The organism is Kitasatospora sp. NPDC091335, assembly GCF_044757205.1.
In the GTDB taxonomy this organism is placed as follows: Bacteria; Actinomycetota; Actinomycetes; order Streptomycetales; family Streptomycetaceae; genus Kitasatospora.
Map to the genome: position 1 here is coordinate 1 of NZ_JBIVUM010000009.1, position 57,671 is coordinate 57,671.

Here is a 57,671-nt window from a genome sequence, read left to right on the forward strand (position 1 = left end):
TCGCCCGACACCCGCACCCGCAGCACCGAAGCACCCGACGCGAAGACCGACACCCCCGACCACGACCACCCCGCACCAGGCCCCGCCACACCCACGGCCGACTCCATCAGCCCCGGATGAACGACAAACCCCTCCACCGACACACCATCAGCGAGCGCGACCTCGGCGAACACCTCATCACCGACCGACCACACCCCCTCCCCCACAACCCGCGCACCCACCGGCGGCCACACCGACAGATCGAACGCCGGCCCCTCCGACACCACCGACACCACACCCACCGCATGCACCGTCCAGGCCGCGGAGGCATCAGCCGTCTCCGGACGCGAGAAGACCGCCACGGTCCGCCGGCCGTCGGCATCGGCCGCCTCGACGCTCACCCGCAGCACCACGCCGCCCTGCTCGGGCAGCACCAGCGGCGCGTGGACGGTCAGTTCCTCGACCGTGCCCGCACCGACCTGGTCACCGGCGTGCACCGCCAGCTCCACCAGAGCGGACGACGGCACCACCGCCACACCGTGCACCCGGTGCTCACCCAGCCACCCGTGCGACTGCAACGACACCCGACCGGCCAGCACCACACCGTCCGAGCCCGGCAGTACCACCACCGCACCCACCAGCGGATGACCGCTCGCCCCCAGCCCCAGGCTGCTCGCGTCCCCGGCCGCCGTGGCCACGTTCAGCCAGTAGTGCTGGTGCTGGAAGGCGTACGTCGGCAGGTCGATGCGCCGCCCGGCGCCCCGGCCGGCGAACACGCCGTCCCAGTCCAGGGCGGCACCGTGCGCGTGCACGCCCAGGACGGCCTGGGTGAAGGACAGCGCCTCCGGCCGGTCCTTGCGCAGGACCGGGGCGAACACCGAGTCCTCCGCGTCGGCCAGGACGCCCTGGGCCAGGGCCGACAGGGTGCCGTCCGGGCCCAGCTCCAGGAACTTCTTCACTCCCTGCCCGGCGAGGTACGCGACGCCGTCGGCGAAGCGGACCGCCTCACGGACGTGCCGCACCCAGTACTCGGGCGAGGCCAGTTCCTCCGCCGTCGCCAGTTCGCCGGTCACGTTGGAGACGATCGGGATGCGCGGCGCGGAGTAGCCGATCACGCGGGCGTGCCAGCGGAACTCCTCCAGCATGGGCTCCATCCGCGGCGAGTGGAACGCGTGGCTCACCCGCAGCTGACGGCCCTTACGACCCCGCGCCTTCCAGTGCCCCAGCACCTCCAGGACGGCGGCCTCGTCGCCCGAAACCACCACCGACGTCGGCCCGTTGACCGCAGCGACGGCGATCTCCGACTCCCGGCCCGCCAGCAGCGGCAGGATCTCGGCCTCGGTCGCCTCGATGGCAGCCATCGCACCACCCGTGGGCAGGGCCTGCATCAGGCGGCCACGCGCGGCCACCAGGACGGCGGCGTCCTCCAGCGAGAACACCCCGGCCACGTGCGCGGCGGCCAGTTCGCCGACCGAGTGGCCGACCAGGAAGTCCGGGGTCAGCCCCCAGGACTCGACCAGGCGGAACAGCGACACCTCGACGGCGAACAGCGCCGCCTGGGTGTACGCGGTCTGGTCCAGCAGCTCGGACCCGTCGAAGACCAGGTCCTTCAGCGGCGCGTCGAGGTGCAGGTCCAGGTAGGAGCACACCTCGTCGAAGGCCGCCGCGAACACCGGGAACGCCGCGTACAGCTCACGCCCCATCCCGGTCCGCTGGCTGCCCTGACCGGTGAACAGGAACGCCAGCGCACCGCTGGAGGCGACCGACCCCGCGGTCTCCCCGGCGGCCACCGCCGCGAGGCCCGCGAGCAGTTCGTCGCGGTCCGTACCGGAGACGACCGCCCGGTGCTCGAAGCGGGAGCGCGACAGCGCCAGCGAGTGGCCGACGTCCACCGGCGACAGCTCCGGCCGGTCCCCGACGAAGGACGCCAGGCGCGCGGCCTGGTCGCGCAGCGCCGCCTCGGACTTGCCCGACAGCACCCACGGCACCGGAGCGTTGACCGTCGCCTCGACAACCTCCGCCGGCTCCTCCGCCGGAGCCTGCTCCAGCACCACGTGCGCGTTGGTGCCGCTCATGCCGAACGACGAGACGCCGGCCCGGCGCGGACGCCCGGCCTCCGGCCACTGCCGCGCCTCGGTCAGCAGCTCCACCGCGCCCGCCGACCAGTCGACGTGCGGCGACGGCTGCCCGGCGTGCAGGGTCTGCGGCAGCACGCCGTTGCGCAGCGCCAGGACCATCTTGACGACACCGGCGACACCGGCCGCGGCCTGGGTGTGGCCGACGTTGGACTTCAGCGAGCCGAGCCAGAGCGGCTCGCCGCCCTCACGCCGCTGACCGTACGTCGAAAGCAGCGCCTGGACCTCGATCGGGTCGCCCAGCCGGGTACCCGTGCCGTGGCCCTCGACGGCGTCGATGTCGGCCGGGGCGAGGCCGGCGTCCGCGAGGGCGCGGCGGATGACGCGCTGCTGGGCGAGGCCGCTGGGGGCGGTGAGGCCGTTGGATGCGCCGTCGGAGTTGATGGCGCTGCCCTTGACGAGCGCGAGCACCCGGTGGCCGTTGCGGCGCGCGTCGGAGAGGCGCTCCAGCACCAGGATGCCGGCGCCCTCGCCCCAGCCGGTGCCGTCGGCGTCGGCGGAGTAGGCGCGGCAGCGGCCGTCCTCGGAGAGGCCGCGCTGGCGGCTGAAGGCGAGGAAGCCGCCGGGGCTGGACATGACGGCGGCGCCGCCGGCGACGGCCAGCGGGCAGTCACCGCGGCGCAGGGCCTGGACGGCGAGGTGGAGGGCGACGAGCGAGCCGGAGCACGCGGTGTCGACGGTGATCGTGGGGCCTTCGAAGGCGAAGGTGTAGGCGAGGCGGCCGGAGGCGACGCTGGCGGCGTTGCCGGTGAGCAGGTAGCCCTCCAGGCCGTCGGCGGCGTCGGACAGGCGCGGCCCGTACTCCTGGTTCTCCACGCCGACGTAGACGCCGGTCTGGCTGCCGCGGGCGGCCCTGGGGTCGATGCCGGCGTTCTCCAGAGCCTCCCAGGTGCTCTCCAGGAGGAGGCGCTGCTGCGGGTCCATGCCGAGCGCCTCGCGCGGCGAGACGCCGAAGAAGTCGGCGTCGAACTCGCCTGCCCCGTGCAGGAATCCGCCCTGACGGGTGTAGGTCTTGCCGCCGTCGTCCGGGTCCGGGGAGTACAGGTCGTCGAGGTCCCAGCCGCGGCTGGTGGGGAACCCGGAGATGGCGTCGCGGCCCTCGGCGAGGAGCCGCCAGAGGTCGTCCGGGGTGTCGACGCCGCCGGGCAGCCGCACGGCCATGCCGACGATGGCGATCGGCTCGTCGTCGGCGGCGGCCGGGAGCGGCTCGTCGGCGGGGCTGTCGCCGGTGCCGGAGAGCAGGCGGCGCAGCTCGCGCGCGAGCGCCCGCGGGGTGGGGTGGTCGAAGGGCAGGGTGACGGGCACGGCCAGTCCGGTGGCGGCGACCAGGCGGCGGTGGAACTCGACGGCGGCGAGCGAGTGGAAGCCGAGTTCGAGGAAGGAGCTCTCGGGGTCGATCTCGCTCGGCCCACCGCGGTCCGTGCCGCTGAGCACGTCCCCGACCAGACCGGTGACGAAGGCGAGCAGGTGGCGTTCCTGCTCCGGACCGGTCAGTTCAGGCTGCGAACGGAATTCTCCGGGCTGGCCTACCATCGCTCGCTCCACCACTCTGCCGACACGGCTGTTCAGGGCTGTACAGGGCTGTTCAAGGAAAAACCGGACGTGACGCGAGAGTAGGTCGCCGCCGAGCGGCGCCCACACCCCTACGCACCCCTTTCGCCGGGCGGCGAACCGGTGGGGTTCCGGTGGGGTTCCGGCGCGATCGCGGCACGCTTCAGGCGCGGTCGCGGCGCGGAATCCGAAGGGCGCGGGACCGCCGCCGGATTCAGCGCTTGGCCGGCCTCAGCGCGGCCCGCAGGACGCTCTTCGGGTCGACCGCGACGACGTCGAAGTTCCGCGTGGTGCACTGCACCCGGCGGAACAGGTTCTCGGGACCGGTGATGTAGAGCTTGCGCACCCCGAGGCCGAGCAGCGAGTCGACGACGTCGGGCCAGCGGATCCCCTTGTCGAAGGTGTCGAGCATCATGGTGCGCATCCGGTCGGCGGTGGTCACCCGGCTGCCGTCCTGGTCGGCGATGACGGTCTGGGCCGGGGCGCCGATCTCGTAGCGGGAGAACACCTCCTCCTCGGCCCTGCGGCGCAGTCCGTCGAAGGCCTCGGCGTGCACCGGCGGACGCATCGTGTACATCGAGTAGCCGCCCATGGCGCCGACGGCCTTCTTGAGGCCTTCGAGGAGGTGCTCCCGGACGGAGAGCATGTAGAAGCCCTCGTCCAGCCGGCCGGACACGTCGTACCACTCGCCGTCGGCGGTGAGCCCGTCGAGGTATTCCCTGAAGTCGTCCTCGGGAACGCGCACGAAGGAGTGGGTCACCACGTCGGTGTGTTCGGTGGCGAAGAACTCCTGCTCGCAGCGGGCGAGTTCGGCGGTCATCCGGACCACGTCGGGATAGTCCATGGCACCGGTCCAGGCGGCCGCGGCCTTCTGCCCGAAACTCGGTCCCGCGACGTAGTCGGCGCGCATTCCCATGACGTCCTCGGCCCGGTCGGCCAGCGCCAGGGAGTTGACCAGGAAGGCCACCTGGGTGTATTCGGAGTAGTCGTCGTCGGCCGCGTAGAAGCGGTCGAGCAGCGAGTAGCCCAGGGCCCGGTCCGCGTCGGCTATCCGCCGGCGCGCGTATCTGTCGAGAACCATGAACTTGCCGACCGTGGAAAAGCTTGACGGCCCCATTCCAGGAAATACGACAGCTGTCTTCTCTTCCATCAGCATTTCACCCAACAGTCAGCTAGCGGACAGCGTGACCGAGGCTACGGCGGGGTTCCGTCCGGCGACCACCCCATAGGCCCCCTACGCCGACCCCGCACCGGTTCCGGTACGGTGCGGGCGGGCCAGGGAGACGCCGCCGGCCTGCGGCGCAGGCCCCTCGGGGTGCCATTCCGTACGGGTTGGGGCCGGTTGACAGGGTGCGTAGGGGTTGCCCCTGCGGCGCCGCGAAAAATAGCGTGAGCCCGTCGGCGAAGGCGGTCCCGCGGTAACTGGGGCACAGTGCGCGGCCGACCCCGGGCCGGCGCCTAGCGAGATGCGGCTCGCGCCGCGCGAGCGTGCGGAACTCTGCCGGAAATTCTCTGATTTCTCGACCAGCATTGTCGGCACGGCCCGAGGGGTTTTCCAGATGACGTCACCAAGCGCGGCTTCGATAGGCATGCTCGTTCCCGACTTCCCGTTCTCCTACGACCGGTGGCTGACCCACCCGGCCGGCCTGGGCGTGCTCCCGCCGGAGCGGGCCGGCACCGAGGTCGCGGTGGTCGGCGGCGGCATGGCAGGACTGACCGCCGCCTACGAGCTGATGCGGCTGGGGCTGCGCCCCGTGGTGTACGAGCCCGGCGACCTCGGCGGCCGGATGCGGGCCGTGCCGTTCGCCAACCACCCCGAGTACGTGGCCGAGTTGGGCGCGATGCGCTTCCCGGTCTCGGCGAAGGCGCTCTACCACTACATCGACCTGCTGGGCCTGCGGACCAAGCCGTTCCCGAACCCGCTGGCGCCGGACACCCCCGGCACCCTGATCGACCTCAACGGCGAGCAGGCGTGGGCCCGTTCGCCGGAGGACCTGCCGGAGCTGTACCAGGAGGTCGCCGACGCCTGGGAGAAGGTGCTCCAGGAGCGCGCGTCGCTGTCCACGATGCGCGACGCGATCACCCGGCGGGACGTGCCGATCCTGAAGGCGGTCTGGGACCGCCTGGTCCGCGAGTTCGACGACGAGTCGTTCTACGGCTTCCTGGCCAGCTCCTCCGCGTTCCACTCGTTCCGGCACCGGGAGATCTTCGGCCAGGTGGGCTTCGGCTCGGGCGGCTGGGACACCGACTTCCCGAACTCGGTGCTGGAGATCCTCCGGGTGGTCTTCACCGAGGCGGACGAGAACCACATGTCGATCGTCGGCGGGGTGCAGCAACTGCCGTACGGCCTGTGGCAGCACGCCCCCGAGTCCCCGGCGCACTGGCCGGCCGGCACCTCGCTCGCCTCGCTGCACGAGGGCGGCACGCCCCGCCCCGGCGTGGTCGGACTGCGGCGCAAGGGCGAGCTGTTCGTGGTCGAGGACGCGGACGGCGACGTGCGCGTGTTCCCTTCCGTGGTGTTCACCCCGCACGTGTGGACGCTGCTCAACCGCATCGACTGCGACCCGGGCCTGCTGACCCAGCCGCAGTGGACGGCCGTCGAGCGCACCCACTACATGGGCTCCTCCAAGCTGTTCGTGCTCACCGACCGGCCGTTCTGGCGGGACGTCGACCCGCGCACCGGCCGCGAGGTGATGGGGATGACGCTCACCGACCGGATCGCCCGCGGCGTCTACCTGTTCGACAACGGGCCCGACCGCCCGGGCGTGATGTGCCTGTCCTACACGTGGAACGACGACTCGCTGAAGTTCGCCTCGCTCACCGACCGCGAGCGCCTGGAGGTCCTGCTCGCCCGGCTGGGCCGGATCTACCCGGACGTGGACATCCGCTCGCACATCATCGACGAGCCGATCAGCGTCACCTGGGAGACCGAGCCGCACTTCATGGGCGCGTTCAAGTCGAACCTGCCCGGCCAGTACCGCTACCAGCGGCGGCTGTTCACCCAGTTCATGCAGGACGACCTGGAGCCCCGCGACCGCGGCTTCTTCCTGTGCGGCGACGACGTCTCGTGGACCGCCGGCTTCGCCGAGGGCGCGGTGACCACCGCGCTCAACGCGGTGTGGGGCGTCGTCGACCACCTGGGCGGCCACGCCCCGCGGGCCAACCCGGGGCCCGGCGACCTCTTCGACTCCCTCGCACCGCTGGAACTCCCGTACTCGTGACCCCTGTCCGGATCCCTGTTCGCCACCACCGACCGTCCACGTCCTCGCGAAACGAGGTAGCACGACCGTGACCATCACCGAACCGGTGCCGACGGGCCCTGCCACGACACTGCCCGGCGCGCTGAGCCTGCGCGCCGAGAAGCAGCCCGACGAGACCGCGTACGTCTACCTCAGGGACGGCGAGGAGCCGGACGGCTCGTTGACCTACCGTCAACTCGAAGCCGACGCGCGCTCCCGGGCCGCCGCACTGGCGGCGGCCGGCCTCGGCGGGGGCAGCGCGGTGCTGCTCTACCCCTCGGGCCTGGAGTTCGTCCGGGCGCTGCTCGGCTGCATGTACGCCCGGGTGGCCGGCGCGCCGGTGCAGGTGCCGCGGCGGGCCACCGGCCTGGCGCGGCTGCGCCGGATCGCCGAGGACGCGGGCACCACGACGGTGCTGACCACCGCCGAGGTGAAGCACGACCTGGAGGAGCGCTTCGGCGACCACCCGGATCTCGCCGGGCTCACCCTGGTCGACACCGGCGCGCTGCCGCGGGCCGAGTGGACCGGCGGCTTCCCGGAGCCGGAGGACATCGCGCTGCTCCAGTACACCTCCGGCTCGACCGGCGATCCCAAGGGCGTGATGGTCACCCACGCCAACTTCCTCGCCAACGTGGCCGAGACCGAGGAGCTGTGGCCGGTCGGCCCGGACGGCGTGGTCGTCTCCTGGCTCCCGCTCTTCCACGACATGGGGATGCTCTTCGGCGTCCTGATGCCGCTGAGCTCGGGGATGCCCGCCTACCTGATGGCCCCGGACGCCTTCGTCCGCAGCCCGGGCCGGTGGCTGGCGGCGATCGACCGCTTCCGGGGCACCCACGCCGCGGCGCCCAGCTTCGCGTACGAGCTGTGCGTGAAGGCCCAGGAGGAGGGCAAGGTGGCGCCCGGCCTCGACCTCTCCTCGTGGCGGGTGGCCGCCAACGGCGCGGAGCCGGTGCGCTGGCGCGCGATCCGTTCCTTCGCCGAGACCTTCGCCGCGGCCGGCTTCCGTCCGGAGGCGAGCTGCCCGGGCTACGGCCTCGCCGAGAACACGCTCAAGGCCACCGGCAGCCGGCTCGGCGAGGAGCCGCCGGTGCTCTGGGTGGACTCGGTCGCGCTGCGGGCGGACCGGGTGGAGCTGTCCGCCCCCGGCGAGGGCGCCCAGCCGCTGGTCGGCTCGGGCGTCCCGGTCCTCGACAGCGTCGTGCGGATCGTCGAGCCCGCCTCCCGCACCGTCCTGGCCGAGCGCGAGGTCGGCGAGATCTGGGTCTCCGGGCCGTGCGTGGCCGCCGGCTACCACGGGCGTCCGCAGGAGTCAGAGGAGACCTTCCGGGCGACGATCGCCGGGCAGGAGGAGGCCGGCCGCTTCCTGCGCACCGGCGACCTCGGCTTCGTCCACGACGGCGAGCTGTTCGTCACCGGCCGCCTGAAGGACGTCATCATCCGCCAGGGCCGCAACTTCTACCCGCAGGACATCGAGCTGTCGGCCGAGACCTCCGCCCCCGGCCTGCACCCCAACGCGGCCGCGGCGTTCTCCGTCGACGACGGCGAGCGCGAGCGCCTGGTCGTCGTCGTCGAGGCGGACGGCCGGGCCCTGCGCACCACTCCCCTGGACGAGCTGGAGGCCCGGATCCGCACCGCCGTCCACGAGGGCCAGCGGCTGGACGTGGACGAGGTGGTCGTCGTGCGGCGCGGCTTCCTGCCCAGGACGACCAGTGGCAAGGTGCAGCGCCGGGCCTGCCGCGCCCGCTACCTGAACGGCGAGCTGAAGGCCGCCGCGGCGGCGGAGCGGAGCGCCCGGTGACCGAGGACACCCCCGCGGGCCACCAGGCCGCCCCGGCCGGCACCGCCGCCAGGATCGCCGAACTACAGCACCGCCGCGACGAGTTGGCCGCCCGCGCCGACTCCGACGCGGCCCGCAAGCAGCACGAGAAGGGCAAGCTCACCGCCCGCGAGCGGATCGACGCGCTGCTCGACCCTGGCTCCTTCGTCGAACTCGACGCCCTGGCCAGGCACCGCAGCCACGACTTCGGCCTGGAGCGCAACCGGCCGCTCGGCGACGGCGTGATCACCGGCTACGGCACCGTCGACGGCCGCAAGGTGTGCGTGTTCGCCCAGGACTTCACGGTCTTCGGCGGCAGCCTCGGCGAGAAGTACGGCGAGAAGATCGTCAAGGTGATGGACCTGGCGCTCAGCACCGGCTGCCCGGTCATCGGCATCAACGACTCCGGCGGCGCCCGCATCCAGGAGGGCGTGGTCTCGCTCGCCTACTACGCGGAGATGGTCCGGCGCGAGGTCGAGGGCTCGGGCGTCATCCCGCAGATCTCGCTGATGATGGGCCCCTGCGCCGGCGGCGCGGTCTACGCCCCCGCCATCACCGACTTCGTCGTGATGGTCGAGGACATCTCGCACATGTTCGTCACCGGGCCCGAGGTCCTGCGCACCGTCATGGGGCAGCACGTCGACCGCGAGGAACTCGGCGGCGCGCTCAGCCACAACACCGTCTCCGGCGCCGCGCACTACCTCGCGCAGGACGAGAAGGACGCCTTCGAGTACGTCCGCCTGGTGCTGGGCCACCTGCCCTCCAACAACATGGAGGACCCGCCGGTCTACGCCGCCACCGAGCCGCGGACCCTCACCGAGGCCGACCGGGCGCTCGACACCCTGGTGCCGGACAGCCCCAACGTGCCGTACGACATGCGCAGGGTCGTGCAGACCGTGCTGGACGGCGGCGAACTGCTGGAGGTGCAGCCGCTGTTCGCCAAGAACGTGGTGTGCGGGCTCGGGCGGATCGACGGGCACAGCGTCGGCATCGTGGCCAACCAGCCGATCGTCTCGGCCGGAGCGCTGGACATCGACGCGAGCGAGAAGGCCGCGCGCTTCATCCGGATGTGCGACGCCTTCCACGTCCCGGTCGTGAGCTTCGTCGACGTGCCCGGTTTCCTGCCCGGCCTGGAGCAGGAGCGGGCCGGCATCATCCGCCGCGGCGCCAAGCTGATCTACGCCTACGCCGAGGCGACCGTCCCGATGGTCACCGTGGTCACCCGCAAGGCGTACGGCGGCGGTTACGGCGTCATGGGGTCCAAGCACCTGGGGGTCGACATCAACCTCGCCTGGCCCACCGCCGAGATCGCGGTGATGGGCGGCGAGAGCGCGGTGACCGTGCTGCACCACCGCGCGGTCAAGCAGGCCGAGGACCCGGTCGCCGAGCGGGCCAGGCTGCGCCGGGAGTACGAGGACGCGCTCTGCAACCCGTACGCGGCGGCCGAGCGCGGCTACGTGGACGCGGTGATCATGCCGCACGAGACCCGGCGGACCATCGCCGGCGCCCTGGAGACGCTGCGCGGCAAGCGCGCCTCCCGGCTGCCGCGCAAGCACGGCAACATCCCGCTGTGAGCGGGGCGGGAGCTGTGAGCGAGGCGGCAGCGGAGGGCACCGACGGGCGGGCCGAGGACGGCCTGCTGGTGGTGTACGGCAGCCCGACGAGCGAGGAACTGGCCGCCGCGGTGGTCGCGGTGACCGCCCTGGCCGCCGCCGAGGGCGCCGCCGCCGGCGCGCCGGCCCGGGCCCGCCCCGGCCGGGGCTGGGCACCGCCCGCCCGGCGGATGACCGCCTGGCCCCGGCACTGGGGCACCGGTGGCTGACCGGCCGCGCGTGCGGCCGCACGACCACCCGATACGACGAGCAAGACGAGCAAACGGCAGGGACGAGGGAGTTCAACGTGCGTAAGGTGCTGATCGCCAACCGTGGCGAGATCGCGGTGCGGGTCGTCCGCGCCTGCCGGGACGCCGGTATCGCCAGCGTCGCCGTCTACGCCGAGCCGGACCGGGATGCGCTGCACGTCCGCGCGGCCGACGAGGCTTACGCGCTGGGCGGTGACACTCCCGCTACCAGCTACCTGGACATCGCCAAGGTCCTCAAGGCCGCCGCCGACTCCGGCGCCGACGCCGTCCACCCCGGCTACGGCTTCCTCTCGGAGAACGCCGACTTCGCCCAGGCCGTCCTCGACGCCGGACTCACCTGGATCGGCCCGCCCCCCCAGGCCATCCGCGACCTCGGCGACAAGGTCACCGCCCGCCACGTCGCCCAACGCGCCGGCGCCCCCCTCGTCGCCGGCACCCCCGACCCCGTCGCCGGCGCCGACGAAGTCGTCACATTCGCCCGCGAACACGGCCTCCCCGTCGCCATCAAGGCCGCCTTCGGCGGCGGCGGCCGCGGCCTCAAGGTCGCCCGCACCCTCGAAGAGATCCCCGAACTCTTCGAATCCGCCGTCCGCGAAGCCGTCGCCGCCTTCGGCCGCGGCGAATGCTTCGTCGAGCGCTACCTCGACAACCCCCGCCACGTCGAGACCCAGTGCCTCGCCGACAAGCACGGCAACGTCGTCGTCGTCTCCACCCGCGACTGCTCACTCCAGCGCCGCCACCAGAAACTCGTCGAAGAAGCCCCCGCGCCCTTCCTCACCCCCGAACAGAACGCCGAGCTCTACCGCGCCTCCAAGGCCATCCTCAAGGAAGCCGGCTACCAGGGCGCGGGCACCTGCGAATTCCTCGTCGCCCTCGACGGCACCATCTCCTTCCTCGAGGTCAACACCCGCCTCCAGGTCGAACACCCCGTCACCGAAGAAGTCACCGGCCTCGACCTCGTCCGCGAGATGTTCCGCATCGCCGACGGCGAGGAACTCGGCTACGACGACCCCGAAATCCGCGGCCACTCCTTCGAGTTCCGCATCAACGGCGAAGACCCCGGCCGCGGCTTCCTCCCCGCCCCCGGCACCGTCACCCTCTTCGCCCCGCCCACCGGCCCCGGCGTCCGCCTCGACTCCGGCGTCGAGACCGGCTCCGTCATCGGCCCCGCCTGGGACTCCCTCCTCGCCAAACTCGTCGTCACCGGCCGCGACCGCAAGCAGGCCCTCGAACGCGCCCGCCGCGCCCTCAACGAGTTCAAGGTCGAAGGCATGGCCACCGCCATCCCCTTCCACCAGGCCGTCGTCACCGACCCCGCCTTCGCACCCGAGGTCCACGGCAACGACGAACCGTTCACCGTCTTCACCCGCTGGATCGAGACCGATTTCGCCAACACCATCCCGGCCTTCGGCGGTGCGCCGGCGGCCGACGCCGAGACCGACGCCCCGGTCCGCCGGACGGTGGTGGTCGAGGTCGGCGGCAAGCGCCTGGAGGTCTCGCTGCCCGAGTCCCTCGGCGCGGTGGCGGCCGGCGGCGCGGGCGGCGCGGCCGGCACCCGCAAGGCGCCGCGTCGCCAGGCGGGCCGCAAGGCCGGCGCGGCGGCCTCGGGCGAGTCGCTCACCTCGCCGATGCAGGGCACCATCGTCAAGGTCGCCGCCGAGGACGGGCGGCGGGTCGAGGAGGGCGATCTCATCGTCGTCCTGGAGGCCATGAAGATGGAGCAGCCGATCACCGCCCACCGCTCCGGCATCGTCAAGGACTTCTCGGTCGAGGTCGGTGCCTCGATCTCGGCCGGTACCGTGATCTGCGAGATCAAGGACTGACAGCCCCGCGCTGTGGACCGTGACGCCCGGCCCGGTACCTCCGGCCGGGCGTCACGGCTGTCCGCCGGGGCGCCCGGCCCCGGTCCGTCAGGCGGGCACCTCGGCGACCACCAGCCAGCGCCTGCCGCCGTCCTCGGCGGAGGCGACGAGAGTGCCGCCGACCAGGGTGATCCGTTCGCGCATCCCGGTCAGTCCGTAGCCGGGGACGTGGTCGGCGTCCGGCCGGCGCCCGCCGCGGGTCCGGTTCTCCACACTGAGCCGCACCGCCTCGGGGCCGAAGTCCAACGCGATCTCCACCCGCTCCCCCACCGCGTGCTTGGCCGCGTTGGTCAGCGCCTCGCGGGTGGCCTGGGCGAGCGACACCGCGGCCGCCGGGGCCAGGCCGCGCACCCGGCCGGTGATCAGCAGCCGCACCTCGCCGGGGTGGTTGAGCCGGTGCTCGGCGGCGAGCTGTTCGATCGCCTCGTCCAGCGGCGGGACGTCGTCGCGCAGCGCGGCCACCGCTTCACGGGCCTCGGTGAGGCCCTCGTCCGCGAGCCGGTTCGCCCGCCGGACCCTGGCGAGCGCCCCCTCCGAGTCGCCCTTCTCGATCTGCGCGGTGGCGACCTTGAGCTGGACGGTGAGGGCTCCGAGCGAGTGGGCGAGCACGTCGTGCATCTCGCGGGCGATCCTGGTGCGTTCGGCGAGGGCGGCGCCGCGGGCCTGCTCACGCTGCATCAGCCGGGACTGCGCCAGCAGCTGTTCGGCCTGTTCGGCGCGCAGCTGGGACTGCCGGCGGTTCAGGCCGATCAGGGTGAGGAGCAGGACCAGCAGGGTGTGGCCGAGCACGGCGCCGAACGGCCGCCCGGCGAGGGCGCAGCTGATCCAGGTCAGCGCGAGGCAGATCATGATCACACCGGCCATCAGCTGTCCCGGCGGGCCGGTGAGCGCGGTGAAGCGGCCGAGCACCACGCAGAGCACGATCACGGCGGTGCTGTCGTGGGCGGCGCCGACCGCGAGGGAGGGCACCAGCGCGCTGGCGGCCAGCATCGCGGCGGCGGCGCCCGGGCGGGTCCGGTCCAGGGCGATGAACAGGAGCCAGGTGACGGCGCTGAAGGTGTAGGCGGCCCAGATCCGCGGGCTGTCCTCGTGCGCGGTGCCCAGCGCCACCGCCAGGGCCAGGGTGCCGAGGCACTGGACGACCAGCCACCCGGGGGCGATGCGGTCGATGAAGTGGCCGCCGTCGGGCTTCGGTGTCATGCGTACCATTCCGGAAGGGTGCGGTGGGCCGCGGCCGCGGCCCGGTGAGCGGGCCGTCCGCCGCGGACGGGGGTGCCGGTGCCGTCGCTCCGGCGGAGTTTGCGGATTCCCGGGAAGCCGGGGTAGGAGAACAGAAGACGCGTCGTCACATCGCCCTGGCCACGGCCGGGCGGTACACCACGGCGACGCGAACGGTACGACCTCGGGGAACGCACATGAGCGAGACGCAACGACCGACCGGCCCGGTGCGGGTCCTGGTCGTCGACGACCAGCAGATCGTCCGCGAGGGACTGATGTCCCTGCTGGACCTGATGGACGACATCGAGGTGGTGGGCGGCGCCGCGGACGGCGTGGAGGCCGTGAGCATGGTGGCCGAGACCCGCCCGCAGGTGGTCCTGATGGACCTGCGGATGCCCCGGGGCGGCGGCGCCGAGGCCACCGCGCGGATCGTCGCCGACCACCCGGAGGTGACCGTGCTGGCGCTGTCCACGTACGCCGACGACGAGTCGATCGCGGCCGCGCTCGGCGCCGGGGCGCGCGGCTACCTCACCAAGGACGCCAACCGCGAGCAGATCGCCATGGCGATCCGCAACTCGGCGCACGGCCAGTCGACCTTCGATCCGACGGTGACCCGCCGGCTGGCCGCCGCGCTCGCCGCCGCGCCGCCCGTCCCGCCGCCGGCTCCGGTCCAGGAGACCGAGGCGGTCCGCCGGGCGAAGGCCCGCGGCGTCCGCCGGAAGGTCTTCCCCGACGGTCTGACCAACCGCGAGGTGGACGTACTGCGGCTGATCGCGGACGGGCTGAGCAATCCGGAGATCGCCGGCGCGCTGTTCATCGAGGAGGCGACGGTCAAGACGCACATCAACAACGTGTTCGCCAAGATCGACGCGCGCAACCGGGCGGACGCGGTCCGCTACGTGTTCCGGCAGGGCCTCGACCGGCTCTGAGGCGACGGGGCGTCGGTGGCGGACCGGAGCGTCGCGGCCGCCTCGGCGCGACGCCCGTCCGCGGCTCAATCCCGGCCGCCGGCGGTCAGGTCGCGCAGGTGCAGGCGCAGGATCCGCAGCGCGGTGTCCGCCTCGATGCCGCCGGGTTGCAGGACCATGCCGAGGGCGAGGCCGTCCAGCAGGGCGGCGAGCCGCCCGGTCTCCAGTTCGACGTCGACGTCCGCGGGGAGGCCGCCGGCGGCCCTGGCCTCGTGCAGGACGCGTGAGACGAGTTCGCGGGCCGCCTGCTGCATCAGGGCGGCCCCGGGTCTGAACTCCGGCCGGGTGCGGGCCGCGAAGGTGAACGCCAGCCACAGCACGGCCTCCTCGCGCCTGGCCCCGTCCAGCGGCAGCAGTTCGGTCAGCAGGGCCTCGGTGACGGCGCGCCGGTCGACGCCGGCGTCCGGGTCCAGCAGCTTCTCGGCGTGGACGCGGATGCGGGTGTCGATGCGCCGCCGCAGCTCCTCCATCGCGAAGATCAGCACGTCGGCCTGGTTGTCGAAGTAGTGCCGCACCGAGCCGATCGCGAGGCCGGCCTCCTCGGCGATGTTGCGCAGTGAGGCGTGTTCGAGACCGTCCCTGCTGACGATGCGCAGTACGGCTCGCGCCACGTCCTGACGGCGGGTTTCGGGGGCTACGACCTTCGGCATGTTGTTGTTATAGCACGGGTGCGCTAAATTAAGTTCGGCAAGGCCGAGTGGCGACCCGGGAACAAAGGGGCACAAACAGTGAACACCTGGCTACTCGTGGCGATCATCGCCGTCGGCGCTGTTGCCCTGATCATCAAGCGCCTGATCGGCGAGCCGATCAACGTCCGTGACCTCTTCGGCCCCGCGGTGGTGCTCACCGCGCTGGGGATCTGGTCCGTCGCGGAGGTCAAGGAACTCAACGGCACGGACATCGGCTGGGTCCTCGGCGGCTCCGTCATCAGCCTGGGCTTCGGCCTGGTGCGCGGCTCCACCGTCGTCGTCTTCGAGAAGAACGAGGTCCTGCACCAGCGCTACACGCCGAAGACCTTCCTGGTCATCGTCGTCGCCTTCGTGGCCTCCGCGCTCTACGGCCTGCTCGCCAAGAAGATGGGCATGCACGAGGACGCCCGGCCGATGAACCTCTCCATCGGCATCGGCTTCCTCGGCGAGGCGCTCGTCATCGGCTACCGCGGCCTGCTCAAGGGCGGCAACTTCGCGCCGGAGAAGCCCAGCCTGCTGGACAAGTACACCGGCCGCGGCGACCAGGGCCGGCAGGGACCGGACCAGGGCCAGGACCAGGGGCAGGGGCAGAACCAGGGCGACGGCCGGCCGGGCCAGAACCGGAGCCCGGCTGCCGGCCTCCTGGACCGGTACCGCTCCGGCGGCAGCATCCTGGACGACCTCGACAAGTTCAAGCGCCGCTGAGCGACGCGCACCGTACGCGAAGAGGCCCGGCCGGGGTTCCCGGCCGGGCCTCTCGCACTCCCGGGGCGCCCCCTCGCTCGGCCCGGGAACGCCGGAGGGCGGCACCGCCCACGCGTGCGGGTGGTGCCGCCCTCCGTGACCGCCCTCGATGACCGCGGCCCGTGGCCGCGGTCCGCGCGGATCAGGCCGGGTACAGCTCCGGACGCCGGTCCGTCAGGTACGGGGTGGTGGCCCTCGCCTCGGCCACCACCGCCGGGTCGACGTCCGCGAACAGCAGGCCCGCGTCCGCCTCCAGGTGCAGCGCTGTGCCGTCCGGCGCGGCCACCGTGGTGTTCCCGCAGAAGCTCAGACCCCCGTGCTCCCCCGCCCAGTTGGTGTAGGCGATGTAGAGCTGGCTCTCGAAGGCCCGGGCCGGCACCAGGGTGCGGGCCACGAACTCCCAGGGCCGCATCAGCCCGGTGGGCGCCAGCAGCAGTTCCGTCCCGGCCAGCGCGTGCGCCCGGACCATCTCGGGGAACTCCACGTCGTAGCAGATCAGCAGACCGACCGTCAGACCGCCGAAGGACGCCTGGACGACGGCGGTGTCGCCCGGCGTGAACAGCGCGCGCTCGGCCCGCCCGTACAGGTGCGTCTTGCGGTACACCGCGAGGGTGTCGCCGCGACCGTCCACCAGGCGGACCGAGTTGTAGAGCGCGTCCCCGTCGGTCTCCGGCCAGCCGTGGACCAGCCCGATACCGAACTCCCGCGCGATGGCCGAGACTTCGGCGCACTGCGGGCCGTCCACCGGCCCGGCGGCCTCGTTCCGGACGCCGGGGAGCAGCGGGTAGCCGCCGACCGAGATCTCGGGGGTGACCAGGAGTCCGGCCCCCTCCTCGGCCGCACGGCGTGCCGCCTCCCGCAGCTGTTCGTACGACTGCCGGACGCCCGTCGTGCCGGACGCGGCCTGAAGGCAGGCGATTCTCACTGGGGGAAACCTCCGGGATCTCGGGTACGGGCGCGGCCGCTACCGCTGTTCCTGTGCCAGCTGCTCCAGCTGCCGCTTGTCCGGCTTGCCGTTGCGGTTGAGCGGGAAGCGGTCCAGGACGACGACCCGGTCGGGCTGCTCGTAGGTGGCCAGCATGCCACGGACGGCCTCCCGCCAGTACGCCGCCTCCCGGCCCTCCTCGTCCTCGACGAAGAAGACCAGCTGCGAGCCGCGGCGCTCGTCGGGCAGCGGGACGATCCGCACCGAGCAGCCCTCGGCCGCCACCTTGCGCTCGATCAGCTCCGGGTAGAGCGTGTAGCCCATCCGGTCCACGGCGAACTTGCGGCCGAGCACGAAGAGGTTGCCGTGCTCGTCCAGGTGGCCGAGGTCGCCGGTGCGCTGCCAGCCGGTCGGGGCGGGCAGCAGCGAGCCGTCCTCGGCGAGGTGGCCCTCCATGCCGTCCGGGGTGTCCACCTCGATCTCGCCGGCCTGGCCGGCGGGTACCGTGGCGCCGTCCTCGTCGACGACGCGCAGCGCGATGCCCTCCATGACCCGGCCGGTGGCGACCGGGTTCTCCAGGGTCGCGAAGGCGATGTTGCCCAGCTCGGTGCTGCCGTAGCTGTCCAGCAGCGGCAGCCCGAACTCGGCGACGTACCGGTCGACCAGCGTGCCGTCCAGCGGGGCGGCGCCGACGCAGAACATCCGGCTGCGCTCGATGTGCGCCCGCAGGGCCGGCTTGCGGCCGATCAGGTTGAGGATGGAGCGGTAGCTGGCGGGCGTGGCGTCGATGACGGTCGCCCCGGTGTCCCCGGCCATCCGCAGCGCGCGGTCGAGCCGCTTGTACGGGGCGACCACCAGCGAACTGCGGGTGAGCCAGGCGATGAGCACCATGGACAGCCCGTACTGGTGGGAGAACGGCAGCAGCGGCAGCAGCACGTCGTCCGCCACGTGGCCGACCTGGCGGGCGTTGCGCTCCAGGTTCTTCAGGAACTTCCCGCCCGACTTGACGACGCCCTTGGGCTGGCCGGTGGAGCCGGACGTCCACATGATCAGGCCGTCGGGCATCTCGCCCCAGGCCGTCACGTCGAGTTCGCGCTCGGCGGTCTCCCGGCCCGCCGCGGCGACCAGGAGTTCGTAGAGGTGGATCGGGTCGTGGGACGGGTCGATCGGGGAGTCCTCGTCGACCAGGACCACCTTGGCCCCGGTCCGCCGGACGATCCGGGCGGTCTCCTCCACCGTCTCCTGCTGGTCGACGAGCACGATGGAGGCTCCGGCGTGCATGAGGCCCAGCAGCGTGCCCAGCCAGGCCACCGAGTTCCCCGCCTTGAACACCACACGCTGGCCTGGGCCGACACCGCGCTCGCGGAGGGCCTCGGCGATGCGCAGGGCCTCCTGTTCGAACGCGGGGAGAGTCAGCACCGTGTCGGGGCCGTAGATCTTCGAGGTCACTGGTCGGGCGCTTCCTTCCTCGGGCCCGGAGGCGAGCGGCGCGCGCGGCCGCGAACCGGACAGGAAGCCGCCCGGGGCATACGTGCCGTCGTCGTCCGGGACGGTTGAGGGGACCTCCGGTTCGCCACCGGGACGTCGTCAACGGTCCCCACCCACGAAGTTAGGGAGCGCACACCCGTCCGGGAAACCCTTAGCCGCCCCTAGAGCCCCTTGTTCTCACCCGAGATGAGCTGGTCGTGCACCAGGTTGGCGACCTGCCGGCTGTAGCCGTCCGGACCGCCGTGCGCCCGGGGCAGGACCTCCAGCGAGAACGGTCCCGTGGTGCAGGACTCCCAGGACCGGACGTCCTCGACCAGCGCCCGTGGGCTGTGTTCCCGGGTCAGCGCGACCACCGGGCAGCGCAGTTCGGGGCCGGTGCGGGCGGGGCCGCCGCGGCCCGAGATGAACAGCGTCGCCGGGACGACGCCGGCCTCCTGCTCCAGCCGCCTCGCCACCTCGTAGGCCACGTCGGCCCCGACCCGGTGCCCGAACAGGGCCAGCGGCCGGTCCGTCCACGCCATCAGCGTGCCGAACGCCCGGTCGGCCAGCTCGGCCGTGCCGCCGATCCGCGGCGGGCCGTCGAAGTCGTACGCGCCGGGGTACTGGAAGGCCAGCACCTCCACCGTCGGCAGCAGCAGCTCCGCGAGGTCGAGCAACCGCACCGAGGAGTCGAGGAGGTGGGGGAAGAAGGCCATGCGGAACGTGCTGGGCGACATCGGGTGACGGATGTTGATGAGGTCCACACCGCCGCGGGTGTCCAAGGTCACGGTACTCGTCCCTTCAGGAGCTCGTGGGGGCGGTTCGGGGTGAAGTTCGCGTTCGCGCTCACGTCGGCGTTCACGTTCGCATTCGCATTCGCATTCTGTGCTCACGTTCGTGGACGCGTTCACGTTCACGTTCGGTGCCGCCGACACTACGGCTTGTCGGCACCGGCGGCCTCTACCCCCGGGTCTAGTCCCGGGTGGAGAAAGACAGTCCGCGAACGGCCTCGGCGCGCGGCCGGGGCGGCACGGGGCCCCGTCGCGCGGGTCGTCGGCGCCCGGTGCCGGAGCCGGACTCCGGGGCGGACTCCGGGGCGGACTCCGGGGGCGGTCGAGGAACCCCCGGTCAGCGCTGGGGCGTCTAGGGGTTGTCCGGCCGAAACGGCGGCCGTTAGCGTCCCAGTGCACGCACCGTGGTGCGTGTCATCACACCCCCCGCAGCGCAGCGCGCAGACGGGGACCGATGCCGTTTCTCCGATGGGTACGGCGTGATGTTCCCATGCCCGAAGGCAGTTGCGCACGACCGGATGAGGCATCGCAGATGATCAAGGTACGAGACCTTGCCAAAACGTTCCGCTCCGGGAAACAGGAAGTCGCCGCCGTCCGTGGCGTGAGTATCGACGTCGCCGACGGCGAACTGGTCGGCTTCCTGGGTCCGAACGGCGCCGGCAAGACCACCACGCTGCGGATGCTCGCCACTCTGCTGCGCCCGACCTCAGGTGAAGCCGTGGTCGCCGGGTGCGACCTGCTCTCCGACCCCGCGGGCGTGCGCCGCCGCATCGGCTACGTCGGCCAGGGCAACGGGGCCGGCACCGACCAGCGCGTCGGCGACGAACTGATCACCCAGGCCCGGCTGTACGGCATGAGCGCCGCCACCGCCAAGGCCCGGGTCACCGACCTGCTCGACCGCTACGACCTGTCCGGGATGGAGCGGCGGATCGTCTCCACCCTCTCCGGCGGCCAGCGCCGGCGGCTCGACATCGTGATGGGCGTCCTGCACCAGCCCGGGCTCGTCTTCCTCGACGAGCCGTCCACGGCGCTCGACCCGCAGAGCCGCAGCAACCTCTGGGACCACATCAGGTCGCTGCGCGACGAGCACGAGACCACCGTCTTCCTCACCACCCACTACCTCGACGAGGTCGACGCGCTGTGCGAGCGCATCCTCGTCATCGACGGCGGCACCATCATCACCGAGGGCACCCCCGACGGGCTCAAGAGCGAGATCTCCGGCGACCTCATCACCCTCACCACCGACGACCCGGCCGCCGCCGCCGAGATCGCCGGCCGGCTGCCCGGCGCCCGCGAGATCGCCGTCGACGGAAAGGTGCTGCGGGTGCGGGTGCCGCTCAGCTCCACCGTCCTGCCGGGGCTGCTGCGCGAACTCGACCGGGTCGACCTGGCCGTGCACGAGGTGCAGACCCAGCGGCCCACCCTCGACGACGTCTTCCTCACCCTCACCGGCCGCAGCCTGCGGGACGCCGACGCCACCCCCGACGCCGAAGACCAGGGAGAATGACGGTGCGCTACTTCCAGCAGACCGGGCACATCTTCGTCCGCTCCGTCCGCCCCTGGGTGCGCAGCCCCGCCCAGCTGCTCGTCGGCGTCTCCGGACCGCTCGTCTACCTGGTGCTCTTCGGCCCCCTGCTGAAGAACACCCTCCCCCGGGACATCGACGCCTGGCAGTGGTTCGTCCCCGGCATGCTGATGCAGCTCACCCTGTTCGGCGCCGCCTACGCGGGCTTCTCCATCACCCCCGAACTGCGCTCCGGCGTCATGGAGCGGCTGCGCGTCGCCCCCGTCAGCCGGGCCGCGCTGCTCTCCGGCCGCGTCCTCGGCGACCTCGCCCAGACCGGCATCCAGGGCGCCGTCCTGCTCGCCGTCGCCACCGCCTTCGGCTTCCGCGCCTCCGTGCCCTCGGTGCTGCTGCTCCTGGCGCTGTCCGCCGTCCTGTGCGCCGGGATCGCCTGCTCCTCGTACGGGCTGGCGCTGATCCTCAAGCAGGAGAACCGTTTCGCCCCGCTGCTGAGCATGGTCCTGGTGCCACTCATGCTGCTCTCCGGCCTTCTCCTGCCCATGCAGAACGCCCCGGACTGGCTGCACACCCTGGCCCGCGCCAACCCGCTCACCCACGTCGCCGACGCCCTGCGCGACATCGCCGCCGGCCACTACGCCACCCAGGCCACCGCCACCGGCACCCTCGCCGCCCTGAGCCTGGTCGTCATCTTCGGCCTCTGGGGCATGCGCGTCATCAACCGCGAACAGGGCTGACCGCCCGCTCCCACCCGCCCCCACGCCGTCGGCCCCCCGAGCACACCCGCTCGGGGGGCCGACGGCTTCGTTCATCTGCCCGACTACCGTTTCTGATCAGTGATGTGACGCTGGGTCGGCCGGTCTGATCGCGCGCCCACTCGACCTTCCGGACAGCCGGGACCGCGAGGCCTCGGCTTCGTCCTCCCCCCGTCCCCCGGTCGACGGGCAGGCGCCCCTACCCCGGCCCCGGGGCGCATAGGATCCCGGCGTGGCCACGTATCGCAGCGGTGCTCCGCGCCGCCATCAGATCGCCCGCCGGCTCCAGGAGCGCGCCGAATCCGGCGAGTTGGAGGCGTGCGAGGAGTTCGGCGCCCGGCAGTACGCCCGCCACGAGCCGCAGGCGCGCCGCGCCGCGCTCTCCTCCACCGCGCTACGCCCCGACGATTCCGTTTGAACCCCGTTACCGGCGCCAATGTATGACGGTGGTGAACCCCGGCGCCCTGCACCCGGGAACAACGGCGGTCGCCCGCGGCGAAATCGGATCGAAAGCGGGACGACACCCACCCCCGGCAGCATGGGCGTGCACAAGACACCAGCCAACGGGGGGAACCATGGAGTTCAGCTTGCTCGGTCCCGTCGAAGCCAGACGCAACGGCAAGCCCATCGGGCTGTCCGGGACCAAGATGCGCACGCTGCTCGCGGCACTGCTGATCGCTCGCGGAAGGGTGGTCCCGGACGCACGGCTGAGTTGGCTGCTGTGGGGCGCCTACCCGCCCACAACGATGAACGCGCAGATCTACACGTACGTCTCCCGGTTGCGCAAACTCCTCGAACCCGAGGTCGCCATCGTCCGGCGGGCGCCCGGATACGCCTTCGAGACCGGTGACAGCCTCGTCGACGTCGTCGAGTTCGAGCGACTGGAACGCGAGAGCCGCGCCGCGCTCCAGGCACACCGCCACGAGGAGGCGAGGAGCCTGCTGGACCGGGCGCTCGACCTGTGGCGCGGTCCGGCACTGGCCAACACCACGGACCTCCTGGTCGAGCAGGAGGAGTCGCACTGGGAGGAGGTCAGGGCGGCCGCGCTGGAGAACCGCGTGGAGGCCGGCCTCGCGCTGGGTCATCACCAGCACCTCACCGCCGAACTCGTCCGCCTCGTCAGCGACTTCCCCTGCGGGAGCGGATGCGCGCGCAGCTGATGACCGCTCTCTACAGGTCCGGCCGCCAGGCGGACGCCTTGCGCGTCTTCCACGAGGGCCGCCATGTCCTGGCCGACGAGCTCGGAGTCGACCCGGGTGCCGAACTCACCGGGACCTACCAGGCCGTGCTCGACGGTTCCCTCGACACCGCCCCCCGGCCGAGCCGGTCACCCGCGCCCCTCGCATGCCCGCCCCCGCGGGGCCGGTGGCGCCGTCGACACTGCCCCCGGACACCGCCACGTTCGTCGGGAGGGAGCGAGAACTGGCCACGTTGCAGGCCCTGTTGGCCCCCGGAAGCCCGGTCCGGCGCGGCCTGGTCACCGGCCTGGGCGGGGTCGGCAAGACGGCCCTCGCCCTGCGCGCCGCGCACACCAGCAGGTATCACTTCCCCGACGGGCAGCTGTACGTGGACCTCACGGACGAGCACGGCACCGCCCGGGATCCGCGCGAGGTCCTGGTCCGGCTGCTGGGCGCCCTCGGCGAGGAGACCGCGGCCGGCGACGGGACGTACGGCGCGGGGAGGTCCCCCGCCGTGGCGCTCCGCCCCCGTCTCGACGAGCTGGTGCGCCGCTACCGCGCCCGTACCGCCGGACGCAGGCTGCTGGTCGTACTGGACAACGTCTCCGACACCGAGCAGCTCGCCGCGCTCCTGCCCGACGGTGAGGAGCCCGCGGTCCTCGTGATCGGTCACCCGCACCTCGCCGCCGCCATCGGCCCGCACACCACCGTCGTCGAACCGCTCGGCGACGACGACGGCCTGACCCTGCTGGCCGCCGCCGTGGGTGTCGGGCGGGTCGCCGAGAACCTGGCGGCCGCCCGGCAGATCGTCGCGTACTGCGGCGGCGTCCCGCTCGCCCTGCGGACGGCGGGCGCCCGGCTCGCCGCCCGCCCCCACTGGTCGCCGGCACTGCTGGCCGGCCGGCTCGCCGCGCCGGCCGACCGGCTGCGCGAACTGCGTTTCGGCGGCCTGGACATGCCACGCTCGCTGTGCTCCTGGCTGCGGCTGACCGGCGTGGCGGAGGACGACCTGCGCCGGTGCGCCGCGCTGGGCGAGCGCTCCTTCTCGGCCGCGACCGCCGCCGCCGTCCTGGATCTTCCCGTCGTCCTGGCCGAGGACCTGCTGGAGCGGCTGGCCGACGCCTCGCTCATGGACCCCACGGAACCGTCCGGAGGGACGAACGGGGTTCCGCGGTACCGGCTCCACCGGCTCGTGCTCTGCTACGCACGCTCCCTGCCCGTCCGGATCCCCGTCGACACCGCGCTGCCGGTGGCGAGTTGAGCAGCTTCCCACCGCCCCCGTCCGTTCTCGGCCCATCGCCGCCTCACACCACGAGAGACAAGAGGATTATGAGCAACGACGCAGTAGTGCTGACGTCGGTGACGAAGACCTACCGAGCGGGCGACCACACGGTCAGAGCACTCGACGGGGTCTCGCTCGCCCTGCCGGCCGGGAGTTTCACTGCCATCATGGGGCCCTCGGGATCGGGGAAGTCCACCCTCCTGCAGTGCGCGGCGGGCCTCGACCGGCCGGACGACGGCTCCATCACCCTCGGCGGCACCGAGCTGACCGGCATGTCCGAGGGCGAGCTGACGCTGCTCCGGCGGAGCCGGATCGGCTTCGTCTTCCAGCAGTTCAACCTGATGTCGATGCTGACCGCCGAACAGAACGTGGCGCTTCCGCTGCGGCTGGCCGGCCGCAAGCCCGCGCGCGGCGCGGTGGAGGAGGCGCTGCGCCGGGTCGGCCTCGCCGACCGCGCCCGCCACCGGCCCTCCGAGCTGTCCGGCGGCCAGCAGCAGCGGGTCGCCCTGGCCCGCGCCCTGATCACCCGTCCCGAGGTGCTGTTCGGCGACGAGCCGACCGGCGCCCTGGACTCCTCCACCGGCCGCGAGGTGCCCGCCCTGCTGCGCGGCCTGGTCGACGACGACGGCCAGACCGTCGTCATGGTGACGCACGACCCCCAGGCCGCCTCCCAGGCGGACCGGGTGGTCTTCCTCGTCGACGGCCGGGTCAGCGGTGAGCTGCTGCGGCCCGCCGCCCACGAGATCGCCGCGCGGATGACCGAGCTCGAGGAGATCCCGTGCCGAGTGTCGCCCTGGCCACGGTGCGGGCCCGCTGGGCCCACTTCGTGGGTGTGTTCCTCGCCGTCGCACTCGGTGTCGGCCTGACCGCCTCGATGGGGCTCGCGCTGGCGGCCACCCTCGACGCACCGCAGGAACTCAAGGACCGTGACGCGGACGCCGTGTTCACGGTCAACGCCATGCTCGGCACCGCCTCGGCCGTCACCACCTTCACCTCCGTGTTCGTCGTGGCGTCGGCGTTCGCCTTCGCGGTGGCCCAGCGCCAGCGCGAGTTCGGTCTGCTCCGCATCGCCGGGGCGACCCCCCGCCAGCTGCGGGTCGCCGTCCTCGTCGAGGCGGCCCTGGTGGCCGTCCCCGCCGCGCTGGCCGGGATGCTGATCGGCAGCGTGGGCGGCCCCGCCCTGGTCGACTGGATGGCCCGGGAGCGGCTCGCGCCCGCGTGGCTCACGGTGGGCGACCAGGTGTGGCCCTACGCCGTGGCCTTCGCGATCGGGCTCGTGGTCGCTCTCACCGGCGCGTTCGCCGCGTCGGGCCGGGCGGCCCGCACCAGCGCCGTCGAAGTACTGCGGGAGTCGGCCGTCGACAAGCGGGTGATGACGCTCGGACGGTGGGTGTTCGGCGGACTGCTGCTGGCCGGCGGGCTGGTCCTGTTCGTCCAGCAGCTGGTGTCCGACCCGGCGAGCCCGCTCAAGCGCAAGACGTACACCACCGAGCCGATGCTGCTCATCGGCGCGTTCGCCCTGCTGGCCCCGCCGGCCGCCGGACCGCTGGTGCGGCTCGTCACCCGGCCGCTGGCGTCCGCCCGGGGCGCGGTCGGCATCCTGGTGCGCGAGAGCGCGACCGCCGGTGTCCGGCGGACCTCCGCGATCGCCGCCCCGGTGCTCGTCAGTGTCGCCCTGGCCGGGTCCCTGCTCGGCTCGACGGACACCGTCGGCGCGGGCAAGGCGGACGAGATGCGCAGCCGTACGGTCGCGGACTTCGTCGTCACCCCGGTGTCCGGGACGACGCTGGACGACGCCGCCGTCCGGGCGGCCGCGGTGCCGGGCAGCCGTACGTCCGTCACGGCGCCCACCACGGTCGAGTACCTCTACGAGGGCGTGGTGCGGGTGCCCGAGCCGGGCCGGGTCGTCGATCCGGCGGTCTTCGCCGAGCTGTCGAGCCTCCCGCTGATCGCCGGGTCGGTGAAGGACCTGGACGACCGGTCGATCGTCGTCAACGACGAATGGCCGGTCACCGAGGTCGGCCGGCAGGTCGACGTCTGGCGGGCGGCCCTGGTCTACTCCCTGATCGCCCTGGCCGGGACGGCGGTCGCGGCCACCGGTGACCGGCGCCGTGATCTGGCGACGCTGCGGCTGACCGGGGCCACCGGCGGCCAGGTGCTGTACGTGGTGGCCGTCGAGGCGGCCGTCGTGGTGGTGGCGGGCGCGCTCCTGGGCCTGGTCGTGACCGCGCTCAACGTGATGGGCACCTGGTCCGCGCTGTCCGTACTGGTCGGGTCCGGGGCCCCGCCGGCACTGCCGTGGGCGACGATGGCCGCGGTGACGGCGGCCTGTGCCGCGGTCGCCGTCCCCGCCTCGGTCCTGGCGGCGGCGGCCGCGCTGCGGGGGCGCCCCGCAGCGGACGGGGCCGCCTGACCCGCGGTCCGTTCCGCGCGGTGCGGTACCCGCCCCGGTGACGCCCGGGGCGGGTACCGCACGGCGACGGTATCCGCCCAGGGCGCCGGTCAGGGGCCGGCCGTCAGGGGCCGGTCAGCCCTTGCAGGCGTCGTCGAGCCGGGCGGACGCCTTCTCCAGCCGGGTGAAGGTCTTCTCGATGCCGGCGACCTTGCCCTGGCCCGGGTCGGACTTCAGGACCTGTCGGGCGTACTCGTCGTAGGCGTCCGCGAATGCTCATGGGCCGCATCGAGAACGGCCATCCGGGCCGCCGGACGAATCGGCCGACGGGCCCGGCTGAGACTCCCCCACGAGTTCAACCGGGCCTCTGGCCGGCGGCCTGGCCCGGACGCGACTCCCCCCACGGAGCGGCAACCGGGCCCGCATGGCATTCAGCCAGCGACACGCAGCGTACCTGTCACATCCACTCAGCGCTACCTCGCGTCGGAACCCTCCCGCAGCTGTGCGCCGCGCCGACGCAACGCCCACGGGTCGGACAGCTCATGCGTGAGCAGGCGTTCGGCGAGCCCGGCGCGCTGCCCAGGGGGGAGCGAGAGGACGGCCTTGACCAGGCTTTCGGCGGTGGCCTGGTCGATCCGCGCCGCCCAGGTCCTGGCAACCGAGCAGGCTCACGGTCCAGCGTCCAGGTGCCCGCGCGGAACCGGCTCCTCCGCGCCGTCCGGCTCCTCGGCGACACCGCGCAGCACCTCCGCGGCCCGCGCCGGGAGGAGCTCCGCGTACGTCGGCAGGTCGACGCGGTCGGCCGCGAGGAGCAGGTGCTTGGCGATCAGGCCCGCCTCGGGGAAGGAGCCGTGCACGGCCAGTGGGGCCAGCTGTCCGGGTGCCAGGCCAAGGACGCAGCCGGCGTGCAGCAGCACCTCCCGCACCCGGGTGGCGCCGAGGATCACCACGTCGTAGCCGGACCTGAGCCCGTCCGCCACCGGGTGCGTCATGCGCCGCCCCTCGCGGACTCGGCCGGTCGCGCGGTCCGGGTGTCCCCGGACCAGGCCGGCAGCAGCTCGGCGGCCCTGGCCAGCAGTTCGTCGCGGCCGATGGCATCGGCGCGGGTGGACGGCACCGTGCACGCGTACGCCCCGGCCACCGCGCCGTACAGCGCGCAGCGGCGCACGTCCTCGCCGGCGAGCCAGCCGAGCAGGAAACCGGAGGCGAAGGCGTCGCCGGCGCCGTTGGTGTCCACCACGGGGGCGGGCGGGGTGACGGCGGGGACGTGCGTCAGCTGCCCGTCGGCCAGCAGGTACGCCCCCTCGGCGCCGGCGGTGGCCACGACGATCCTGGCCCGGCCGCGCTCCGCGATGTCGCGCATGGTGCGTTCCGGGTCGGCGAGGGCGGTGGTGGACAGGAAGACGAGGTCCGCGGCGAGCGCGAAGGGCTCGTGGTAGGGGTTGACGCCGTCCCAGTTGTGCAGGTCGGTGGAGATGGTGACGCCGGCCTCGCCGAGCGCGGGCATGGCGAGGGCGCACGGATAGGTGATCACCACGTGGGCGTGCCGGCCGGCCGCGGCCAGGGCGCGCACCGTGTCGTCCGGGAGACGGTCGCTCTCCTGGGAGCGGGTGTTGTCGTACAGCGAGAGCCGCCGCCCGTCCGGGCCGACCAGGTTGACGGCCCGCTTGGTGCCCCGGGCGGAGGGGACCTCCGTGAACGGGATGCCCCGGTCGCGGTGGAACGCCCGCACCAGGTCGCCTTCGGGGTCGTCACCGAGCAGGTCGACGTGGTGGGCGCGGTGGAGAAGAGGCCGGTGGCGAAGAGCGCCCAGGCCGGGGTGTCGTAGTGGGCGCAGAGCATCAGGGCGACGGACCCGAGCGCCGAGATCGCGGCGCCGGGAACGGCGACCCTGGCCTGCCCGTACCGGTCGATCAGCCGGCTGATGCGCGGAACGGTCACCAGCGTGGCCGCCAGCGAGACGCCCGAGACGGCACCCGCCAGCGCGTAGGAGTCGCGCAGGGAGGCGACCATGATCACGGTGCTCACGCCGTACATGGACAGCGCGAGGCGCGCGAAGAACCCCGACAGGGTGAACGCGAGGCTCCCCTTGGGGGCGAAAAGACGGCGGTACGGGGCGAACAAGAAGTGTCTCCTTCAGTGGTCGGCCCGGCGGGCCGTCGATGCGAGGGCTTCCGGGAGCCGCGCCAGGCCGGGGCCCGCGAAGTCGAAGCGGAACGGCTGTTCGGTGAGGGCCAGGCCGGCCGTGGAGGTGGGCCGGCTCGCGGTCCTGCCGGGCCGGGCCTGGACCCACAACGCCACGTACGGTAACGGCTCGTCGCCCACGGCCGCGAACCGCCGCAGAACCGAGCGGTAGACCGCAGTCGGCTCACGACCTGGTCGCCCACGGTCGCACCGCCCGGTCCCGCCCCGGGCCCGGAGGCCTGCCCCACACCGCACTTCGGAACCGCTCGTCAGCCACCGGCCGGCGGAGCCAGGGTGCCGGGGTAGAGGTACTCCTTCGGGGGGATCACCGTGCCGTGGGCCCAGGCGTCGAAGAAGCCCTTGAGGTCCTTGCCGGACACCTTCGCGGCCAGGGCCTCGAACTGCGCCCCGGACATCGGCCAGGGCGATTCGAAGTCCCGGTGACCACGCGAGTCCGCGGGGGTCACAGTGGCGCGAGGAACGCGGGCCGGACCGTCGCGAATGCGACGAGGCCCGGCTGAACGGGGTGCCTTCCCAAGCCGCCCGGAACCACCGGAACTTCGACCCGAGGTTGCGACGGACCGACTGCGGCAGGCGGTGACGGAACGCCGGTCACTCGCGGTAGAGCAGGAGGGTGCCGCCGGCCAGGGCGGCGCTGGCGACCAGGGCCCAGGCGGTCTGCCCGTGCAGCACGAGGACGGCGCCCGGGGCGGCACCGGCGAGCATGGTGGCGACGGAGAGGATCTTCCTGCGCTGACGGGGGCGGTGCCGCCGGCGAGACGGGAGTCGGCGGCCAGGCCGGTCAGGGTCAGGGTGAGCACGGTGGTGGTGAGGTCCGGGACGCCGAGGCCGCGGACGGTGCCGTTGCGGATGCCCATGGCCAGGGCGAGCAGGGCGATCACGGCGTACTGTGCGGGCCCGTCCGCGCTCCAGGCGAAGACGACGACGGCCGCCGCGCCGTACAGCGCGGCCTCCAGGACGAAGACCGTGCGCAGCTGTGCGGGGCGCCGGGTTCCGGCGTGTCGAGTGGCGAGCCGGCCGGCCAGGAGCGCGCCGAGGAGGAAGGCGACGAGGGAGGTCAGTGATCCGGTGACGGAGAAGCCGGGTGCTCCGGCGAGGGCGAAGGCGATGACGACGACGTTGCCGGTCATGTTCGCGGTGAAGACGTGGCCGAGGCCGAGGTAGCTGACGGCGTCGATCAGACCGCTGACCAGGGTGAGGCCGAACAGGGCCAGTGCGAGCGGGTGGCGGTCGTGGATCTTCGGTCCTGGCACCGGCGGTGGGGGTGCGGTGCGGGATTCGGCTGCGGGCGTGGTCACGACGCTTCCTCGGTCGGTAGGGGGAAAGCGGATGGGGGCACCGCCGCGGTCCGGCGGCGCCCCCTCAAAGAACTTGACGATTCGTCAGAAGAAGCGGGGGTCCAGCGGCACCTGCGGCCGCCCGGGCAGGGCGAGGCCGCGCGCCGCGCGCCAGGCGTGCTGCTCGCCGGAGGCCGCCACGGCCTCCAGCACGCCCTCGGCCTGGCGGACGCCGACGGCCGGGCCGGGGGCCGGGGTGGCGTGGTAGCCGCCGAAGCGGGCTACCGGGCTCCAGGACGGCGACACCTCGGGCAGCTCGGGCGCCAGGCCCTCGTGCTCCTGGGCGGCGTGGACTATGCGTCCGCCGACGACCGTGAGGACCGCCTCGATGTGCGGGATGTCGGCCTCGGGTACGGCGAAGTAGTCGGCGCTGAGCAGCGCGAGGTCCGCGTAACTGCCCACCGTCAGACGCCCCTTGACCTCCTCCTCGCCGGTGAGGCGGGCGCCGCCGAGGGTGTAGAGCTCCAGGGCCTGCTCGCGGCTGAGCCGGTTGTGCTCGGCGGCGAGGCGCCGTCCGCTGACGGCCCGGCCGGAGGCCAGCCAGTGCAGGGCGACCCAGGGGTTGTAGGAGAAGACCCGGGTGGCGTCGGTGCCTGCCGCGACGGTGAGGCCCCGGTCCAGCATCGCGCGCAGCGGCGGCGCCTCGGCGGCGGCCGGGGCGCCGTAGCGGGAGACGAAGGCCTCGCCCTGGAAGGAGAGGCGGTTCTGGACGGAGACGGCGCCGCCCAGCGCGGCGATGCGGTCGAGGCTGTCCGGGCTGACGGTCTCGGCATGGTCGAAGAGCCAGCGGTTGCCCTGCGGGAAGAGGCCTTCGGCGGCGAGCTTCTCGAAGACGGCGAGGTCGCGGCGGATGGTCTCGTCGTAGGTGGCGTGCAGCCGGAAGCCCCAGCCGTTCTCCATGAGCAGGCGGACGGCCTTCTCGAACTCCGTCTCGTAGGGGCCAAGTTGCGGCCTCGGCTCGGTGAAGTTCTCGAAGTCGGCGGCGGCCCAGGTGAGGTTCTCCCCGGCGCCGTTGAGGCGCAGCCACTCGTCGCCCTCTCCCGGGCGCACGGTGTCGACCCAGCGGGTGAGGTCGTCGAGCTCCTGCCCGGCGGTCTGCGGGAAGAGGTGGTAGGCGATGCGCAGGCTCAGCTCGCCTCGGCGGGCGAGTTCCATGACGGTGCCGTAGTTCTCGGGGAAGCTCTGGAAGCCCCCGGCGGCGTCGATCGCGGAGGTGAGGCCGAAGCGGTTCAGCTCGCGCAGGAAGTGCCGGGTGGAGCCGATGCGGTCGGCCTCGTCCAGCATCGGCGCCTTGGCCAGGGTGGAGTAGAGCAGCAGGGCGCCGGGGGCGGCGATCAGCAGGCCGGTCGGTTCGCCGTCGTGGCCGCGGACGATCTGGCCGCCGGCCGGGTCGGGGGGTGTCCCGGGTGAAGCCCGCGGCGCGCAGCGCGGCCTTGTTGAGCAGGGCCGACTGGTAGAGGTGCAGCACGAAGACGGGGGTGTCGGGCGCCGCGGCGTTGAGCTCGGCCAGGGTGGGCAGGCGCCGCTCGGCGAACTGGTCGGCCGACCAGCCGCCGACCACCCGCACCCACTGGCCGGGTGGGGTGCGCTCGGCCTGGAGCTTGAGCATGGCCAGGGCCTCGCGCAGCGTCGGGACGCCGTCCCAGCGCGGCTCCATCACGTAGTTGAGGCCGCCGCGGATGACGTGCAGGTGCGCGTCGTTGAGTCCGGGGACGGCCCGGCGGCCGAGCGCGTCGACCACCCGGGTGCCGGGGCCGACCAGCGGCACGACGTCCGCGTCGTCACCGACCGCCTGGATCAGTCCGTCCCGGATGGCCACCGCCGTGGCCTGGGGGCGACGCGGGTCGTTGGTGAACACCTTGGCGTTGCGGACGACCAGGTCGGCGGGCTTGGAGCGGGTGACGGCCACCGTGGCCGACGCCGGCGGGCCGGTCCCGACCCTGGTCGCGCAGTCCCTGCTGACCCTCGTCGAGACGGCCGGGGACTGCCCCGGGCTCGTCGCCGGCCGGCTGGCCTGCAACTTCACCGACCTGGTGGCCACCCTCGTCACCGAGCAGGCCGCCCGTGACGCGCCGACCGCGGAGGACTCCCACTACACCCGGATCTGGGAGATCCGCTCCTACATGGACCGGCACCTCCGGGACCCGGAGCTCGGTCCGAAGGCGATCGCGGCCGCGCACGGCATCTCCGTGCGCTCCCTCCACAAGCTCTTCGAAGGGGAGGGCGTCACCGTCAGCCGCCTGATCCAGCGCCGCCGGCTCCAGGCGACCGCCCAGGAGCTCACCCGCCGGGACGGCGGCGACAGCACGGTCTCCGGCGTGGCCCAGCGGTGGGGCTTCACCGACGCGGCCCACTTCAGCCGGATCTTCCGCGCCTGGTACGGCATCTCGCCGAGCCAGTGGCGCGACACCCGCGGCGGCACCGAGCCGTCCGACGGGCAGGACACCCGCGGCCCGGTGTCCTGATGGCCCATCGACCCGAGAGGAACCCGGTGTCCGCATCTCTCTCCACCGCGTCGTTGTCCGCCTCCGGCCGGGCGGAGTGCTGGCACGAAGCGGTGTCCCACGCCTTCGTGCCGATGGCCGTGAACCTCCTGGAGGAGGTGCCGACGCCCGGGAGGATCGTCGGCCACCGGCTGGGTTCCGTGCGGATATCGAGGGTCCAGGCAGGACCGCAGATGGTGACGCGCAGCAGGCGCATGATCGCCGACAGCGATTCGTCCACACTCATCCTCAGCCTCCAGGAGCGCGGCACCGCGCTCAAGGAACAGGACGGGAGGGAGACGGTCATCCGGCCCGGCGAGTTCTCCGTCACCGACACGTCCCGGGCCTTCCGGAAGAAGATCGAGGAGGGGTTCGTCTTCACGTCGTTCCTCTTCCCCCGCGCGGAACTGGTCGTCCGGGAGAAGGACCTGCGGGCGCTCACCGCGACGACGTTCAGCGGCACCGGGGGCAGCGCCGCGTTGGTGGCGACCTATCTCTCACGGATGGCGCACGAGGCGGAAGGGCTGGACGAGGTCCTCGGGCGCCGCGCCGCGGCCACCGCGCTCGACCTGCTCGCGATGCTCATCGACGACCGGGGCGGACGTGCTCGGCCGCAGGAGTCGCGGGCCGCCGCCTCGTTGGAGCGGGTCAAGGAGCACATCCTGCGGAATCTCCGCGATCCGGACCTCTCACCGTCCACGATCGCCGAGGCGAACTTCATGTCGGTCCGCTTCCTCCACAAGCTCTTCCAGCTCGAGGGCGTCACGGTCGGCGGGTGGATCCGAACGCAGCGGCTGGAGCGCTGCGGCCGGGACCTCCTGCGGCCGATGGCCGGGGAGGTCGGGGTGGCGGGGATCGCCCGGCGCTGGGGCTTCGCCAACTCCAGCCACTTCAGCCGCGCCTTCCGCGCCACCTACGGTATGTCCCCGAGGGATTGGCAGGTCGGCGGCAAGTCCGCGTGAGTGGCGTCGCGCGACCACGCGTACGGGTCGCGCGGCGGCCGGGGTTCGCGGACTCCGCGCGTGATCTCCTCGGGAAGGTCCGGGCCGGCGGTGCAACAGCGGCCCTGGGCCTCGCCCTTGACGGTGAGCCGGCCGGCGCGGACGAGTTCGCGGATGTCGCGGTGGGCCTGCCGCTGGTGGTGCGCGCGCAGGCAGGACCGGATCCAGGGCGGGGCGTCGCGTGCTGGGGTCCGGACAGGGCCGCCGGGCGCGGCGGAAACGTCGTCGTAGCGGTAGGTGTTGCCGGCCAGGCCGGCCGTCCGGCCGGCCGTCCGGCGTCGCTCTCGGCGGCCCGTGCCCGGCCGACTCCGCTCGCGAGGAGTGAGCAAGGCCACACCCCGACATGGTCCTCCACGTCCGCTAAGGTCGGCTTGGGACCCGCCCTGAACTGGGATTGTGCGTCGGCCGCAGCGATGTGACCGCCGCGGGTCCAGCCTTTCTGGAGATCGCATGACCGATCCGGCATTTCGCTCCGCAGGCCAACTCGCCGCCGCCATCGCGGCGAAGGAGATGTCGAGCACCGAGTTGCTCGACCACTACCTCGCCCGGGTGGAGCGGCTCGATCCGAAGGTGAACGCCATCGTCGCCCGGGACGAGGAGGGCGCGAGGGCCGCGGCACTGGCGGCCGACCGCGCGGTCTCCCGTGGCGAGCCGCTCGGCCGCCTGCACGGCGTCCCCGTGACGATCAAGGACAGTCTCGAGGTCGCGGGCATGCGGACCACCGGGGGTTCGCCCCGCTGGGGACAGCACGTCTCGACGAGCGACGCCGAGTCGGTCGCCCGGCTCAGGAACGCGGGAGCGGTCGTCTTCGGCAAGTCCAACCTGCCGGCCGACGCCCGGGACTGGCAGACCTACAACGAGGTCTACGGGACCACGAACAATCCGTGGGACCCGACCCGCGGCCCCGGCGGTTCGTCCGGCGGGTCCGCCGCGGCGATCGCCGCGGGGCTGACCGGCCTGGAGCTCGGCGGCGACACGGCGGGATCGATCCGGGTGCCCGCCCACTTCTGCGGCGTGTACGGGCTGCGCCCGTCGTTCGGGATCGTGCCGAGGTACGGGAGCGTCTCGGGACACGCTCCGGGGACGCTGGCGGACTTCGACATGGCGGTACTCGGCCCGCTCGGCAGGCACGCCGACGACCTCGACCTGGGCCTCGACGTCCTCGCCGGAGCGGACCACGACCGCGCCCCGGGATGGCGCCTGGAGCTGCCCGCCGCCAGGTCGATCACCCTGCGGGACTTCCGGGTCGCGGCCTGGGTCGACGACCCATTCTGCCCCGTCGACAGCGAACTGGCCGCGATCATGCGGGCCACGCTGGAGGCGGTCCGGGCCGAGGGCGCCGTCGTGGTCGAGGGCAGCGGGCCGGTCGGGCTCGAAGAGACGATGGCGCTCTACCAGCCGCTGCTGATGGCGCAGAGCGGGCTGGTCGAGCCGGACGAGTCGTATGCCGGGCTCGTGGAGCTCGCCACGGCGGAAGGGGCCGCCGGCGGGTTCGCGTCGGACCTGACGATCAGCTTCCGTGACTGGCACGCGCTCGACGAACGCCGGCAACACTCCCGCCGCCGCTGGGCCGAGTTCTTCCGCGACGTCGACGTGCTCCTCTGCCCGGTGAGCCCCACGGCCGCCTTCCCCCACGACCAGCGCCCCGATCCCGGGTGGTCGGTCCGGACACTGCGGGTCGACGGCGCCGACCGGCCGTACCGCGAGATGCTCACGTGGATGGCACCGTCGGCGGTCAACCACCTGCCCGCGGCGGTGGCGCCCGTCGGAGCGACCCGGGACGGACTTCCGGTCGGCATCCAGGTGATCGCGCCCTACCTGCACGACCGCACCGCGGTCCGGTTCGTGCGGTGCCTCGCGGAGGTGATCGGCGGCTTCCGCCGTCCGCCGGGATTCTGAGAGCCGCCGCCGGGCCGTCCGCCTGCGGCGTAGCGGCGGGCGGCCCGGGCCTCGACAAGCACTCCGCGTACATCCGCTGGACCTTGGCCGCCATCGACAACAACCTGTTCGTCTTCACCACCCCCAAGACCCGCTCCAGCCGGAACTGGGTCGCCCTGTCCGACCGCGCCACCGACGCCATCGACCACGCCCTCAACCAAGCCGACAGCGGTGCCAGATACGGCCGCCACACCACCCCAAGAAACGCGACCCGGCCGATCACCCGCCCCACGCACAGGACCCGCCCGATCCACCGAAATACCTCGTCGACGAAACGGCGGGACCACACTGCGACCACCAGCCGACGAAACATCAAAAATGCCTCCTCCGCCTTTCGGTGAAAGCGGATTACGATCCGCGAAAACGCTGGTCGGGACGACAGGATTCGAAGCTGCGACCCCTTGCCCTCCAGTTATGAGGTTCAACTAGTGTCGACAGCCGAGGCCTTGAGGCCTCGGCCTTTTTTTCCAACTCAAGTGAAGTAAAAGAGAGTTGAGGCTCACCATGGACAGCGGGAGCCAGCAGACCCCAAACCGGGTAGATGCTCAGCCGGGTTCAAGTTCGTACATAGATGTCCGTGAGCGCCCACGGGCGCTCATGGGTGCTCATGGGTGCTCACCAGGTGCGGCCCCAAGCTGGTCCCCAAATGGCCCCCAGGTCCCCGGAGCCGCCTTCGTCACCGCGAGTAACAGCAATCTGTTGGCCCTTCAGCAGGACCCTGCTGCCGACCGCCGCAGCCCGTCGTGCTTTGCCTCTGGCCAGACGAGGTGGTCCGGACGGATCAGGGTCGACTACCCACTGGATACGGATAGTGATCTTCCGGACGGCGTGTCGTCTTGAGCGTGTCCTCGCCATCCGGTTCTGAGTGCTTCGCACAGCGCCCAACACGCTCTGCCGCCACACCCGACACAGCAGCCACTCTTGCCCCAGATTCACCAGGCAGTCCGGGAGAAGGGGAAGCACATGGGACAGCGTGCGCAGCGGGGCAGGATGTACCGGCGGTGCGGTGCAAGGACGGGCACGGGAAGCAGTTGGGTGCGTGGTGTGTGCGGTTGTTGGAGGAGGCGGAGCACGGGTCGTGGACGTACTGCGTCGATCTGGCGCCAGCGGACGGCAGGCGGCGTTCCCAGGCCAAATCTGCTCCCACAGACCGGCCTCCCGCGGTCCTCGGCGATGCCGTTCGGCCGCGTTCGAGGCCGTCGGCGAGGGTTCGATCGGCCTACGGCGCGGGTGGCCCGCACCGTCGGCGGCGCGGTGCGGTGCGGGCCACACCGGGAGCGTTTAGCCCTGCTCCGAGCGGAAGGCCGCCCAGATGTCATTCAGCCTCAGGGCCGCCTGGTCAACGTCCAGTTCGGTGGTGTCGAGGACGGGCACGTCGGACTCCCGCCAGGCCGCCATGTCGCGGTAGACGATGTCCAGCGTCTTCGAGGAAAGCCGCCGACGGCCGGACCGCGTGGCGTTGCGGGACTCCAGCACCTCGAAGGCGGGCAGGAGAACGACCAGACACACAGGCAGGTCCCCGAGTTCCTCCGTCCACCGTTCCAGCCCCACCGCAGGCCAGTTCGGGAAGACCACGTCGTCGACCACCGCGGAATAGCCCGCAGCCGCGTAGGTTCGCACGGTCAGCGCGATGCTGCGACGGGCCAGCCCGAGCTGGCTCTCCGTCGCCTGGTTCCAGCCGTCCTCGGGACTCGCGTACCCGGACTTCACCCAGTCCCTCGCATCGTCAAGGGAGATGTGGATCGTCGGCTCACTCTGCTGCCGGGCCCAGCGGTCCGCCAGGGTGGTCTTTCCTGCGGCCGCCGGACCGGTGAGCAGCAGGACGGGTGACTGCCGCACTTCCTCAGCCACGATCGACTCCTTCCGCGGCCCCCGATGGATACTGCCCATCATCTCCTGCCGCCTGCTTGGCGTATCGCCCGCTCGGGCCGCCCGCCGGCGGAACCATCGGGGCTGCGTGTAGTCGAATCGCCGGATCAGATTCACCGGGCTGCGACGGCGCACCGCCGCATAGACCTCGCCCGCGTCGAAGCACAGGTCGACGAAGGAGCAGGCCACGTCCTCGATCACCCCGCGGACGCCGGACCCCTTCTGGTGACGGCTCGCGACCTCACGAACCATGAGGAATCCCAGCGTGACGGGCCCGACCGCGCGGGCCACCCCGGGCCACCGATGGCGGAATGCGGCCCCTACCGCGGCCGCACCTACGGTGATCGCGAACGGATTGGCGTAGTACACCGTCGTGTCCGGGTGTCGGTCACAGAGCCAGCCGTCGGCCGCCCCGCATACGAAGACCCTGGCAGCCACCGACCGGACGGTGCTGTCGGGGCTGCGCGAGTGAAGGACGAGGGCCTCGGGGTTGCTGAGGATGTGTTCGCCCGTCTTGCTGATCCGGACCCCGAGGTCGACGTCCTCGCCTCCCACCACGGTGAGCGGGTCCTCGTCGAACCCGCCCACGTCGGAGAACACGTCCGCTCGTACCGAGAGGTTGGAGGTCGTGCTCCAGCCCATCTGCTCGTACTGGTAGGGCCAGGCGTAGCAGTGGTTGTACTGCTTCGCCCCTCGCAGTGCCAGCCAGACGAACGCGTCGTCGGCACCCCTCATCTCCGTCGGGCCGGCCACGGCCGCCGCGTCGGTCTCGGCGTACATCCGCAGGTGTTCCCTGAACAGGTGGCCCATCCGCCCATCCGCTCACACCAGTCGATTGCGAATGCATCGGCGCCCTCGCCTTCGAGGAGCACCGGAGTGCCCAGTGGGTATAGCACAGACCGGTGGCCAGGTTCAGCAGTTGGCACAGCCGGTCCAGGGAGTGACAGGCGGCCTCGACGCCACCAGGCGCGTAGTACGCGGAGACCGAGCCACGCACATGCAGCGGATAGAAGCCCACGGGAAAGGGTTGGGAGCGGTCAAAGGGGTGCGGGGTGACTTGTGTGACCCATGTGGAGCACGAGACGACGATCGTCGACCCGACCTTCACCGGCTCCCGCAACAGCTGGGGCCAGATCAGAGCACGCCGCTGGGCAAATGCCGCCTGCTCGGGCACCGGGCCTACGATCGCCGTCCAACCGCGGGTGGGAGGAGGGTCGGCCCGAAAGGCGGTGTAAGCGTCCTCCAGGACCTGTCGCCAACGAGGAGCCTGAGCGTCGACCTCGTCGGAGGGGCCGGCGATCGCTACGTGCAGGTCGTGACCGTGTCCCTTCGTGTCGCCCGCGCGAACCCACAGGGTCCTGCTGCACACCTCCCCGCAGCGTGGTCTGGAGGACCGGTGGCCGTCGCCCCCTGCAGGCCACTGCGCCTCGGCCGCCTCGGCGATGACCTGGCGGTGCGGACACCGGGCGTGTCCCGTGAGGGTCTGTGCGCTCCTGATCCACGGCGGTCAGGTATGCCTGTTCCGCCGTCAGCATGCCTGCGCCCGGCCGGGCGCAGGCCAGGGTCTGAACAGCTCGCCTTCGCACACTTCATCGACACCGGAGCCCTCGACCGCCATCAGCGCACACTGCGCGCCGAGTTCCACGAGCGCCGCGCGGTGGGCCGGCAACAGACATCACTTCACCTTCCGGGGGCCCAACTGCTCGGCGGCGACGGCGGGCTGCAGGCATACATCGAACTGCCCACCGAACTCGACGAGGACTCGGTCGTACGCGCCGCCCGGATGCGGTCCCTACTCATCCGCGGGGGACGTTTCTACCCCTCGCCGACACCACCCGCCCTCCCGCGCTCGTCCTCAGCTACGCCACGGTCGGCTGCCCGGGTCTGACCCGGAGCAGGCCGTGCAGCCACATCACCCGCCTGAGCGGCCCGCACCCCGGCCTGCGAAGACGTCGAAAGTCGACGGCAGGCAGGATCACGAGGGCGTGGACAGGACGACCGCGCGTGGCGGCTGGGGGGTCTGGGCCGGGGTGGCGGAGGTGGTGCCCGTGCGGAATTCCTGGGGGCTGATGCCGCGGACGCGTTTGAAGGCCGTCGAGAGGGCGAAGGCCGAGCTGTAGCCCACCCGGCGGGCCACCGTCGCGATCGTGGCGTCGCGATCGCGCAGCAGGTCGGCCGCGGCGGCCAGGCGCCAGCCGGTCAGGTAGGCCATCGGCGGCTCGCCCACGATGTCGGTGAAGCGGCGGGCCATGGAGGCCCGCGAGACGCCGGTCTTGACGGCGAGTTCCCCGACGGTCCAGCCGTGGGCGGGGTTCTCGTGGAGCAGCCGCAGGGCCAGACCGACCACCGGGTCGCTCTGGGCGCGGTACCAGGACGGGGACCCGCTGTCGGGTGCCGCGAGCCAGGTGCGCAGGACGCCAACCAGCAGCAGGTCCAGAAGCCGGTCCAGGACGATCTCCTGGCCCGGTTCGTTCTTGGAGATCTCCGAGGTCAGCAAGGGCACCAGGGTGTCGTCGGCGGCCTCCGCCGGGCGGACCAGGATGGCCGGCAGCGCGGTCAGCAGCCGGCGGCCGATCTCACTCGGCGTCTGGTAGGTGCCGCTCAGCATCACCGCCGATCCGGCGTCCTGGAAGCCGTCGCCCCAGGTGCGTACACCGAGCGCCATCCGCTCGGTGACGTCCTCGCCCTCGTACGTGCTGCACCGCTGCTGCGGGCCGACGGTGATCTGGACCGGCGTGTCCAGGGCGTCCGCGACGGTGTACGGCTCGGGGCCCCGCAAGACGGCCATGTCGCCCGGGCGGATCAGGATCGGTGTGCCGTGGTCGGGTATCAGCCACGCGTCGCCGTGCACCATCGTCACGATGGACAGCGGGGCCCGGTCCTCGACGCGCAGTGACCAGGGCGGGTTGAAGACGGACTTGAGAAGGAAGGCGCCCCGGGCCTTGGGAGCTTCGAGGAGGCCGGTCAGCGAATCCATCCGTACATCCTTCCAAACAGCACGGGGAAGCGCCCGCTCTCTTTCGGGGGATTTCGAGAGAGCGGGCGCAGTTCCGGGAGGGAGGTGGAACAGGTTGTGCGGCAGGGGCTATGCCGCTGCCGCCCGGCCGTGCAGCGTCAGTACGCGGCCCAGCGCGGCCAGGGCCGCCGTACAGGCCACCGTACGGACGAGGTTGCCGGAGCTCCAGCGGCTGCCGAAGCGGGAGCGGGCCGCCGAGGCGTCGGCCCCGACCCGCGCGAGCTGGTTGTTGAGGGGGACGTTCACCATCGCGGTCACGGCCATCGACAGGCCGTACAGTGCGAAGGCCAGCCAGCCCCAGCGCGCCGCGTTCGGGCGGCCGCCGCGCTGCTGCTGCGAGGCTGCCAGCCCGGTCGCCAGGAAGGTGCCCAGGAAGAGCAGGCCGAACAGGCCGAACAGGCCGTTGTCGATCCCCTCGTTGATATTGCGCATGGCGGTCACGTAGGTCTGGTCGTCGCCGCGACGCAGACCCGGCATGACCGAAATGTCGAACGCGAAGTAGAGGCCGGCCATCAGGCCGGTGCCCACCGTCGCCGCCACCAGGGTCACGGACTCCTTCGTCGTACCGGTCACGTCAGACGTTCCAGACTCCGGTGGCCGCCGCGTCGCGGGCGAAGTCCGCGAAGTCCTTGGGCTTGCGGCCCAGGGCCTCCTCCACACCGTGCACCAGATGCGCGTTGCGTCCGTCCAGGACCATGGTGAACAGGTCGGCCCACTCCTCAGGGAGGTTGTTCTCGCGCAGCACCGCGCGGTACGCCTCACTCGTGACCGGGATGTACGTGATCTCGCGCCCGGTGGCCTTCGAGATCTCGGCGACCGCGTCGCTGTAGCTGATCAAGCGCGGGCCGGACAGCTCGTAGGTCTTCCCGATGTGCTTGTCGTCGGTCAGCGCGGCCACCACGACGTCGGCGATGTCGTCGGCGTCGACGAAGGCCTCCACGGCGTCCCCGGTCGGCAGGGCGAGCTCGCCGGCCAGTACAGGATCCAGGAAGAAGCTCTCGGAGAAGTTCTGGTTGAACCAGCTGGAGCGCACGATGGTCCAGTCGGCACCGGAGGCCTTCAGGTTGTTCTCGCTGACCTGTGCGGCTTCCTCGCCGCGCCCCGACAGCAGCACCAGGCGGCGCACGCCGTTCGCCACGGCCGTCCTGGAAAACTCGCCGACCTGCTCCGCGGCCCCCGGGAAGGCAAGGTCGGGGTGGTAGGTCACGTACGCCCGGTCGACGCCCTCCAGCGCAGGCCCCCAGGTGGCGGAGTCGTTCCAGTCGACGGCGGGCTCGCCGGTGCGGGAACCGATCCGGACCTGACGGCCCTGGGCGGAGAGCTTCTGGGCGACACGTCGACCGGTCTTGCCGTGACCGCCGATGACGAGGGTGATCCGCGTGTTCTGAGTCATGAATGCAGTCAAGTCCAGTCCCGCGAGAGTCGCCATGTCCACGAAGCTCAGGTTCATGCGCGTGCGTCCAAGGAGCCGGAAACGGGAGGCCCGGGCCACCTGCGCCCGTATGATCGCGGCGACTTGACGATTCCACGATCTGTTCCCGAAGGTCCTGTGGCCGGGGACCTCCGAGGACGTACGAGCAGGGGGACACGATGGAAACCGCGCGCCTGGCCTCACTCATAGCCGCCACTGTCACGATGGGCCTGGTCAGCGGCCTGTTCTACGGCTTCTCCATCTCCGTGATGCCAGGTCTGAAACGCACCGACGACCGTACGGTCATCGAGGTCATGCAGCGCGTCAACGCGGCCATCCTCAACGGGTGGTTCATCCTCGGCTACCTCGGCGCGTTCGTCTTCACCGCCCTGGCCCTGGCCCTGCACGTCCCGTCCGACGGCCGCGACGTGCTGCCTGCACTGATCGCGGCCCTGGTCTGCTACACCGTCTCGATGGGCATCACGAACAAGGTGAACATCCCCCTGAACAACGCCCTTGAGAAGGCCGGTCCGGTCGCGGCCATCAGCGAACCGGCCGCCGTTCGCCGCGCCTTCGAGGGTCCCTGGGTGCGCGCCAACGTCTGGCGCACCGTGCTGTGCACGGCCTCGGTCGGTTTCCTGGCCTGGGCCTCGTACCTACACGGCAGCATGCGCTGAGCGCCCGGTGGTACGCAGGAAGTCCCCCGGCGGCCGGGGGACTTCCTGCGTACCACGGGGTTCAGCGGCTTCAGCGGGTGGCACGTCCGTAGAGGACGAGGGCGCGGGAGAGGGCCGTCAGGGCAACGGTGCACAGCAGGGTGCGCATGATGTTGGTGGAGACCCAGGTGCCCTTGAACTTGTCGACGATCGAGAAGTCCGTCATCTTGGCCGCGTCGCCTGCGTCGGCCAGCTCGTTGTTCAGCGGGATGTTCACGGAGAAGGTGATCATCAGGACGATGAGGTAGGCCACGGCCGCCGCCCCCACCCAGACCGCCACACCGCGGCGCCCCTTGCGGAACTCGATGACCGCCGAGGCCGCGGACGTCAGCAGCGCGAGCACGAACACCATGCCGAAGAGCCCGTTGCCGTCGATCGCCTTGTTGAAGGCCTGCATCGCGGTGACGTACGTGTGCTGGTCGCCCGCCGCCAGACCCGGCATCACGGAGACGTCGAAGGCCAAGAAGAGACCCGCCATCAAGCCTATGAAGATCGTCGAGACCAGGAGGAGGGCGGTCGCCACCTTGCTGCTCCCGGCGGTCGCCGACCTGGACAGGGCCGTGTACGGACCCGGGCCGCCGCCGGGGTACTGCTGGTGGCTACCGGCCGGATTGCGGTTCATGGCACGTCCTCATCTGGGATGGTGGGAGAAATTGCTTGCCCTCGGTGCAGGCATCCCATCGTGTCATTCCACGGTATCGGGCCGTACGAAACACCGGAGGCACTAATCGGAACCGAGCTAACCACTTCACAAATCAGCTGCTTGGCAGGAATGCTGAGCTCCTTCCCGTCGATCCTCGACCGACCTTAGCGGATTCTGAAGTTGCCCATCATTCCCATCGCCGAATGGTCCAGGAGGTGGCCATGGTAGACATAAGTCCCTTTATAGGTGTCGAAGGTGGCATGCAGCTTCACCGTCTCGCCAGGGAAGAGGCGGACCGTGTCCTTCAGCCCGGACTCGGCCGGGCCCGCCGCAACCCCGTTGCGCTCCAACACCCGGAACTGGACCAGGTGCATGTGGAAGTTGAGCGGGATGACTTTATTCGCATTCGTGACGGTCCAGATCTCCGAGCTGCCGTACGCAATGGTCTGGTCGATGCGCTGGGCGTCCCACACCTGGCCGCCGATGAGCCCCCGCGGCTCCGGGCGGCCGTCCTCGTCCATGCTGAGGACGATGTTCCGCTGGACCGTCGCCTCCGGCATGTCCGGCAGCACGCGCAGCACATCCGGCACGAAGCTGGGGTCGTAGGCCTCCCGCACGACGTCGATGCGCAGCGCCTTGCCCACCTGGTCCGGCGTTCCGGGGCCCAGGGTGTTCTCCAGGACGATCTTCGTACCGACCGGGTAGCGGGAGAAGTCGATGACCACATCGGCCCGCTCCGGTCGTGGCTATGGCGCCGAGCACACGGCGTCTCGTGACCATGGTCTTCCTCCTCGGAAGGACGGGGTGTGCGCGGGTACCCGAGAGACAGCGCCGGGCGCTGCGGGTAGCCGGGCATGCGGCTGCCGCCGCTGCGGGCCAGCGGCGGCAGCCGTCGTGTGGACGGATCAGGCGCCGGGGGAGTCCGGTACGCGGTGCGTGGCGCGGCTGTGCTCGGCCAGGGAGCCCCGGCGGTGGGCGGACGCGCTGTGGTTGCCTTCGGCGACCGCCGTCAGGACCGGCTCCAGGGCGGTGAAGAGGCGCGGGGCGCGCCGGGGTTCCTGGGCCCGCAGCAGTTCCAGGTACGCCGCCTCCGTCTCGGGCGCCGGGCTGATGCCCAGTTCCTCCGCCAGCACCTCGCGCAGCTGCTGGTAGCTCCTGATCGCCTCGGCGCGGTTGCCTGCCCGGGTGTGAGCCGTCATCCGGCAGCGGTAAGCGCTCTCCCGGAACGGGGCGCGGCGGACCGCCTCCTCCGCGTAGCGCAGCGCGTGGTGCTCGATGCCGAGGTTGGACGAGGACAGGCTCGCGATCTCCAGCGCCCTGAGGCGGAGTTCTTCGAGCTGTTCACGCATCGTGTTGACCCACTCGCCCTCGCGCGAGGGAAGGAACGAACCGCGCAGGTTCGTCACCGCGCCGGCCGCGAGCTGCTGGGCCACCGCGTACGCACCGTTCGCGAACGCATCGGCGGCTTCGGTCACCGCGGCTTCCGCGCACTCCACGTCCACGACCGCGTCCTGCGGCATCCGCAGGACGTAACGGCCGCCCTGCGACACCAGCGGAGTGACCCCGGGCTGGTCTTGCGAAGTCGTGACAAATGTGCGCACACGGCTCACGACACTCCGCAATGCCGACGCCCAGGTGTCCGGAAGACCGTCGGGCCATATTGTTTCCGCTAATTGGTAGCGGTCCGTTCCGTTATGACGCTCAACAAGCAGCCGTGCGAACGCCACCTGTGCCTGGGCGCTCGAAAGGTGCTGAGGCGGTCCCCCATCTGACTCGACCATGACGAGACCGATGAGCCTGATCATCACTATAGCTTCCCCCTAGCTCGTGCATAGCTTCCCCCTAGCTCGTGCCGCCCAGAGGATATGTACGTGCTCACTACGGATGTCAACCTTGATAGCGGACGACCGACCGCCGAATACAATGCCACCCCTGCCTCGTAGCGATCTTGCGCCGCTATTGCGCCTGACGGGCATTAATGGAGTTCCACCAGGGCCCGGCCGAAAGGACGCCAGGTCATCGATGGGGTTCCGGATCCGCCGGACGCTCGCGACGAGGAGAAGTACGTGACCGCATCCGCTGCCTGGGACCGCCTCGAACCGAAGCTGTCGTACTTCCGTGACCGGGTGCGGTCCCTCGAGTACGAGCCCGCCCGGAAGAACAGCTTCGTCGCGTACACCGTCGAGCGCGATTCGGCGTACGCGGACCAGGACGGCCGGCGCCTGCTGATGATGTCCGGATACAGCTACCTCGGCCTGGCCGGGGACGAGCGCGTCGTCTCCGCCGCCAAGGCCGCCGTCGACCGCTACGGCACCGGCAACCACGGGGTCCGCGCGCTGGCCGGCTCCACGCCGCTGCACGAGGAACTGGAGGCCGAGGTCGCCCAGTTCGCCGGCCGTGAGCAGGCCCTCGTTTTCGGTTCCGGCTATGCGGCGAACGTCGGCACCGTCGGCGCCCTCGTCGGCCCCGGCGACACCGTCTTCATCGACAAGTACGACCATGCCAGCATCGTCGACGGCTGCAAGCTCTCCGGCGCCACCGTCACCCGCTTCCGGCACAACGACGTCGCCCACCTGGAGCGGCGCCTCACCGCCGCCCCCGACACCGGCGTCCGCCTGGTCATCGTCGACAGCGTCTACTCGATGGACGGCGACATCGCCCCCCTCCCCGACCTGCGCAAGGTCTGCGACGCCCACAACGCGCTGCTGATGGTGGACGAGGCCCACGCGCTCGGCGTCATCGGCGACACCGGCAAGGGCATCGAGGAGCACTTCGGTTACGAGGTGAAGGTCGATGTCAAGCTCGGCACCCTGTCAAAGGCCATCCCCTCCATGGGCGGCTGGGTCGCCGGTTCCTCCGAACTCATCCACCACCTCAAGTACGCGGCCCGCCCGTTCCTCTTCTCCGCCGCCCTGGGTCCCGCCCAGACCGCCGCCGCCCTGGTGTCCCTGCGGATCCTCCAGCGCGAGCCGGGCCGCGTGGAGTTCATCCAGCGCGAGTCCGCCCGCTTCCGCTCCGTCCTCCACGAGGCCGGCATGAGCACCGTGGACAGTGAGACCGCTGTCGTCCCGGTGATCGCCGGATCCGACACCGCCGCCTACGACTACGCCACCGTCTGCCGCAAGAACGGTGTCATCGGCCTGCCCGTGGTCACCCCGGCCGTCCCCAACGACCTGGCCCGGCTGCGCATCGCCATCACCGCTGCCCACACCACGGCCGACATCGACTTCGCCGCCGAGGCCTTCATCACGTCGGCCCGCGAGTGCCGGATCATCTGAGCGCCATCACGACGGTCCCCTTCACGCCTCTTACACCTCAGGGAGTAGACATGCCTCGATCGCCGAGGGGAAGTTCGGCGCAGCCGTCCGTGGCCATCACCGGCATGGGCGTTGTCACCCCCGGCGGGTGTACCCCGGACGAGCTGTGGAACACACTGCGGGCCGGCCGGTCCACCGCCACCGAACTCACCCATTGCGACCTCAGCCGCCACCGGGTGCGGATCGGCTGCCGGGTCCGCGGCCTCGACGGCCTCGACGGGCTCGTGCCGGCCAAGGACGTCCGCCGGATGGACCCCTTCGCCCACTACGGCACGGCCGCCGCCCTTACCGCCCACCGCGACGCGGGATCGCCCACCGCCGAAGCCGGCCGCACCGCCGTCATCGTCGGCAATGCCGTCGGCGGCCGCGCCACCAGCGACTTGGAGTCCACCCACTTCACCGAGGGCGGACCGGCCAAGGTCAACCCGCTGATGCCGCTGATGACGATGCCCAACGCGGCCGCCGCACAGATCGCCATCCGGCTCGGCTGGACCGGCCCCGCCCTGACCGTCGCCAACACCTGCGCCAGCGGCGCCGACGCCGTCGGCCATGCCCTGATGCTGCTCCAGACCGGCCGCGCCGACCTCGTCATCGCGGGCGGCTGCGAGCACACACTCACTCCGGTCACCCTGGCCGGATTCGGCAACCTCAACGCCGTCTCGCTGCGCAACGACGACCCGGAGCACGCCTCGCGCCCCTTCGACAAGGACCGCGACGGCTTCGTGATGGGCGAGGGCGCGGGATTCGTCGTCATGGAACGGCTGGAGGACGCCCGGGCGCGCGGTGCGAAGACGTACGGGCTGGTCGCCGGGTACGCGGCCACCGCCGACGCCCACCACCTCTCCATGCCGCTGCCCGATGGCGCGGGAGCCGCGGCCGCCATGGCCGGCGCCATCGCCGACGCCGGGCTCGGCCCCGGCGACATCGTGCACGTCAACGCTCACGGCACCTCCACCCCGTACAACGACCGGTCCGAGGCCGCCGCTCTCGCCAAGGTCTTCGGCCCCTCCCAACCGCCGGTGACGGCTCCCAAGTCGGTCATCGGCCACCTCATCGGCGCCGCCGGGGCCGTCGAACTCATCGCCACCGTGCAGGCCATGCGCAGCCTCGAGGTGCCGCCCACCGCCAACCATGAACAGCTGGAGCCAGAAATGGACATCGACGTCGTCCACGGCGCGCCCCGCGCCGTGCGCTCGGGACCCGCGATCACGAACTCGTTCGGTTTCGGCGGCCACAACTCCTCCCTCGTGGTGACACCAGCATGACGCTCCTGTCGCCCCCCTCGGTCCCCCCGATCCCCTCCCGGGTCCGGACGGTCACCGTCACCGAGCCCGGGATCACCGGGTTCCGCCGCGCCGCCCGGCGAGGGCTGCCGGATGCTGCGCCGGGCCAGGCCTCTCCCGTCCACGCCTTCGTCCTCGCCCACACCGTGGCCGAGGAAACCGTCGCCGCGCTGACCGCACCCGAGCCGGGCCCGGTGTCCGTGGTCCACCTCGGCCAGAGCATCCGCACCGTCCGGCCCGTCCGGCCCGCCGAGCAGGTGACCGTACGGCTGGACGTGCTCGGCATCCGCAAGGAGCCGCGCGGCGCGCGGGTCGAGCTCGGGGTCGAGCTCGTCGACGAGGACGGCCCGAGCCCTTTCGCGGAACTGGTCATCTCCGCCCTGCTGGTGGGCGCGACCCTGCTGGAGCCGTTCGGCACCGTCGCGGGCGGCCCAGCCGCCCCCGCCGCGGTGGGGAGCGGCGAACCGCAGACCGCGGTGCACACGCTGACCACTGACTGGATCCGTGCGTACGCCCACGCCTCCGGCGATCTGAACCCCATCCACCTTGACGCGGAGGCGGCCCGCGGGTCCGGGTTCGACACCGTCATCGCGCACGGCATGAGCGTCGTCGCCCTCGCGGTGGAGGAGGCCGTGGACCGCTTCGTGGCCGGCGACTCCTCCAGGGTGCGCGGCCTCGGCTGCCGCTTCTCGGCCCCTGTGCCTCCCGACGTGCCACTGGAGATCGTCTTCCAGCCCGACGCCGAAGCCGGCGTCGTCCGTTTCACCTGCAGGACGCCGAAGGGCGCGGCCGTGAAATCGGGCTGGATCGGGTTCGCCGCCCCGGCGGAAGGCGGTCCCCGATGACCGAGCCCATGCCCGGCAGTGCGCCCCTGGGCTCGGCCGCCGGCTCCGAAGAGCTCGGCATCATCGGGGGGTTCCTCACGCAGGTCAAGACGCGGCCGGACGCCACCGCTCTCGTCTTCAACGCGGCGGAAACCAGCTACCGCGAGCTGTACGAGCTCGCCGGGCAGGAACGCGGGCGGCTCGCGTGCCTGGATCTCGCTCCGGGGGTGCCGGTCGGTGTCCTGGCCGACAAGTCGCCCGGTGCCGTGGCGCTCGTACTCGCCTGCTTGCTGGCCCGGCGGCCGGTGATGCTCCCGTCCCCTGCCCTCACCGACACCCTGCTCGCCGACCTCTTCGCACAGGCTGGCTGCACCCATGTCCTCGCACCCGGCGGGGAGCCCGCCAGGGTCGCGCCCAACGCGGCGGTCGCGGCCCAGCCGTTGCCGGCGGAGGAGGCCGCCGGCGTGGCCTTCATGCTCACCACGTCCGGCTCCACCAGCCTGCCGAAGATCGTCCCGCTGGGCATGGACGCCGTGGACCGGTTCATCCAGTGGGCCGGCCCGGCCTTCGGGATCGGCCCCGGCCGTACCGTCCTCAACTACGCCCCCCTCAACTTCGACCTGTGCCTGCTCGACGTCTGGACCAGCCTCGCCCGCGGCGCGAGCGTGGTGCTCGTCGACCCGGCGCTGGCCGCCCACGGCCACCACCTGAGCGACCTGATCCTGCGCCACGGCGTCCAGGTCGTCCAGGCCGTCCCAATGGCCTTCGGGCTCCTGAAGGCCGCGGCGGACAAGAGCGGTGACAACTTCCCCGGGGTCGAGCACGTGATGTTCACGGGCGACGCCATCCCCGACCGGACCCTCGCCGCCCTGCCCGCCCTGTTCCCCGGGGCCCGCGTCCACAACATCTACGGCTGCACCGAGACCAACGACAGCTTCGTCCACGAGGTCGACACGCGGGCCGCCTCCTTCGCGGCCGTACCCATCGGCCGGCTGCTGCCCGGTGTGCGGGCCCTCGTCCTCGACCCCGACACCAACATCGTCGTCGAAGGGCCCGGCAGCGGAGAACTCTTCGTCTCCACGCCTTTCCAGGCTCTCGGCTATCTCGACCGCGTCCGGCACGCCGACAAGTTCACGGCCCACCCGCTCGGCCTCGACGACCGCCGCTGGTTCCGCACCGGCGACCTCGTACGGCGCGACGCCGCCGGCACCCTGCATCTGACCGGACGTACCGACTTCCAGGTCAAGGTACGCGGAGTCGCCGTCAACACCGCCGAGATCGAGAGGGTCCTGCTGGAACACCCCGGTGTACTGGAGGCGGGCGTCGCCGCCCGGCCCGACCCGATCGCCGGCAGGACGCTCGTCGCCGGCGTCCAGCGCGCCCCCGGTTCCGCCCTGACCGGCCTGGAACTGCGCAAACACTGTGCCCGGCGTCTGCCCAGGGTCGCCGTGCCCAACCGGCTCACCATCACCGACGCGCCGTTGCCGAAGACGGCCACCGGAAAGGTCGACCGCAACGCGCTCGACCACCTCGACCAGCCGAGCTCCTCCACCACCACGCCCGTCGCCGTACCTCTCGCCGAAGGAATCGCGTCATGAGCAACATCGACACCATCAAGAACTTCATCATCACCGAGTTCCTCCCGGGCACCGCGGCCGACGAGCTCTCGACCGACCACGACCTGCTCAACGACGGGGTCATCGACAGCCTGGGGGTCCTCAAGCTGATCGCCTGGGTCGAGGACCGCTTCGAGCTCGTCATCGGCGACACCGACCTGAACCCCGACAACTTCCGCAGCGTCGCGGCGATCGACGCTTTCATCACCGAGTCCCGCCGCACGGCGGACGCGTAGCACCGCCCACCCCTTCATCCCTGATTCATCCCCGACGGAGATGAGAAGGAGCCCGACCGTGCATGACGCACTCACCGGCCTGCTGAAGCAGCAGGCCCCGGTCGGCCGCGAAACCTGGCGGTCCTGGTGGGACCAGCTCGGCGACGGCAGTCTCGACAGGGCCGAGGCCGTCGCCCTGCTGGCCGCTCTGGGCAGCCGGCTCCCCGACCACCGGACCCTGCGCCACCTGGTGGACTCGCTCGCCGAGCGCCGGACGGCGAACACGGTGCCCGCCCGTTGGGACGGCACCGTCAACGTCGTCGGCACCGGGGGCGGTCCCAGGACCTTCAACATCTCCACCGCCTCGGCGTTCGTCGCCGCGGCCACCGGGGTCAAGGTCGTCAAGAGCGGATCCCGGGCCTACACCAGCTCGCTCGGCTCCGTCGATCTGCTGGAGCGGCTCGGCGTCCGTCTCACCTCCTCCTACGCCCAGACCGAGGACACCCTCGCCACGTACGGGATCGCCTTCGCAGGGCCCTTCGTCTACCCGGCACAGCTGACGCGGCTGGCACGGACCGTGGCCCCGCTGAGCATGAAGCCCTTCGGCCGCTTCCTGAACGCCCTGGGGCCCTTCCTCGCGGACCTCCCGGTGACCGCCCAGGTCACCGGGGTCTCGGCGAACGCCCCCCTCGACACCCTGCGTGAACTCGCCGCGACCACGACCGGTCGCCGGATCTGGCTGGCCTCGAACGACAGTGGCGCGGACGAACTGCTGCCCTTCGTGACCAACACCGTCCACGGGGAAGACTCCCGGAGCCGGATCATCCGGCCGGGCGAACTCACCCCAGGCGACGGCTCCTTCGAGGATCTGAGGCCCGCCGCCGAGCCCGCCGGAGCGGTCGACCACTTCCTGTCCGTCCTCTCCGGCACGGCAGGCGCGGTGGCCACCCGCACGGTCTGCCTGGGTGCGGCCGCCCTGGCCGTGGCCGCTGACACCCACCCGGACTGGCGCTCCGCGTTCTCGCTGGCCGAGGAGGCGGTCCGATCCGGCGCCGCTCACGACCTGGCGCAGGCCGTGCGGGCGGTGGCCCGTGCGTAGGCCTGCGGCGGTCACGACGACGACCGGGACCGTCACGGCCGGGACGGGGCCGCTCCCCTCCACGGGAGCGACATCGGCCCCCGCGCCCTTCTTCGCACACCGCGCTGCGGGCCGGGGCCCGGGACTCGCGGTGTTCCTCAACGCCGGCGACCCGCCGCTGCCGGTCCTGCGGGACCTGGTCCTCATGCTCGACAAGGAGGGGGTGGACTGCCTGGAACTGGCCGTCCCCTTTCCCGATTCGGTCACCGACGGGCCGGTCGTCCGGCGGTCGGCGCGCCGGGCGATGGACCACGGCGGGGTGGGGCTGGACGACGTCCTCGCCTTCCTCGCAGGCGTACGGCCGCAGCTCACCCGGACCCGGATCGCGCTGCTCGCCGATTGGAGGTACTCCCTGGGCCACCGGGACCTGGCCGCCGTCACCCGGGACATCGCCGCGGCGGGAGCGGACGGTCTGCTCATCCATGCACTGCCCCCTCGCCTGTGCGAGACGCACCGGGAGTCCGCCGCGGCCGCCGGACTCCCGATCGTCACCACCTGCTACGCCGAGAGCCCGCCCAAGACCCAGGCCGAGGCCGCCGCGCACGCCTCCGCCTACCTCTATCTCGTCGCCCACTACGGACGCAGCGGGACCGCACCCGCCGCCGGCCACGCCGCGCTGGCCCAGACGGTCACCGGGCTCCGGGCGCACTCACGCTCCCCGATCGCCGTCGGCTTCGGGGTCAGCACGCGGCAGGACGTGGAGGCCGTCGGGGCCAGTGGCGCCGACGCCGCGATCATCGGCTCCGCCGCGGTGGCCGCCGTGGAGCGGGCGCAGGAAGCCGGCCTCGATGTGACCGAGGCCTTCCGTGACTTCGTCCGCTCGGTCCTGCCAGTACCGCCGCACTGAAACCCTTCCCAGTCGAAGAGCTCCACCCCCCTTCCTGAACAGGAGATTTCCATGATCATTCGTGACATCGAGTCGGTGAAGACCGTCGAGTGGGGCAACGGCCTCAGCCGCCGCTTCCTCGTGGCCGAGGACGGCATGGGCTACTCGCTCACCGACACCACCGTGCTGGCCGGCACCAAGTCCCGTCTGGAGTACGTCAACCACCTGGAAGCCTGCTACTGCATCGCGGGCTCCGGCGAGGTCATCGAGCTCGACGGCACCTCGCACGAGATAGTCCCAGGCCGGATGTACGCCCTCGACCACCACGATGCCCACTACCTCGGCGCCAGCCCGCACGAGGATCTGCGCCTGGTCTGCGTCTTCTCGCCGGCCCTGCGCGGCGACGAGGTCCACAACCTGGACGCGCACACCTCCTCCGCCTACTGAGCACCGCACCCGAAGCGCCACTCGTCCGAACCATCAGTCCGATCAAAGGGGTCCGTCGTGCTTCGTTGGAACACCGACCAGGTAGATCTACGCGAAGGCCTGGAACGGTGGGGAGACGCACTCAGCGCAGACCACATCGAGCTCGACGAACAGTCCGCCTTCCCGCAGGACAAGTGGAAGGTCGTGCAGAAGACCGGCATCCTCGGACTGCCCTTCGACGAGGACTACGGAGGCATCGGCCAGTCCCTCCTCACCACCATGTACGTGCTGGAGGGCCTGGGCGCGTGCAACCGCGACTCGGGCCTCAGCTTCTCGGTCACCACGTCCATGTGCTCCACCGGAGTCCCGCTCCAGCAGTTCGGCACCGTGGAGCAGAAGGAGCGCTACCTGCCCGGGATCTGCTCGGGCGAGATGATCGGCGCCCATGCCGTCACCGAGGCCGAAGGCGGCTCGGATGCCATGGCGATGACCACCAGGGCCGTCCGTGACGGGGATGACTTCGTCATCAACGGCAGCAAGGTGTTCGTCAGCAACGGGCCGGTCGCGGACGTGATCGTGGTCTACGCCCGGACCCATCCGAACGGCGGCCCGCTCGGAACGACGGCGTTCCTGGTGGAGAGGAACATCCCCGGACTGACCGTGGGCAGGCCCGTCAAGAAGATGGGTCTGCGGACCTCGCCGCTGAGCGAGCTGTTCCTCGACGAAGTCCGGGTGCACAGGAGCGCGGTGCTCGGCCGGGCCGGGGGCGGGTTCCTGGTCCTGGACCACGTGATGAAGCGGGAGATCCTGTTCTCCTTCATCGTCATTGTGGGCGAAATGCAGCACCGCCTCGACCGGTGCGTCGACTACGCGACGACGCGCAAGTCGTTCGGAAAGGCGATCGGTTCGTACCAGAGCATCGCCAACAAGATCGTCGACACGAAGATCCAGCTGGAGACCGCCCGCAAATGGCTCTACGACACGGGCGAGAAGCTGGAAGCCGGCGAGGACGTCACCGTGGACCTCGCCATCTCCAAGCTCGTCACGAGCGAGAGCAATCTGGCGACCAGCCTCACCACCGTGCAGATCTTCGGCGGCCACGGCTACATGTCGGAGTACGGCCTGGAGCAGGACGTGCGCAGCGCCGTCGGCGGCACCATCTACTCCGGCACCAACGAGATCCAGTACAACCGCATCGCCTCGATGCTGGGACTCGGCAAGTGATCACCCAACACCCGCTGCCCCCGGCCCTGTTGAAGGTCTGCGGGGCCACGGCCTCGCGGGACATCGAGGCGGCGGCCGCCGCCGGGGCGCACTGCGTCGGGCTGTGGCACGGCGTATCCGGCGGCCCGTCGGAACTGGATCCGGACGGGCTCGCCGCCCTCTCCTCGGCGGCCCGTTCGGTCGGCCTGCTGCCGGTCCTGGTCACGTTCCTGGCTGATCCGGACCGGCTGACCGAGATCGTGCGGCGCACCGGCGTCGGCTGGGTGCAGCTGCACGCGTACCAGCCCCCGGCGGTCGTACGGGCCCTGCGCGGGGCGCTGCCCGCAGAGGTCGGCATCATCAAGGTGCTGCACGTGGCGGAACAGAGCGGCTGTGTGGAACGCCCGCTGATCGGCGCGTACGAGCGGGCCGGCACCGACCTCTTCCTCCTCGACACCACCACCGAGGACGGCCGGATCGGCAGCACCGGCCGCACCCTCGACCCGGCCCGCGTCAGGGACCTGCTGCCCCGGCTGTCCCGGCCCTTCCTGCTGGCCGGGGGCCTGACCCCGGCCAGCCGCCCCGCACACGAGGAGACCGTACGCCACCCCGGGTTCCGCGGTATCGACGTGGACACTGCGGTGCGCGACCCGTCGACCGGCGGCTTCGGGAGGGCGGAGGTCGCAGCCCTGGCTCGCGCCTGGTGCACGGACACCCGTGTCCCCGACCACCCCCGGATGGAGCCGTCGCGATGACGAAGCGGAACCGCACCGAGTTCTCGTTCCTCGAGGCCCTCCTGGCCTCCCCGACCCCCGTGGTGATGGAGGTGAAACGGCGCGACGCACACGGGTACGACCTGCTCGGCGGCAGGACCCCGGCCGAGATCGTCGGGGCGTACGAGACGGCGGGCGCGCCCTGTGTCTCGGTGGTGACGGGCCACTGGTTCGGCGGCTCGCCCGCCCTGCTGCGGGACGTGGCGGCGCTGACCGGCCTGCCGCTCCTCCAGAAGGACTTCATCACCAGGAAGGACCAGATCCGCACAGCGAAGGATCTCGGCGCGTCGGCGGTGCTGCTGACAGCAGCCCTGCTGCCCGGGTCGAGCATGCGCACGCTGGTGACGGAGTGCCTCCGGACCGGTCTCACCCCCTTCGTCGAGATAACGAAGGAGTCCGAGCTCGAACCGGTCCACCATCCCGCCGAGTGTGTGATCGCGGTCAACAACAAGGACATCAAGACACGTGAACGCGGCGCAGGTGACCCGGGCCGCTCCCTGGAGCTGCTCCCGGCGGTCCGTGCGACCGGCACCGCGTGCCCGGTGAGCGCGAGCGGCATCGACGACCCGGCCACCGCCGCCGGACTCCTGGACGCCGGGTTCGGCGGACTGCTGGTGGGCACATCGTTGCTGCGCAGCGGGTCGCCGGCAGCGTGGATGGACGCGGTGGCGGGTGCACGAACGGGACCGGCGGTCCGATGACGACTGCCCAAGACGGCATACTCGTGTACAAGCTGAACGCGGCGGGTGTCCCGCTGTCGGCGATCCTGGAGCTGCCGAAGGGCCTGGCGGCCCGGTCCACGATCCTGGCGATCCACGGCCGGGGCATGCGGGCGGCGTACTGGAACTCCTTCATTCCCCTCGCCACCGGCCTCGGGCATGCGGTACTGGCCGTCGACCGCCCCGGGTACGGCGACTCGGCACACCGGCTTCCCGAGGGCCAGACCTTGGCCGACCAGGCCGAAACGCTCCAGGCCGCCCTGAAGGAGCACGCCTGCGGGCACGACATCGGCGCGGGGGTCCTCCTCCTGGGCCACTCGGACGGCGGCAAGGTGGCCTTCCACACGGCCGCCGCGGAGGGCGGCGTACGGCTGCTGGGCCTGGACGTCTCGGGCGTCGGCTACCGGTACCACCCGCAGGCCCTGCGTCTGCCGTCCACCCTCGGCGGCGGGGCCATCGGGCTCAACTGGGGCCCCCTGCGCCTCTACCCTCACGGCACCTTCCGAGCCAGCCGCGCCCTGCTCTCCCCGACCCCGCCGCGCGAGTCGGCGGAGACGGTCCACTGGCCCGCCCAGTACGAGGCCCTGGCCCCGAACGTGCGCGTCCCGGTCCGGCTCACCTTCGCGGAGCACGAGGCCTGGTGGCGCCTGGACGATCCCACGCTGACGTCGATGACCTCCCGCCTGGCCTCGTCCCCGCGGGTGACCGTGGAGCACCTCCCCGCCGCGGGCCACAACATCAGCCTCGGCCGCACGGCCACCGCCTACCACCTGCGCGTCCTGACGTTCCTTGAGGACTGCCTGCTGGCCGCGCGGTCCTGACGCGCGGCCCCGACCGATCCGACGACCCGGCGGCGATGGTCCGCCACACCGAGGGATGCCGCGCACTCGGCATCCCCTTCGCCGCCGACCCCTCCCAGCACCTCGCCCGGCCGACCGGCGCGCGGGTACGCGCCTTCGTCGCGACGCCCGCCGGCACTTCATCAACGGAAGCCACGACGGCAGCCGGCATGACGACGGACGGCTGACCGCGCCTGACGGTACGGGCGCGGTCAGCCTCCGACGACAAGGGTGGTCAGGCGTTCACGACCAGGCTCACCAGCTGGTCCCGGATCCGGGCTGGGATCTCCGGCGCGAAGCGCTGGAGATAGTGGTCCACGTGCGACTCCTCGCTCACCAGGAACGGAAGGTCGAAGACCAGGAGCTTGCGGACCGCCAGCAGCGGCAGCGGGGCGCGCAGCGGGCGGAAGGCCTCGTTGTAGAGGCCCGGTTCCTCGCACACCGGGTGGAACTGTCCGATCATCAGCCCGTCCGCCACGAACTCGTCCTTCGCCTTGCGCTGGAGCTCGTCCAGTTCCACCGAGTCCGTGGGGTCGAAGCCCGGCAGGACCAGGAGGATGACCAGGAGTTCACGCTCCTCCGGCGACAGCGGCTCCGACAGGGCCGTATGGCGGGTGCGCAGCGAGTCGACCGCCGAGGCCAGGTCGTCGCAGTCGGCGGACGGCAGAGCCAGGTGGAACAGGTCCTTGCGCAGCGAAGGCTGAGTGTACGGGCACACCGGACCGGTCCGGCCCAGTTCGGGGTGGCCGGAGACCAGGAAGTCCCCGTTCCACCTGAGTACTTGCTGAAGCTGACCCAAGGAATCGGCCGGCACCTCGCCGCGGGCGACCTGGCCGGCGGTTCACGTCTGGATCAGGTCGTCTCCCCTCATCGGGGGTCCCTCCACATCGGTCGGAACGTAGGTCCGCCACCGGGCAGGACTATGTCCCTGCCCAGACGGCGGAAGCCGGCGCGTCGGCTCACGGCTTCGCCGCCCGGCGAGCTGGCTTCCGCGTAGACGCCCCCGGCTTCGGCGTCCGCGCGGGCCAGCAGGTCGCTGACGAGCCCGGAGATCAGACCGCCCTTCTGGCGTTCGGCGCGGACCGCGCCGAACGAGATGTAGTAGTGCGGCGGTTCCTGCGGATGGCGCTGCGCCTGCAGGTGGGTGATGGTGCGCAGTGCGTCCGTGTGCTCGCCCAGAACACCGGCGAAGGCCGCGTCCAGGGCTTCCTCGTCCGGTTCGGCGCCCGGCGGCAGGAAGAGCAGCACCGCATCGCCGTCAGGGGTGGTGAGCACCCCGTCGTAGGCGGCGGAAAGTTCGACGAACACTCGGAAGAATCCCGGCAGCAGCTCGGCCCGCAGCCGCTCGTCGGGGATCAGCCGGCGGGTCAGCGCGTCATCGTGGAAGCTGGAGGAGAGCAGGGCACACAGATGGGTGACGGTCGATCGACTCAGCCGGTTCGAGGAGGATGAAGCCGTCGTGGTCAAGACAAGGACCTCCGTTCAGAGGGGAAGGGATC

General features: G+C 71.9%; 49 protein-coding genes and 3 pseudogenes. 31 read left to right on the plus strand and 21 right to left on the minus strand.

The genetic code is table 11. From position 1 onward, the window contains the following. Together ACIQOW_RS20010 and ACIQOW_RS20015 are read right to left on the minus strand one after the other, a co-directional pair. Window positions 1-3,647, minus strand: a 3,647-nt coding sequence (locus ACIQOW_RS20010) for a type I polyketide synthase (RefSeq protein ID WP_401086792.1), incomplete at its 3' end; no start/stop codon positions are given. A gap of 232 nt (window positions 3,648-3,879) precedes the next feature. Next, window positions 3,880-4,746, minus strand: a complete 867-nt coding sequence (locus tag ACIQOW_RS20015) for an ACP S-malonyltransferase (RefSeq protein ID WP_401086794.1) — start codon at window positions 4,744-4,746, stop codon at window positions 3,880-3,882. Window positions 4,747-5,194: 448 nt separating this feature from the next. Here ACIQOW_RS20015 and ACIQOW_RS20020 point away from each other — a divergent pair, with 448 nt between their 5' ends. The 5 genes from ACIQOW_RS20020 (at window position 5,195) to ACIQOW_RS20040 (ending at window position 12,404) form a co-directional block, all read left to right on the plus strand. Continuing rightward, entirely contained in the window at window positions 5,195-6,886 is a 1,692-nt protein-coding gene (locus ACIQOW_RS20020) for a flavin monoamine oxidase family protein (protein WP_401087248.1), read from the plus strand. 67 nt (window positions 6,887-6,953) lie between these two features. Next, a complete protein-coding gene (locus tag ACIQOW_RS20025; protein ID WP_401086797.1) occupies window positions 6,954-8,702 on the plus strand; it encodes a fatty acyl-AMP ligase in 1,749 nt (582 codons plus the stop codon). Beyond that, on the plus strand, window positions 8,699-10,294 hold the full coding sequence (locus tag ACIQOW_RS20030; protein ID WP_401086799.1) for an acyl-CoA carboxylase subunit beta: 1,596 nt from the start codon (window positions 8,699-8,701) through the stop codon (window positions 10,292-10,294). Before ACIQOW_RS20025 ends, ACIQOW_RS20030 begins: the two co-directional genes overlap by 4 nt. A gap of 14 nt (window positions 10,295-10,308) precedes the next feature. Further along, window positions 10,309-10,542, plus strand: a complete 234-nt coding sequence (locus tag ACIQOW_RS20035; RefSeq protein ID WP_401086801.1) for an acyl-CoA carboxylase epsilon subunit — start codon at window positions 10,309-10,311, stop codon at window positions 10,540-10,542. 77 nt (window positions 10,543-10,619) lie between these two features. Further along, window positions 10,620-12,404: an acetyl/propionyl/methylcrotonyl-CoA carboxylase subunit alpha gene (locus ACIQOW_RS20040; protein WP_401086804.1), complete on the plus strand. Its 1,785-nt coding sequence runs from the start codon at window positions 10,620-10,622 to the stop codon at window positions 12,402-12,404. A gap of 87 nt (window positions 12,405-12,491) precedes the next feature. Here the strand turns inward: ACIQOW_RS20040 and ACIQOW_RS20045 are convergent, their stop codons facing one another. Continuing rightward, entirely contained in the window at window positions 12,492-13,643 is a 1,152-nt protein-coding gene (locus tag ACIQOW_RS20045) for a sensor histidine kinase (RefSeq protein ID WP_188301830.1), read from the minus strand. A 215-nt stretch (window positions 13,644-13,858) separates the two neighbouring features. Here ACIQOW_RS20045 and ACIQOW_RS20050 point away from each other — a divergent pair, with 215 nt between their 5' ends. Further along, entirely contained in the window at window positions 13,859-14,590 is a 732-nt protein-coding gene (locus ACIQOW_RS20050) for a response regulator transcription factor (RefSeq protein WP_401086806.1), read from the plus strand. Window positions 14,591-14,655: 65 nt separating this feature from the next. Here the strand turns inward: ACIQOW_RS20050 and ACIQOW_RS20055 are convergent, their stop codons facing one another. Then, complete coding sequence (locus tag ACIQOW_RS20055) at window positions 14,656-15,279, minus strand: TetR/AcrR family transcriptional regulator (protein WP_401086809.1); 624 nt, start codon at window positions 15,277-15,279, stop codon at window positions 14,656-14,658. Window positions 15,280-15,357: 78 nt separating this feature from the next. Between ACIQOW_RS20055 and ACIQOW_RS20060 the strand changes: the two genes are divergently transcribed. After that, entirely contained in the window at window positions 15,358-16,023 is a 666-nt protein-coding gene (locus ACIQOW_RS20060) for a DUF1453 domain-containing protein (RefSeq protein WP_401086811.1), read from the plus strand. 181 nt (window positions 16,024-16,204) lie between these two features. On the opposite strand, the gene ACIQOW_RS20065 is transcribed toward ACIQOW_RS20060, so the two are convergent. The 3 genes from ACIQOW_RS20065 to ACIQOW_RS20075 form a co-directional block, all read right to left on the minus strand. After that, window positions 16,205-16,987 carry a carbon-nitrogen hydrolase family protein gene (locus ACIQOW_RS20065; RefSeq protein ID WP_401086813.1) on the minus strand — a complete coding sequence of 261 codons (783 nt, stop codon included), beginning with the start codon at window positions 16,985-16,987 and terminating at the stop codon, window positions 16,205-16,207. A gap of 39 nt (window positions 16,988-17,026) precedes the next feature. Further along, complete coding sequence (locus tag ACIQOW_RS20070) at window positions 17,027-18,436, minus strand: class I adenylate-forming enzyme family protein (protein WP_401086814.1); 1,410 nt, start codon at window positions 18,434-18,436, stop codon at window positions 17,027-17,029. A gap of 200 nt (window positions 18,437-18,636) precedes the next feature. Beyond that, window positions 18,637-19,242, minus strand: a complete 606-nt coding sequence (locus tag ACIQOW_RS20075) for a thioesterase II family protein (RefSeq protein WP_401086815.1) — start codon at window positions 19,240-19,242, stop codon at window positions 18,637-18,639. A gap of 604 nt (window positions 19,243-19,846) precedes the next feature. Between ACIQOW_RS20075 and ACIQOW_RS20080 the strand changes: the two genes are divergently transcribed. The 7 genes and pseudogenes from ACIQOW_RS20080 (at window position 19,847) to ACIQOW_RS20110 (ending at window position 26,395) form a co-directional block, all read left to right on the plus strand. After that, window positions 19,847-20,752: an ATP-binding cassette domain-containing protein gene (locus ACIQOW_RS20080; protein ID WP_401086817.1), complete on the plus strand. Its 906-nt coding sequence runs from the start codon at window positions 19,847-19,849 to the stop codon at window positions 20,750-20,752. Continuing rightward, window positions 20,749-21,504, plus strand: a complete 756-nt coding sequence (locus ACIQOW_RS20085; RefSeq protein WP_401086819.1) for an ABC transporter permease — start codon at window positions 20,749-20,751, stop codon at window positions 21,502-21,504. Before ACIQOW_RS20080 ends, ACIQOW_RS20085 begins: the two co-directional genes overlap by 4 nt. 250 nt (window positions 21,505-21,754) lie before the next feature. After that, window positions 21,755-21,940, plus strand: coding sequence for a hypothetical protein (locus tag ACIQOW_RS20090; protein WP_401086820.1), 186 nt, complete (start codon window positions 21,755-21,757; stop codon window positions 21,938-21,940). A 229-nt stretch (window positions 21,941-22,169) separates the two neighbouring features. After that, window positions 22,170-22,753: pseudogene (locus ACIQOW_RS20095) on the plus strand (BTAD domain-containing putative transcriptional regulator); the annotation flags it as partial. 200 nt (window positions 22,754-22,953) lie between these two features. Beyond that, window positions 22,954-23,961: an NB-ARC domain-containing protein gene (locus ACIQOW_RS20100; protein WP_401086822.1), complete on the plus strand. Its 1,008-nt coding sequence runs from the start codon at window positions 22,954-22,956 to the stop codon at window positions 23,959-23,961. Between the two features lie 68 nt (window positions 23,962-24,029). Beyond that, window positions 24,030-24,848 carry an ABC transporter ATP-binding protein gene (locus ACIQOW_RS20105; protein ID WP_401086824.1) on the plus strand — a complete coding sequence of 273 codons (819 nt, stop codon included), beginning with the start codon at window positions 24,030-24,032 and terminating at the stop codon, window positions 24,846-24,848. Next, window positions 24,761-26,395, plus strand: coding sequence for an FtsX-like permease family protein (locus ACIQOW_RS20110; RefSeq protein ID WP_401086826.1), 1,635 nt, complete (start codon window positions 24,761-24,763; stop codon window positions 26,393-26,395). The genes ACIQOW_RS20105 and ACIQOW_RS20110 overlap by 88 nt, the downstream gene beginning before the upstream one ends. Before the next feature lie 647 nt (window positions 26,396-27,042). On the opposite strand, the gene ACIQOW_RS20115 is transcribed toward ACIQOW_RS20110, so the two are convergent. From ACIQOW_RS20115 to ACIQOW_RS20135, 5 genes and pseudogenes are all read right to left on the minus strand, one after another. After that, window positions 27,043-27,366 carry a hypothetical protein gene (locus ACIQOW_RS20115; protein ID WP_401086828.1) on the minus strand — a complete coding sequence of 108 codons (324 nt, stop codon included), beginning with the start codon at window positions 27,364-27,366 and terminating at the stop codon, window positions 27,043-27,045. Then, window positions 27,363-28,154, minus strand: a pseudogene (locus ACIQOW_RS20120) (adenosine kinase); the annotation flags it as partial. The pseudogene ACIQOW_RS20120 and the gene ACIQOW_RS20115, both read right to left, overlap by 4 nt. A gap of 356 nt (window positions 28,155-28,510) precedes the next feature. After that, window positions 28,511-28,669 (minus strand): hypothetical protein, encoded by a 159-nt coding sequence (locus ACIQOW_RS20125; RefSeq protein WP_401087267.1) that lies wholly within the window; start codon window positions 28,667-28,669, stop codon window positions 28,511-28,513. Between the two features lie 158 nt (window positions 28,670-28,827). Further along, window positions 28,828-29,877 carry a DUF1275 family protein gene (locus ACIQOW_RS20130; protein WP_401086830.1) on the minus strand — a complete coding sequence of 350 codons (1,050 nt, stop codon included), beginning with the start codon at window positions 29,875-29,877 and terminating at the stop codon, window positions 28,828-28,830. A gap of 84 nt (window positions 29,878-29,961) precedes the next feature. Continuing rightward, window positions 29,962-31,825 (minus strand): annotated as a pseudogene (locus ACIQOW_RS20135) (amidohydrolase). Between ACIQOW_RS20135 and ACIQOW_RS20140 the strand changes: the two are divergent. The 4 genes from ACIQOW_RS20140 to ACIQOW_RS20155 all read left to right on the plus strand — a co-directional run bounded on the left by ACIQOW_RS20140 (window position 31,815) and on the right by ACIQOW_RS20155 (window position 35,679). Further along, a complete protein-coding gene (locus ACIQOW_RS20140; RefSeq protein ID WP_401086832.1) occupies window positions 31,815-32,381 on the plus strand; it encodes a helix-turn-helix domain-containing protein in 567 nt (188 codons plus the stop codon). The pseudogene ACIQOW_RS20135 and the gene ACIQOW_RS20140 sit on opposite strands and share 11 nt — an antisense overlap. 26 nt (window positions 32,382-32,407) lie before the next feature. Next, window positions 32,408-33,361, plus strand: coding sequence for a helix-turn-helix domain-containing protein (locus ACIQOW_RS20145; protein WP_401086834.1), 954 nt, complete (start codon window positions 32,408-32,410; stop codon window positions 33,359-33,361). A gap of 489 nt (window positions 33,362-33,850) precedes the next feature. After that, window positions 33,851-35,299, plus strand: a complete 1,449-nt coding sequence (locus tag ACIQOW_RS20150; RefSeq protein WP_401086836.1) for an amidase — start codon at window positions 33,851-33,853, stop codon at window positions 35,297-35,299. A gap of 83 nt (window positions 35,300-35,382) precedes the next feature. Continuing rightward, window positions 35,383-35,679 (plus strand): hypothetical protein, encoded by a 297-nt coding sequence (locus tag ACIQOW_RS20155; protein WP_401086838.1) that lies wholly within the window; start codon window positions 35,383-35,385, stop codon window positions 35,677-35,679. Between the two features lie 940 nt (window positions 35,680-36,619). Here ACIQOW_RS20155 and ACIQOW_RS20160 read toward each other — a convergent pair. The 4 genes from ACIQOW_RS20160 to ACIQOW_RS20175 form a co-directional block, all read right to left on the minus strand. Continuing rightward, window positions 36,620-38,017 (minus strand): AAA family ATPase, encoded by a 1,398-nt coding sequence (locus ACIQOW_RS20160; protein ID WP_401086840.1) that lies wholly within the window; start codon window positions 38,015-38,017, stop codon window positions 36,620-36,622. Between the two features lie 1,165 nt (window positions 38,018-39,182). Further along, entirely contained in the window at window positions 39,183-40,184 is a 1,002-nt protein-coding gene (locus tag ACIQOW_RS20165) for an AraC family transcriptional regulator (RefSeq protein ID WP_401086842.1), read from the minus strand. A gap of 108 nt (window positions 40,185-40,292) precedes the next feature. Further along, on the minus strand, window positions 40,293-40,796 hold the full coding sequence (locus ACIQOW_RS20170) for a DUF1772 domain-containing protein (RefSeq protein ID WP_401086844.1): 504 nt from the start codon (window positions 40,794-40,796) through the stop codon (window positions 40,293-40,295). 1 nt (window position 40,797) lies between these two features. After that, entirely contained in the window at window positions 40,798-41,616 is an 819-nt protein-coding gene (locus ACIQOW_RS20175; protein ID WP_401086846.1) for an NAD(P)H-binding protein, read from the minus strand. Window positions 41,617-41,813: 197 nt separating this feature from the next. On the opposite strand from ACIQOW_RS20175, the gene ACIQOW_RS20180 reads away from it, so the two are divergent. Continuing rightward, window positions 41,814-42,311 (plus strand): DUF1772 domain-containing protein, encoded by a 498-nt coding sequence (locus ACIQOW_RS20180; RefSeq protein WP_401086847.1) that lies wholly within the window; start codon window positions 41,814-41,816, stop codon window positions 42,309-42,311. A gap of 70 nt (window positions 42,312-42,381) precedes the next feature. On the opposite strand, the gene ACIQOW_RS20185 is transcribed toward ACIQOW_RS20180, so the two are convergent. From ACIQOW_RS20185 to ACIQOW_RS20195, 3 genes are all read right to left on the minus strand, one after another. Next, entirely contained in the window at window positions 42,382-42,972 is a 591-nt protein-coding gene (locus ACIQOW_RS20185) for a DUF1772 domain-containing protein (protein WP_401086849.1), read from the minus strand. Between the two features lie 185 nt (window positions 42,973-43,157). Further along, window positions 43,158-43,718 (minus strand): multicopper oxidase domain-containing protein, encoded by a 561-nt coding sequence (locus tag ACIQOW_RS20190; protein WP_401086851.1) that lies wholly within the window; start codon window positions 43,716-43,718, stop codon window positions 43,158-43,160. A gap of 180 nt (window positions 43,719-43,898) precedes the next feature. Then, on the minus strand, window positions 43,899-44,543 hold the full coding sequence (locus ACIQOW_RS20195; protein WP_401086853.1) for a BTAD domain-containing putative transcriptional regulator: 645 nt from the start codon (window positions 44,541-44,543) through the stop codon (window positions 43,899-43,901). Between the two features lie 516 nt (window positions 44,544-45,059). Here ACIQOW_RS20195 and ACIQOW_RS20200 point away from each other — a divergent pair. Genes ACIQOW_RS20200 through ACIQOW_RS20255 form a run of 12 tightly spaced genes read left to right on the plus strand, consistent with a single transcriptional unit; the run spans window position 45,060 to window position 56,154 of the window. Continuing rightward, window positions 45,060-46,271, plus strand: coding sequence for an aminotransferase class I/II-fold pyridoxal phosphate-dependent enzyme (locus ACIQOW_RS20200; protein ID WP_401086855.1), 1,212 nt, complete (start codon window positions 45,060-45,062; stop codon window positions 46,269-46,271). Between the two features lie 50 nt (window positions 46,272-46,321). After that, window positions 46,322-47,575 carry a beta-ketoacyl-[acyl-carrier-protein] synthase family protein gene (locus ACIQOW_RS20205; protein WP_401086857.1) on the plus strand — a complete coding sequence of 418 codons (1,254 nt, stop codon included), beginning with the start codon at window positions 46,322-46,324 and terminating at the stop codon, window positions 47,573-47,575. Beyond that, entirely contained in the window at window positions 47,572-48,438 is an 867-nt protein-coding gene (locus ACIQOW_RS20210) for a MaoC/PaaZ C-terminal domain-containing protein (protein ID WP_401086859.1), read from the plus strand. The genes ACIQOW_RS20205 and ACIQOW_RS20210 overlap by 4 nt, the downstream gene beginning before the upstream one ends. Further along, window positions 48,435-50,015 (plus strand): AMP-binding protein, encoded by a 1,581-nt coding sequence (locus ACIQOW_RS20215; RefSeq protein WP_401086861.1) that lies wholly within the window; start codon window positions 48,435-48,437, stop codon window positions 50,013-50,015. Before ACIQOW_RS20210 ends, ACIQOW_RS20215 begins: the two co-directional genes overlap by 4 nt. Continuing rightward, window positions 50,012-50,269: an acyl carrier protein gene (locus tag ACIQOW_RS20220; protein WP_401086863.1), complete on the plus strand. Its 258-nt coding sequence runs from the start codon at window positions 50,012-50,014 to the stop codon at window positions 50,267-50,269. Before ACIQOW_RS20215 ends, ACIQOW_RS20220 begins: the two co-directional genes overlap by 4 nt. A 58-nt stretch (window positions 50,270-50,327) precedes the next feature. Then, a complete protein-coding gene (locus ACIQOW_RS20225) occupies window positions 50,328-51,347 on the plus strand; it encodes an anthranilate phosphoribosyltransferase (protein ID WP_401086865.1) in 1,020 nt (339 codons plus the stop codon). After that, the gene (gene trpA, locus ACIQOW_RS20230) at window positions 51,340-52,233 is read left to right on the plus strand and encodes a tryptophan synthase subunit alpha (RefSeq protein WP_401086867.1); all 894 of its coding nucleotides are present in this window, start codon (window positions 51,340-51,342) and stop codon (window positions 52,231-52,233) included. The genes ACIQOW_RS20225 and trpA overlap by 8 nt, the downstream gene beginning before the upstream one ends. A gap of 51 nt (window positions 52,234-52,284) precedes the next feature. Then, window positions 52,285-52,659 carry an ectoine synthase gene (locus tag ACIQOW_RS20235; protein ID WP_401086869.1) on the plus strand — a complete coding sequence of 125 codons (375 nt, stop codon included), beginning with the start codon at window positions 52,285-52,287 and terminating at the stop codon, window positions 52,657-52,659. A 57-nt stretch (window positions 52,660-52,716) separates the two neighbouring features. After that, window positions 52,717-53,862: an acyl-CoA dehydrogenase family protein gene (locus ACIQOW_RS20240; protein ID WP_401086871.1), complete on the plus strand. Its 1,146-nt coding sequence runs from the start codon at window positions 52,717-52,719 to the stop codon at window positions 53,860-53,862. Then, window positions 53,859-54,596 (plus strand): N-(5'-phosphoribosyl)anthranilate isomerase, encoded by a 738-nt coding sequence (locus ACIQOW_RS20245; protein WP_401086873.1) that lies wholly within the window; start codon window positions 53,859-53,861, stop codon window positions 54,594-54,596. Before ACIQOW_RS20240 ends, ACIQOW_RS20245 begins: the two co-directional genes overlap by 4 nt. After that, window positions 54,593-55,315, plus strand: coding sequence for an indole-3-glycerol-phosphate synthase (locus ACIQOW_RS20250; RefSeq protein WP_401086874.1), 723 nt, complete (start codon window positions 54,593-54,595; stop codon window positions 55,313-55,315). Before ACIQOW_RS20245 ends, ACIQOW_RS20250 begins: the two co-directional genes overlap by 4 nt. Then, a complete protein-coding gene (locus ACIQOW_RS20255) occupies window positions 55,312-56,154 on the plus strand; it encodes an alpha/beta hydrolase (protein WP_401086876.1) in 843 nt (280 codons plus the stop codon). Before ACIQOW_RS20250 ends, ACIQOW_RS20255 begins: the two co-directional genes overlap by 4 nt. 253 nt (window positions 56,155-56,407) lie before the next feature. Here the strand turns inward: ACIQOW_RS20255 and ACIQOW_RS20260 are convergent, their stop codons facing one another. Both ACIQOW_RS20260 and ACIQOW_RS20265 read right to left on the minus strand, forming a co-directional pair. Further along, window positions 56,408-56,971, minus strand: coding sequence for a DUF6875 domain-containing protein (locus ACIQOW_RS20260; protein WP_401086878.1), 564 nt, complete (start codon window positions 56,969-56,971; stop codon window positions 56,408-56,410). 68 nt (window positions 56,972-57,039) lie between these two features. After that, on the minus strand, window positions 57,040-57,639 hold the full coding sequence (locus ACIQOW_RS20265; protein ID WP_401086880.1) for a hypothetical protein: 600 nt from the start codon (window positions 57,637-57,639) through the stop codon (window positions 57,040-57,042). Between the last annotated feature and the right edge of the window lie 32 nt (window positions 57,640-57,671).

What these genes read in the sequence shown, in the direction of transcription:
- ACIQOW_RS20050 (WP_401086806.1), top strand. Translation starts at nt 13,859, where the DNA reads ATGAGCGAGACGCAACGACCGACCGGCCCGGTGCGGGTCCTGGTCGTC.
- ACIQOW_RS20045 (WP_188301830.1), bottom strand. Translation starts at nt 13,643, where the DNA reads ATGACACCGAAGCCCGACGGCGGCCACTTCATCGACCGCATCGCCCCC.
- ACIQOW_RS20165 (WP_401086842.1), bottom strand. Translation starts at nt 40,184, where the DNA reads ATGGATTCGCTGACCGGCCTCCTCGAAGCTCCCAAGGCCCGGGGCGCC.
- ACIQOW_RS20085 (WP_401086819.1), top strand. Translation starts at nt 20,749, where the DNA reads ATGACGGTGCGCTACTTCCAGCAGACCGGGCACATCTTCGTCCGCTCC.
- ACIQOW_RS20215 (WP_401086861.1), top strand. Translation starts at nt 48,435, where the DNA reads ATGACCGAGCCCATGCCCGGCAGTGCGCCCCTGGGCTCGGCCGCCGGC.
- ACIQOW_RS20055 (WP_401086809.1), bottom strand. Translation starts at nt 15,279, where the DNA reads ATGCCGAAGGTCGTAGCCCCCGAAACCCGCCGTCAGGACGTGGCGCGA.
- ACIQOW_RS20180 (WP_401086847.1), top strand. Translation starts at nt 41,814, where the DNA reads ATGGAAACCGCGCGCCTGGCCTCACTCATAGCCGCCACTGTCACGATG.
- ACIQOW_RS20150 (WP_401086836.1), top strand. Translation starts at nt 33,851, where the DNA reads ATGACCGATCCGGCATTTCGCTCCGCAGGCCAACTCGCCGCCGCCATC.
- ACIQOW_RS20015 (WP_401086794.1), bottom strand. Translation starts at nt 4,746, where the DNA reads ATGGTTCTCGACAGATACGCGCGCCGGCGGATAGCCGACGCGGACCGG.
- ACIQOW_RS20250 (WP_401086874.1), top strand. Translation starts at nt 54,593, where the DNA reads ATGACGAAGCGGAACCGCACCGAGTTCTCGTTCCTCGAGGCCCTCCTG.
- ACIQOW_RS20210 (WP_401086859.1), top strand. Translation starts at nt 47,572, where the DNA reads ATGACGCTCCTGTCGCCCCCCTCGGTCCCCCCGATCCCCTCCCGGGTC.
- ACIQOW_RS20205 (WP_401086857.1), top strand. Translation starts at nt 46,322, where the DNA reads ATGCCTCGATCGCCGAGGGGAAGTTCGGCGCAGCCGTCCGTGGCCATC.
- ACIQOW_RS20105 (WP_401086824.1), top strand. Translation starts at nt 24,030, where the DNA reads ATGAGCAACGACGCAGTAGTGCTGACGTCGGTGACGAAGACCTACCGA.
- ACIQOW_RS20160 (WP_401086840.1), bottom strand. Translation starts at nt 38,017, where the DNA reads ATGGGCCACCTGTTCAGGGAACACCTGCGGATGTACGCCGAGACCGAC.
- ACIQOW_RS20175 (WP_401086846.1), bottom strand. Translation starts at nt 41,616, where the DNA reads ATGACTCAGAACACGCGGATCACCCTCGTCATCGGCGGTCACGGCAAG.
- ACIQOW_RS20220 (WP_401086863.1), top strand. Translation starts at nt 50,012, where the DNA reads ATGAGCAACATCGACACCATCAAGAACTTCATCATCACCGAGTTCCTC.
- ACIQOW_RS20255 (WP_401086876.1), top strand. Translation starts at nt 55,312, where the DNA reads ATGACGACTGCCCAAGACGGCATACTCGTGTACAAGCTGAACGCGGCG.
- ACIQOW_RS20185 (WP_401086849.1), bottom strand. Translation starts at nt 42,972, where the DNA reads ATGAACCGCAATCCGGCCGGTAGCCACCAGCAGTACCCCGGCGGCGGC.
- ACIQOW_RS20235 (WP_401086869.1), top strand. Translation starts at nt 52,285, where the DNA reads ATGATCATTCGTGACATCGAGTCGGTGAAGACCGTCGAGTGGGGCAAC.
- ACIQOW_RS20115 (WP_401086828.1), bottom strand. Translation starts at nt 27,366, where the DNA reads ATGACGCACCCGGTGGCGGACGGGCTCAGGTCCGGCTACGACGTGGTG.